At 72.9% G+C, this 54,527-nt stretch carries 57 protein-coding genes, 2 tRNA genes and 1 riboswitch (2 of these 60 only partly in view); of the genes, 25 read left to right on the top strand and 34 right to left on the bottom strand.

Going from position 1 to position 54,527, the window contains the following annotated elements; all coding sequences use genetic code 11:
* The 6 genes from DPM19_RS20000 to DPM19_RS19975 all read right to left on the bottom strand — a co-directional run.
* Window positions 1–1,460, bottom strand: the 5' portion of a protein-coding gene (locus tag DPM19_RS20000) for an FAD-dependent oxidoreductase (RefSeq protein WP_111869481.1). The gene continues 10 nt to the left of window position 1, outside the view; only the first 1,460 of its 1,470 coding nucleotides appear in the window; its start codon is at window positions 1,458–1,460; the stop codon falls past the left edge of the window.
* 12 nt (window positions 1,461–1,472) lie between these two features.
* Window positions 1,473–2,381: a VOC family protein gene (locus tag DPM19_RS19995; RefSeq protein ID WP_111869480.1), complete on the bottom strand. Its 909-nt coding sequence runs from the start codon at window positions 2,379–2,381 to the stop codon at window positions 1,473–1,475.
* Between the two features lie 97 nt (window positions 2,382–2,478).
* Window positions 2,479–3,663, bottom strand: coding sequence for an acyl-CoA dehydrogenase family protein (locus tag DPM19_RS19990; protein WP_111869479.1), 1,185 nt, complete (start codon window positions 3,661–3,663; stop codon window positions 2,479–2,481).
* Between the two features lie 33 nt (window positions 3,664–3,696).
* Window positions 3,697–4,725, bottom strand: a complete 1,029-nt coding sequence (locus DPM19_RS19985; protein ID WP_199485186.1) for a ferredoxin--NADP reductase — start codon at window positions 4,723–4,725, stop codon at window positions 3,697–3,699.
* Window positions 4,722–6,386: an FAD-binding protein gene (locus DPM19_RS19980; RefSeq protein ID WP_111869478.1), complete on the bottom strand. Its 1,665-nt coding sequence runs from the start codon at window positions 6,384–6,386 to the stop codon at window positions 4,722–4,724. Before DPM19_RS19980 ends, DPM19_RS19985 begins: the two co-directional genes overlap by 4 nt.
* Entirely contained in the window at window positions 6,383–7,252 is an 870-nt protein-coding gene (locus DPM19_RS19975) for an alpha/beta fold hydrolase (protein WP_111869477.1), read from the bottom strand. The genes DPM19_RS19980 and DPM19_RS19975 overlap by 4 nt, the downstream gene beginning before the upstream one ends.
* 209 nt (window positions 7,253–7,461) lie before the next feature.
* On the opposite strand from DPM19_RS19975, the gene DPM19_RS19970 reads away from it, so the two are divergent.
* A complete protein-coding gene (locus DPM19_RS19970) occupies window positions 7,462–8,013 on the top strand; it encodes a flavin reductase family protein (protein ID WP_111869476.1) in 552 nt (183 codons plus the stop codon).
* Between the two features lie 292 nt (window positions 8,014–8,305).
* Here DPM19_RS19970 and DPM19_RS19965 read toward each other — a convergent pair whose 3' ends face one another.
* Both DPM19_RS19965 and DPM19_RS19960 read right to left on the bottom strand, forming a co-directional pair.
* A complete protein-coding gene (locus DPM19_RS19965; protein ID WP_199485185.1) occupies window positions 8,306–9,190 on the bottom strand; it encodes an IclR family transcriptional regulator in 885 nt (294 codons plus the stop codon).
* A gap of 262 nt (window positions 9,191–9,452) precedes the next feature.
* Window positions 9,453–9,818 carry a hypothetical protein gene (locus tag DPM19_RS19960; RefSeq protein ID WP_111869475.1) on the bottom strand — a complete coding sequence of 122 codons (366 nt, stop codon included), beginning with the start codon at window positions 9,816–9,818 and terminating at the stop codon, window positions 9,453–9,455.
* Between the two features lie 109 nt (window positions 9,819–9,927).
* On the opposite strand from DPM19_RS19960, the gene DPM19_RS19955 reads away from it, so the two are divergent.
* From DPM19_RS19955 to DPM19_RS19945, 3 genes are all read left to right on the top strand, one after another.
* On the top strand, window positions 9,928–10,245 hold the full coding sequence (locus tag DPM19_RS19955) for a peptidyl-tRNA hydrolase (RefSeq protein ID WP_111869474.1): 318 nt from the start codon (window positions 9,928–9,930) through the stop codon (window positions 10,243–10,245).
* Complete coding sequence (locus DPM19_RS19950) at window positions 10,242–10,547, top strand: hypothetical protein (RefSeq protein WP_111869473.1); 306 nt, start codon at window positions 10,242–10,244, stop codon at window positions 10,545–10,547. Before DPM19_RS19955 ends, DPM19_RS19950 begins: the two co-directional genes overlap by 4 nt.
* Before the next feature lie 203 nt (window positions 10,548–10,750).
* A complete protein-coding gene (locus tag DPM19_RS19945; protein WP_111869472.1) occupies window positions 10,751–12,769 on the top strand; it encodes a HelD family protein in 2,019 nt (672 codons plus the stop codon).
* A gap of 439 nt (window positions 12,770–13,208) precedes the next feature.
* Here DPM19_RS19945 and DPM19_RS19940 read toward each other — a convergent pair whose 3' ends face one another.
* The 4 genes from DPM19_RS19940 to DPM19_RS19925 form a co-directional block, all read right to left on the bottom strand.
* Window positions 13,209–13,805, bottom strand: a complete 597-nt coding sequence (locus DPM19_RS19940; RefSeq protein WP_199485184.1) for a DUF4276 family protein — start codon at window positions 13,803–13,805, stop codon at window positions 13,209–13,211.
* 2 nt (window positions 13,806–13,807) lie between these two features.
* Window positions 13,808–15,022, bottom strand: coding sequence for an AAA family ATPase (locus DPM19_RS19935; protein ID WP_111869470.1), 1,215 nt, complete (start codon window positions 15,020–15,022; stop codon window positions 13,808–13,810).
* A 177-nt stretch (window positions 15,023–15,199) separates the two neighbouring features.
* The gene (locus DPM19_RS19930; protein ID WP_111869469.1) at window positions 15,200–15,574 is read right to left on the bottom strand and encodes an ATP-binding protein; all 375 of its coding nucleotides are present in this window, start codon (window positions 15,572–15,574) and stop codon (window positions 15,200–15,202) included.
* Entirely contained in the window at window positions 15,571–15,960 is a 390-nt protein-coding gene (locus DPM19_RS19925) for a hypothetical protein (protein ID WP_111869468.1), read from the bottom strand. The genes DPM19_RS19930 and DPM19_RS19925 overlap by 4 nt, the downstream gene beginning before the upstream one ends.
* Before the next feature lie 195 nt (window positions 15,961–16,155).
* On the opposite strand from DPM19_RS19925, the gene DPM19_RS19920 reads away from it, so the two are divergent.
* The 3 genes from DPM19_RS19920 (at window position 16,156) to DPM19_RS19910 (ending at window position 17,698) form a co-directional block, all read left to right on the top strand.
* Complete coding sequence (locus DPM19_RS19920) at window positions 16,156–17,010, top strand: helix-turn-helix domain-containing protein (protein ID WP_111869467.1); 855 nt, start codon at window positions 16,156–16,158, stop codon at window positions 17,008–17,010.
* On the top strand, window positions 17,007–17,294 hold the full coding sequence (locus tag DPM19_RS19915; protein WP_233510517.1) for a DUF397 domain-containing protein: 288 nt from the start codon (window positions 17,007–17,009) through the stop codon (window positions 17,292–17,294). The genes DPM19_RS19920 and DPM19_RS19915 overlap by 4 nt, the downstream gene beginning before the upstream one ends.
* A 95-nt stretch (window positions 17,295–17,389) precedes the next feature.
* Window positions 17,390–17,698: a DUF397 domain-containing protein gene (locus DPM19_RS19910; RefSeq protein ID WP_199485200.1), complete on the top strand. Its 309-nt coding sequence runs from the start codon at window positions 17,390–17,392 to the stop codon at window positions 17,696–17,698.
* 104 nt (window positions 17,699–17,802) lie between these two features.
* Here DPM19_RS19910 and DPM19_RS19905 read toward each other — a convergent pair whose 3' ends face one another.
* Complete coding sequence (locus DPM19_RS19905; protein ID WP_111869465.1) at window positions 17,803–18,120, bottom strand: DMT family transporter; 318 nt, start codon at window positions 18,118–18,120, stop codon at window positions 17,803–17,805.
* A gap of 12 nt (window positions 18,121–18,132) precedes the next feature.
* Window positions 18,133–18,196: riboswitch (guanidine-III (ykkC-III) riboswitch) on the bottom strand.
* A gap of 150 nt (window positions 18,197–18,346) precedes the next feature.
* On the opposite strand from DPM19_RS19905, the gene DPM19_RS19900 reads away from it, so the two are divergent.
* Window positions 18,347–18,559 carry a hypothetical protein gene (locus tag DPM19_RS19900; RefSeq protein WP_233510516.1) on the top strand — a complete coding sequence of 71 codons (213 nt, stop codon included), beginning with the start codon at window positions 18,347–18,349 and terminating at the stop codon, window positions 18,557–18,559.
* Window positions 18,560–18,572: 13 nt separating this feature from the next.
* Here DPM19_RS19900 and DPM19_RS19895 read toward each other — a convergent pair whose 3' ends face one another.
* Window positions 18,573–19,160 (bottom strand): DUF6879 family protein, encoded by a 588-nt coding sequence (locus DPM19_RS19895; protein ID WP_111869463.1) that lies wholly within the window; start codon window positions 19,158–19,160, stop codon window positions 18,573–18,575.
* Window positions 19,161–19,218: 58 nt separating this feature from the next.
* On the bottom strand, window positions 19,219–19,920 hold the full coding sequence (locus DPM19_RS19890) for a TetR/AcrR family transcriptional regulator (RefSeq protein WP_111869462.1): 702 nt from the start codon (window positions 19,918–19,920) through the stop codon (window positions 19,219–19,221).
* A gap of 172 nt (window positions 19,921–20,092) precedes the next feature.
* On the opposite strand from DPM19_RS19890, the gene DPM19_RS19885 reads away from it, so the two are divergent.
* The 3 genes from DPM19_RS19885 (at window position 20,093) to DPM19_RS19875 (ending at window position 22,072) form a co-directional block, all read left to right on the top strand.
* Entirely contained in the window at window positions 20,093–20,524 is a 432-nt protein-coding gene (locus DPM19_RS19885; protein ID WP_111869461.1) for an Rrf2 family transcriptional regulator, read from the top strand.
* Window positions 20,525–20,606: 82 nt separating this feature from the next.
* Complete coding sequence (locus DPM19_RS19880) at window positions 20,607–21,353, top strand: SDR family NAD(P)-dependent oxidoreductase (protein ID WP_111869460.1); 747 nt, start codon at window positions 20,607–20,609, stop codon at window positions 21,351–21,353.
* 272 nt (window positions 21,354–21,625) lie between these two features.
* Window positions 21,626–22,072 carry a nitroreductase/quinone reductase family protein gene (locus tag DPM19_RS19875; RefSeq protein WP_111869459.1) on the top strand — a complete coding sequence of 149 codons (447 nt, stop codon included), beginning with the start codon at window positions 21,626–21,628 and terminating at the stop codon, window positions 22,070–22,072.
* 37 nt (window positions 22,073–22,109) lie between these two features.
* Here the strand turns inward: DPM19_RS19875 and DPM19_RS19870 are convergent, their stop codons facing one another.
* The 4 genes from DPM19_RS19870 to DPM19_RS19855 form a co-directional block, all read right to left on the bottom strand.
* Window positions 22,110–22,541 (bottom strand): hypothetical protein, encoded by a 432-nt coding sequence (locus tag DPM19_RS19870; protein ID WP_111869458.1) that lies wholly within the window; start codon window positions 22,539–22,541, stop codon window positions 22,110–22,112.
* A 165-nt stretch (window positions 22,542–22,706) separates the two neighbouring features.
* Complete coding sequence (locus DPM19_RS19865; RefSeq protein WP_199485183.1) at window positions 22,707–24,350, bottom strand: High-affinity nickel-transporter; 1,644 nt, start codon at window positions 24,348–24,350, stop codon at window positions 22,707–22,709.
* A 281-nt stretch (window positions 24,351–24,631) separates the two neighbouring features.
* Entirely contained in the window at window positions 24,632–25,951 is a 1,320-nt protein-coding gene (locus tag DPM19_RS19860; RefSeq protein ID WP_111869456.1) for a tetratricopeptide repeat protein, read from the bottom strand.
* 70 nt (window positions 25,952–26,021) lie between these two features.
* A complete protein-coding gene (locus tag DPM19_RS19855) occupies window positions 26,022–27,500 on the bottom strand; it encodes a DUF4331 domain-containing protein (RefSeq protein WP_111869651.1) in 1,479 nt (492 codons plus the stop codon).
* Between the two features lie 331 nt (window positions 27,501–27,831).
* Between DPM19_RS19855 and DPM19_RS19850 the strand changes: the two genes are divergently transcribed.
* Window positions 27,832–28,392, top strand: coding sequence for a sigma-70 family RNA polymerase sigma factor (locus DPM19_RS19850; RefSeq protein WP_199485182.1), 561 nt, complete (start codon window positions 27,832–27,834; stop codon window positions 28,390–28,392).
* Window positions 28,389–29,387, top strand: a complete 999-nt coding sequence (locus tag DPM19_RS19845; protein WP_111869454.1) for a maleylpyruvate isomerase family mycothiol-dependent enzyme — start codon at window positions 28,389–28,391, stop codon at window positions 29,385–29,387. The genes DPM19_RS19850 and DPM19_RS19845 overlap by 4 nt, the downstream gene beginning before the upstream one ends.
* Before the next feature lie 55 nt (window positions 29,388–29,442).
* Here the strand turns inward: DPM19_RS19845 and DPM19_RS19840 are convergent.
* The 4 genes from DPM19_RS19840 to DPM19_RS19830 all read right to left on the bottom strand — a co-directional run bounded on the left by DPM19_RS19840 (window position 29,443) and on the right by DPM19_RS19830 (window position 33,001).
* Window positions 29,443–29,519 (bottom strand) — tRNA-Met (locus DPM19_RS19840).
* Window positions 29,520–29,573: 54 nt separating this feature from the next.
* Window positions 29,574–29,696, bottom strand: a complete 123-nt coding sequence (locus tag DPM19_RS36800) for a hypothetical protein (protein ID WP_267900904.1) — start codon at window positions 29,694–29,696, stop codon at window positions 29,574–29,576.
* Window positions 29,697–29,883: 187 nt separating this feature from the next.
* Window positions 29,884–29,960, bottom strand: a tRNA-Met gene (locus DPM19_RS19835).
* 95 nt (window positions 29,961–30,055) lie between these two features.
* The gene (locus DPM19_RS19830) at window positions 30,056–33,001 is read right to left on the bottom strand and encodes a UPF0182 family membrane protein (protein ID WP_111869453.1); all 2,946 of its coding nucleotides are present in this window, start codon (window positions 32,999–33,001) and stop codon (window positions 30,056–30,058) included.
* A 138-nt stretch (window positions 33,002–33,139) separates the two neighbouring features.
* Here DPM19_RS19830 and DPM19_RS19825 point away from each other — a divergent pair, with 138 nt between their 5' ends.
* The 3 genes from DPM19_RS19825 to DPM19_RS19815 are packed head-to-tail and all read left to right on the top strand — an operon-like array spanning window position 33,140 to window position 35,173.
* A complete protein-coding gene (locus tag DPM19_RS19825) occupies window positions 33,140–33,667 on the top strand; it encodes a PPA1309 family protein (protein WP_199485181.1) in 528 nt (175 codons plus the stop codon).
* Window positions 33,668–33,676: 9 nt separating this feature from the next.
* Window positions 33,677–34,099 carry a molybdenum cofactor biosynthesis protein MoaE gene (locus DPM19_RS19820; protein WP_111869452.1) on the top strand — a complete coding sequence of 141 codons (423 nt, stop codon included), beginning with the start codon at window positions 33,677–33,679 and terminating at the stop codon, window positions 34,097–34,099.
* Between the two features lie 21 nt (window positions 34,100–34,120).
* Window positions 34,121–35,173, top strand: coding sequence for a YlbL family protein (locus DPM19_RS19815; protein WP_111869451.1), 1,053 nt, complete (start codon window positions 34,121–34,123; stop codon window positions 35,171–35,173).
* Between the two features lie 28 nt (window positions 35,174–35,201).
* Here the strand turns inward: DPM19_RS19815 and DPM19_RS19810 are convergent, their stop codons facing one another.
* Entirely contained in the window at window positions 35,202–36,284 is a 1,083-nt protein-coding gene (locus DPM19_RS19810; protein WP_111869450.1) for an NAD-dependent epimerase/dehydratase family protein, read from the bottom strand.
* A 133-nt stretch (window positions 36,285–36,417) separates the two neighbouring features.
* Here DPM19_RS19810 and DPM19_RS19805 point away from each other — a divergent pair, with 133 nt between their 5' ends.
* The gene (locus tag DPM19_RS19805) at window positions 36,418–37,755 is read left to right on the top strand and encodes a zinc-dependent metalloprotease (RefSeq protein WP_111869649.1); all 1,338 of its coding nucleotides are present in this window, start codon (window positions 36,418–36,420) and stop codon (window positions 37,753–37,755) included.
* Complete coding sequence (locus tag DPM19_RS19800; RefSeq protein WP_111869449.1) at window positions 37,752–38,318, top strand: NUDIX hydrolase; 567 nt, start codon at window positions 37,752–37,754, stop codon at window positions 38,316–38,318. The genes DPM19_RS19805 and DPM19_RS19800 overlap by 4 nt, the downstream gene beginning before the upstream one ends.
* A gap of 296 nt (window positions 38,319–38,614) precedes the next feature.
* On the opposite strand, the gene DPM19_RS19795 is transcribed toward DPM19_RS19800, so the two are convergent.
* From DPM19_RS19795 to DPM19_RS19785, 3 genes are all read right to left on the bottom strand, one after another.
* On the bottom strand, window positions 38,615–39,223 hold the full coding sequence (locus DPM19_RS19795; protein WP_233510515.1) for a hypothetical protein: 609 nt from the start codon (window positions 39,221–39,223) through the stop codon (window positions 38,615–38,617).
* Window positions 39,220–39,726 carry a M48 metallopeptidase family protein gene (locus DPM19_RS19790; protein ID WP_111869448.1) on the bottom strand — a complete coding sequence of 169 codons (507 nt, stop codon included), beginning with the start codon at window positions 39,724–39,726 and terminating at the stop codon, window positions 39,220–39,222. Before DPM19_RS19790 ends, DPM19_RS19795 begins: the two co-directional genes overlap by 4 nt.
* A gap of 208 nt (window positions 39,727–39,934) precedes the next feature.
* A complete protein-coding gene (locus DPM19_RS19785) occupies window positions 39,935–40,723 on the bottom strand; it encodes an enoyl-CoA hydratase/isomerase family protein (RefSeq protein ID WP_111869447.1) in 789 nt (262 codons plus the stop codon).
* Between the two features lie 173 nt (window positions 40,724–40,896).
* On the opposite strand from DPM19_RS19785, the gene DPM19_RS19780 reads away from it, so the two are divergent.
* On the top strand, window positions 40,897–42,270 hold the full coding sequence (locus tag DPM19_RS19780) for an ABC1 kinase family protein (RefSeq protein ID WP_111869446.1): 1,374 nt from the start codon (window positions 40,897–40,899) through the stop codon (window positions 42,268–42,270).
* Between the two features lie 238 nt (window positions 42,271–42,508).
* Here DPM19_RS19780 and DPM19_RS35350 read toward each other — a convergent pair whose 3' ends face one another.
* The 5 genes from DPM19_RS35350 to DPM19_RS19760 all read right to left on the bottom strand — a co-directional run bounded on the left by DPM19_RS35350 (window position 42,509) and on the right by DPM19_RS19760 (window position 46,725).
* Window positions 42,509–42,673, bottom strand: coding sequence for a hypothetical protein (locus DPM19_RS35350; RefSeq protein ID WP_158566835.1), 165 nt, complete (start codon window positions 42,671–42,673; stop codon window positions 42,509–42,511).
* A gap of 98 nt (window positions 42,674–42,771) precedes the next feature.
* The gene (locus DPM19_RS19770) at window positions 42,772–43,041 is read right to left on the bottom strand and encodes a WhiB family transcriptional regulator (RefSeq protein WP_111869444.1); all 270 of its coding nucleotides are present in this window, start codon (window positions 43,039–43,041) and stop codon (window positions 42,772–42,774) included.
* Between the two features lie 120 nt (window positions 43,042–43,161).
* The gene (locus DPM19_RS34890; RefSeq protein WP_146778923.1) at window positions 43,162–43,443 is read right to left on the bottom strand and encodes a hypothetical protein; all 282 of its coding nucleotides are present in this window, start codon (window positions 43,441–43,443) and stop codon (window positions 43,162–43,164) included.
* Window positions 43,444–43,593: 150 nt separating this feature from the next.
* The gene (tesB, locus tag DPM19_RS19765; RefSeq protein ID WP_111869443.1) at window positions 43,594–44,460 is read right to left on the bottom strand and encodes an acyl-CoA thioesterase II; all 867 of its coding nucleotides are present in this window, start codon (window positions 44,458–44,460) and stop codon (window positions 43,594–43,596) included.
* Window positions 44,461–44,631: 171 nt separating this feature from the next.
* Window positions 44,632–46,725: an ATP-dependent DNA helicase UvrD2 gene (locus tag DPM19_RS19760; RefSeq protein ID WP_111869442.1), complete on the bottom strand. Its 2,094-nt coding sequence runs from the start codon at window positions 46,723–46,725 to the stop codon at window positions 44,632–44,634.
* A 183-nt stretch (window positions 46,726–46,908) separates the two neighbouring features.
* Between DPM19_RS19760 and DPM19_RS19755 the strand changes: the two genes are divergently transcribed.
* Window positions 46,909–47,178 carry a mycoredoxin gene (locus DPM19_RS19755; RefSeq protein ID WP_111869441.1) on the top strand — a complete coding sequence of 90 codons (270 nt, stop codon included), beginning with the start codon at window positions 46,909–46,911 and terminating at the stop codon, window positions 47,176–47,178.
* 8 nt (window positions 47,179–47,186) lie between these two features.
* Here the strand turns inward: DPM19_RS19755 and nudC are convergent, their stop codons facing one another.
* Window positions 47,187–48,098, bottom strand: coding sequence for an NAD(+) diphosphatase (gene nudC / locus DPM19_RS19750; protein WP_111869440.1), 912 nt, complete (start codon window positions 48,096–48,098; stop codon window positions 47,187–47,189).
* Between the two features lie 39 nt (window positions 48,099–48,137).
* On the opposite strand from nudC, the gene DPM19_RS19745 reads away from it, so the two are divergent.
* Window positions 48,138–48,428, top strand: coding sequence for a DUF4031 domain-containing protein (locus tag DPM19_RS19745; protein WP_111869439.1), 291 nt, complete (start codon window positions 48,138–48,140; stop codon window positions 48,426–48,428).
* A gap of 157 nt (window positions 48,429–48,585) precedes the next feature.
* Here the strand turns inward: DPM19_RS19745 and DPM19_RS19740 are convergent, their stop codons facing one another.
* On the bottom strand, window positions 48,586–49,194 hold the full coding sequence (locus DPM19_RS19740; protein ID WP_111869438.1) for an HD domain-containing protein: 609 nt from the start codon (window positions 49,192–49,194) through the stop codon (window positions 48,586–48,588).
* Between the two features lie 129 nt (window positions 49,195–49,323).
* Here DPM19_RS19740 and DPM19_RS19735 point away from each other — a divergent pair, with 129 nt between their 5' ends.
* The 4 genes in view from DPM19_RS19735 to DPM19_RS19725 are tightly spaced (at most 2 nt apart) and all read left to right on the top strand, a layout consistent with a single transcriptional unit that may run on beyond the window.
* The gene (locus DPM19_RS19735) at window positions 49,324–50,487 is read left to right on the top strand and encodes an ATP-grasp domain-containing protein (protein WP_111869437.1); all 1,164 of its coding nucleotides are present in this window, start codon (window positions 49,324–49,326) and stop codon (window positions 50,485–50,487) included.
* On the top strand, window positions 50,484–52,049 hold the full coding sequence (locus tag DPM19_RS35800; RefSeq protein ID WP_233510514.1) for an IucA/IucC family protein: 1,566 nt from the start codon (window positions 50,484–50,486) through the stop codon (window positions 52,047–52,049). The genes DPM19_RS19735 and DPM19_RS35800 overlap by 4 nt, the downstream gene beginning before the upstream one ends.
* Window positions 52,040–53,674: an IucA/IucC family protein gene (locus DPM19_RS35795; protein WP_199485178.1), complete on the top strand. Its 1,635-nt coding sequence runs from the start codon at window positions 52,040–52,042 to the stop codon at window positions 53,672–53,674. Before DPM19_RS35800 ends, DPM19_RS35795 begins: the two co-directional genes overlap by 10 nt.
* Before the next feature lie 2 nt (window positions 53,675–53,676).
* Window positions 53,677–54,527, top strand: the 5' portion of a protein-coding gene (locus DPM19_RS19725) for a type III PLP-dependent enzyme (protein WP_233510513.1). 256 nt of this gene lie beyond the right edge of the window; the window shows 851 of its 1,107 coding nt (coding positions 1–851); it begins with the start codon at window positions 53,677–53,679; its stop codon lies off the right edge, out of view.

Raw genomic sequence — 54,527 nt, 5'->3', positions numbered from 1 at the left:
GCGCGGGCGGCGGTGCGGCCGGCGCGGCGGCCGAAGAAGGTGCCGTCGCCGAGGGAGGTGCCGCTGACGTAGCCCTGGCCGTGGATGCCGGCGCTGGTGCGGCCGGCCGCGTACAGGCCGGGGATGGTGGATCCGGACACGTCCAGCACCTCGCCGTTCACGGTGGTGCGCAGGCCGCCGAGGGTGAAGCCGGTGACGCCCGTCCCGGGGGCGCCGAAGAAGCCGAGCCGCGGGTCGATCGCCGCGAACGGGGGGCGCAGCGGGCGCAGCCAGCGGGGGTTCTTGTGGCAGTAGGGGTCCTCGCCGTGCTCGGCGTACCGGTTGTAGGCGCCGACCGTCGCCTCCAGCGCCCCGGCGGGCATGCCGAGCGCCTGCTCCAGTTCCGGCAGCGTCTCCTCGACGAAGCTCGGCCGGACCCCCCACCGCTCCTGCTCGGGGACGGCCTCGTAGCCCTCCTCGTCGACGATCACCCAGTAGGGGGCGGGGCGGTGCCGCACGGCGGCGACGCTGAACAGGCCGGGGTAGACGTCCTCGTTGATGAAGCGCTGCCCGCGGGCGTCCACGAGCATGCCGCGGACCGCGAACGCGGGGAGCACGGTGAGCGCGATCTGGGTGATCGACATGTTCCGGGTGGCGGCGCCGAGCGCCAGGGCCATGCGGATGCCGCTGCCGTCGTCGGAGCCGTCGCTGACCTTGCCGTGGCCGAGCAGGTGCGGGGCGTGGTCGGCGAGCATCTTCTCGTCGTCGACGAACCCGCCGGTGGCGAGGACGACCGCCCGGCGGGCGCGGTAGGTGACGTCCTGCCCGTAGCGGCGGGCGACCGCGCCGACCACCCGGCCCGCGTCGTCCACCACCAGCGCGCCGGCGGCCGTGTCGGTGTGGGTCGCCGCGCCGGCCGCGCCGACGGCGGCGGCGAGCTTCTCCATGATCTGCCAGCCGCCGAAGTTCCTGGTCGCCGGGACGTGGCCGCGGGGCACCGGGCGGGCGATCGTGTCGTAGGGCCAGGCGTTCTCGCCCAGCCACATCAGCCCGTCCTCGGACATCGTCAGCCAGGTCGGGACGTCGTGCAGGCTGCCGTTGAACTCCAGGCCCAGGTCGGCGAACCACTGGAAGTGCTCGACGCTCCCGTCGCAGTACAGCCGCAGCTTCTCCGCGTCCGCCCCGGGGCCCAGCGCCGCGTCCAGGTAGGCGTACATGTCGTCGGCGGTGTCCTCGAACCCGCACGCCTTCTGCACCGGGGTGCCGCCGCCGAGGTACAGTTCGCCGCCGGAGGCCGCCGAGGAGCCGCCCGGCCCGCCCGCCCGGTCCAGGACGATCACGTCGGCGCCGGCCCGGGCGGCCTCCAGCGCCGCCGCCCCGCCGGCGCAGCCGAACCCGGCGACCAGCACGTCCGTCTCGTGGTCGAAGCGGCCGATCGAACCGGCGGCGACCGGACGCGGCCCGCTCCCCTGCTGTGGCACGGCCGCTCCTCCTCAGGCGGGCGGGGCGAAAACGGCCAGCGGCTCCGAGCCCGACCAGTCGTGGCCCCAGTAGCTGTCGGCGGTGATCTCCTCGGCGGTGTAGTGCGTCTCGTCGACGAGCATGCCGTCGGTGCCGTACTCGATGTCCCAGCCGCCGGGGGCCCGCACGTAGAAGGACACCATTTTGTCGTTGGTGTGCCGGCCCAGCGTGGAGGAGATCGAGAAGCCGAGCCGGTTCACGTTGTCCAGTGCCCGGCCGACCGCGTCCAGGCTGTCCACCTCGACCATCAGGTGCACCAGGCCCGGGTCCGCCGACCGCGGGGCGGGGACCACCGCCAGGCTGTGGTGCCGCTGGTTGACGCCCAGGAAGCGCAGCCGCGGGCCCCGGGGCCCGCCCAGCCGCATCGCGCCGCGCGGCAGGAAACCCAGCACCTCGGTGTAGAAGGAGCAGGTCTCGTCCATGCGGGGGGTGGGCAGCACCACGTGCCCCATCCCCTGGGCGCCGGTGACGAACCGCTGCGCCAGCCCGGTGATCACCGGGCTGTGGTCGAGGGCGGGCCCGTAGAAGACCTCGACGGGGGTGCCCGCCGGGTCCTCGAACGCCATCACCCGCTCCGCGTTCCGCTCGGCCGACTCGGCGCCCGACAGCTCCTTGACCGCCGTGCCGGACGCCTCGACCGCGCGGCAGACCGCGGCCAGCGCGAACTGGTCGCGGACCTCCCAGCCGACCGCGAGCACCCGGTCGGCATCGCCGGGCAGCACGACGAGCCGGGCCCGGCGCTCGTCCATCCGCAGGTACAGGCCGGCGGGGTCCGGGCCGGAGCCGGCGGCGAAGCCGAGGCCGTCGATCGCGAGTTCGCGCCAGCGGTCGATGTCGCGGGTCTGGACCTTCAGGTAGCCGAGCCCTCGGATCTGCGCCACGGTGTCCCGATCCCCTCTGCCTTCCGGTGCTGCCTTCGTCAACGTGCCAGAGTCCCCGGCGGGGCCGCCCCGGACCTCCCGCTGAGTGAGAGTCCGCTCAGATCATCGAGCGGACCGGGCCCGGCGGGGGCTCGATGTCGAGGTCGGTCAGGGCCGAGTAGTGGAAGATCGCGCCGGGCACGTGGATGGCGTGCGCCAGGCCGGTGTGCGCGTCCCGCCAGAAGCGCTGGATCGGGTTGTCCATGCGCATCGCGTTGCCGCCGGAGCGGCCCACGATCTCGTCCACCGCGCGCACCGCGCGCCAGGCCGCCTGGACCTGGATGCGGCGGCCGACCGCGCGCTCGGCGAAGGGGACCTCGCGGCCGGCGGCGACGGCGTCGTACATCCGCGACACGTTCTCCAGCAGCGCGGCCCGGGACGCCGCGATCTCCGCCGCCGCCTCACCGATCGCGTAGAGGACGTAGGGGTCGTCCTTGCTCTTGGTGCCGGTGATCTGGACCCGGCCCTTCTGGTACGCCAGGTGGTGCGCGAGCGCGCCCTCGGCGATGCCGATCACCGCGGCGGTGATGCCGAGCGGGAACGCGCAGGAGAACGGCACGTGGTAGATCGGGTTGGTCAGGCCCGCCTCCCTCGGGGCGCTGCCGTCCACCACCTTGCTGTAGTGCAGGGTGCGGTAGGAGGGGACGAACGCGTCCCGGACGATGATGTCCTTGCTGCCGGTGCCGCGCAGCCCGACCACGTCCCAGCTGTCCTCGACGATCTCGTAGTCCGAGCGCGGCAGGATCAGGTGCAGCGAGGTGGGCGGTTTGGCCATCTTGCCGTCGGCGTCGCCGAGCATGCCGCCGAGGAAGATCCAGTCGCAGTGGTCGGTGCCCGAGGAGAACTGCCAGCGGCCGTTGAAGACGTACCCGCCGTCCACCGGCCGGGCGATGCCCATCGGCGCGTACGGCGAGGCGATCCAGGTGTCGTGGTCCTCGCCCCAGACCTCCTCCTGCACCTTCGGGTCGGCGAACGCCATCTCCCACGGGTGGACGCCGACGATGCCCGCCACCCAGCCGGTCGAGCCGTCGAGGCTGGCGACCTTCATGACGGTCTCGGCGAACTCCCGCGGGTGCAGTTCGAGGCCGCCGTGGGTCTTCGGCTGGAGCATCCGGATCGCGCCCGACTCACGCAGCACCTTGGCCGCCTGGTCGTCGAGCCGGCCGAGCCCCTCGTTGGACGGGCCGAGCGAGGCGATCTCCTCCGCCCGCCGCTCGATCGCTTCGAGTACCTGGTTGGTCACTGTCCCAACCTCCTTCGGTCGGCGCCGCACGGCTCAGCCGTCATAGGTGATCTTGAACCGGTCGGTGACCGGGGTGGCCTGGCAGGCCAGGATGAGGCCGTCGGCGAGGTCGCGCGCGTCGAGAACTTCGTTGCGCTCCATCTCCACCTCGCCCTCCAGCAGGATGCAGGCGCACGCGCTGCACGACCCCTCCCGGCAGGAGTAGGGGGCGTCCAGCCCGGCCGCGAGCAGCGTGTCGAGCAGGCGGCGGCCGCGCGGCCAGGAGACGGTGCGGGTCTCGCCGTCCAGCTCGACCTCGACCGGGACGGCATCCTCGGGGTCCCCGGCGTCCCCGGTCTCCTCGGGTTCCTCGGTGAACGGGTCGCCGGTCAGCGAGGAGAACCGCTCCAGGTGCACCCGCCCGTCCGGGACGCCGAGCCCGGCGAGCGCCGCCACCACCAGGTCCATGAACGGTCCGGGCCCGCAGACGAACGCCTCCCGGCCGGTGTACGGCCGGGCCAGCGCCCGCAGCCCGCTCAGCGTGGGCAGGCCCTGCACCGACTCCAGCCAGTGCACGACGGTCAGCCGGTCGCCGTGCTCCCCGGCCAGCGCGACGAGCTCGTCCCGGAAGATCACCGAGTGCTCGTCGCGGTTGGCGTAGACCAGGGTGACCGAGCCGGTCCCGGCGTACAGGCACGACTTGAGGATCGACATCACCGGGGTGATGCCGCTGCCCGCCGCCAGCAGCAGCAGGTCCACGTCCAGCGAGCGGGGGACGAACGTCCCGGCGGGCCGCAGCACCTGGAGGACGTCGCCCTCGGCGACGTTGTCGCAGATCCAGTTGGACCCCTCGCCGCCGGCGACCCGCTTCACGGTCACCTTGAGCTTCTCGTCCCGGGCCGGCGAGCTGGACAGCGAGTAGCAGCGCGCCACCCGGCCCGCCCGGAGGGTGAGGAACTGGCCGGGCCGGTAGGCGAACCGGTCGCGGCCCTCCCCCACGGGCTCCAGCACCAAAGAGCGCGCGTCGGCCGTCTCGCGGACGACCTCGACGACGCGCACCTCCAGCGGTCCGGGCAGGGTCATGCGCCGGCCTTCCGCCCGGCGGCGCGCTCGGCGGCATGTTTGGCGGCGATGTACCCGAAGACGATCGAGGGGCCGATCGTGGCGCCGGGGCCGGGGTACTCGTTGCCCATCACCGACGCGGAGGTGTTGCCGGTGGCGTACAGGCCCTCGATCGCCGAGCCGTCCTCACGCAGCACCCGGGCGAGCTCGTCGCAGACCAGGCCGCCCTTGGTGCCCAGGTCCCCGGCCTCCACCCGGAACGCGTAGAAGGGCGCCCGGTCGATCACGTCGAGGTTGGGGTTCTTCAGGGTGGGGTCGCCGTAGTAGCGGTCGTAGGCGCTCTCGCCGCGGCCGAAGTCCTCGTCCTTGCCGGTGCGGGCGAAGCCGTTGAACCGCTCGACCGTGGCGGCCAGCGCGTCCGCGGGGACGCCGATCCGCTCGGCGAGCGCGGCGAGGGTGTCGGCCTTGTGCGCGATGCCTTTGTCAAAGAACGCCTGCGGGATCGGCGCGCCCGGCAGGATCTGCGCGAACGGGTAGCGGGCGCGGGCGGTGGCGTCCATCACGAACCACACCGGGACGTGCCCGCCGGCGAGCTGGTCGTGGACGAAGTTCACGTACGGCGAGGACTCGTTGGTGAACCGCTTCCCGTCGGCCGCCACGATCACCGAGCGGGGGATGGCCCGCTCGGAGACCAGCGGGATGGTCGCGCCGGCGGGGTGCCGGACCGCGGGCATCCACCACGCGTCGTCCATCAGGTCCAGGGCGGCGCCGGCCCGCTCGCCGGCCCGGATGCCGTCGCCGGTGTTCTCCCGGGCGCCCATGCTGTAGTCCCGCTGCCCGTGTTCGGGCAGGTACTTGGCGCGCAGCTCCTGGTCGTGGTCGAACCCGCCGGTGGCCAGCAGCACGCCGTACCGGGCGCGCAGCCGCAGGGTGCGGCCCTCCCGCTCGACCACGATGCCGGTGACGGCCCCGTCCTCCACGACCAGGTCGGTCATGGGGGTCTTCAGCCACATCGGGATTCCCGCGTCCTTGAGCGCCATCCGCAGCCGGGCGACCAGCGCCCGGCCGCCGGTGGCCATGTGCCGGCGGCGGACCACGTTGGAGGAGACCCGCCAGGCGGCGACCAGCGAGGCCCGGCGCCCGCGCCAGGTGCGCTTGACCATCGCCAGGTCGCGGTAGTCCTTGGCGGTGATCCACAGGCCCAGCGGGCCCTTCATGCTGTTGGGGCGCTGGTGCTTCTCGTCCTCGCCGAGCTTGCGGGTGTCGAACGGCAGCGCCTCGATGGAGCGGCCCAGCGGCCGGCCGCCGTCCAGTTCGGGGTGGTAGTCGGCGTAACCCCTGACCCAGAAGAAACGCATCCACCTGCTCTGGCCGAGCAGGTCCATCGCGGCCGGGCCGTGGTCGATGAACGCGTCGAGCCGGGCGGCGGGGACCTTCCCCTGGGTGAGCTGGTCGAGGTAGCTGCGGATGGACTCGCGGCTGTCGTCGTGGCCGGCGGCCCGCAGGGTGGCGTTGTTGGGGACCCAGACGCCGCCGCCGGAGATCCCGGTGCTGCCACCGTACTTCGAGCCCTTCTCGACCACGAGGACGTCCAGTCCCGCGTCGGCCGCGGTCAGCGCCGCGGTCATCCCGCCGCCGCCGCTGCCGACGATGAGGAAGTCGTGCTCGGCGTCCCAGGTCATGCGGCGTCCTTCCGGGTGAGGAAGGCGAGGACGGCGCTCTCCCAGGCGGCCTTCTGCTCGATCATCACCCAGTGGCCGCAGTTGGGGAAAACGTGCAGCTCGACGTCGGGGATGGTGCGCATCGGGACGAGCGCCATGTCGACCGGGCTGACCCGGTCGTCACGGCCCCAGGTGATGAGCGTCCTGGCCTTGATCTTGTGCAGCATCGCCCAGTAGGGCGGGGCGTCCGAGGCCGCCATGGCCGCCTGGCGCGCGGTGAACGCCGCCCGCCCGTACATCTTGCGGGCGCTGGCGAGCGTGGCCGGGTCGGTCGCCTGCGCCCAGCGCTCCTCGATCATCTCCTCGGTGACGAGGGCGGGGTCGTGGACCATGGAGTGCAGCCACCGGACCAGCGCCTCGCGGGTCGGGTCGTCGGTGAACTCCATCAGCAGGTTGATGCCTTCGCCGGGGCCCGGGCTGAGCAGGTTGGCGCCGAGCCCGCCGATGGTGACCAGCCGGCGGATCCGGTCGGGGTGGGCCATCGCCACCTGGCCGGCCACGATGCCGCCCATGGAGTTGCCGATCACGTCGACCTGGTGCAGGCCGAGGCCGTCCAGGAAGCGGAGCACCGCGCCGGGCGCGGCGACCATGGGGTGCCGGTCGGTCGGGTCGCTGACCCCGAAGCCGGGGAGTTCCAGCACCAGGCAGCGGAAGTGCTCGGCGAACGCCGCCAGGTTGCCCCGGAAGTTGCGCCAGCCGGTGACGCCCGGCCCGGAGCCGTGCAGGAGCAGCAGCGGCGGGCCCTCCCCGGCCTCGTGGTAGCGCAGCACGCCCCGGTCGGTGGCGAGTTCCCGCAATGTGGACTCGTAGCTGGGCTCCGTGGTCATCGTCCACCTCGGTCGCTGGGGATTCGGCCTGCGGCGAAGGTAGCCAGGGGCGTCCGCGGCGGTCCCGGCGATTCCCGATCAGCGGGATGCCGGGGTCCGCGGGGACGGCGCCTTCCGCTCAACGGGATCACCTCGACCGAGCGTCGTGCGCATCGGCTTACCGTCGTCCCGCACCGCACGCCAGATCGGACGCCAGCCGAGGGGACTCCATGACAGCCGAGCCCGCCGTGTCGACGGACGTGCCGCCGCCCACCCCGACGGAGCTGCGGGGGGCGATGGGCGCGTTCGCCAGCGGCGTCACCGTGGTCACCGGCGTCGATTCCGGCGAGCCGGTGGGCTTCGCCTGCCAGTCCTTCGCCTCGGTGTCGCTGGAGCCCCCGCTGATCCTGTTCTGCGCCGGCCACCACGGCCGGACCTGGCCGCGGATCCGCCGGTCCGGGCGGTTCTGCGTGAACGTACTGGGCGAGGAGCAGAGCGAGGTCTGCGGGCGGTTCGGATCCCGGGAGGGCAGGAAGTTCGACGGGCTGGAGTGGGACCTGTCGCGGTGGGGCGCGCCGGCCCTGCGGGACGTGCTCCTGCGGGTGCACTGCGAGGTCCACGCCGTGCACGCGGCGGGCGACCACGACGTGGTGATCGGCCGCGTCCTGGAGGTGGAGACGCCCGCCGAGGGCCGCCCGCTGATCTTCTTCCGGGGGCGGTTCGGCGTCGAACACCCCGAACCGGCGGTACCGCTGTGGGGCAACGGCGACCGCTGGGGCTGAGCCCTACAGCCACTCCCCGCTACGCGCGGTCTCGACCAGCCGGTTCATCGTCTCCGGAGACCAGGTCCGGCCCTGAGCTGCCGTCGCCCGACCGGGCCCGCCAGGCCCGGGAGCGAAGCCGGCCAAGTCCGGTGGTCCCAACGGCGACCGCCGGGACCGGGCCCTACAGCCACTCGCCGCTGCGGGCGGTCTCGACCAGCCGGTTCATCGTCTCCGGAGACCAGGTCCGGCCCTGAGCCACCGTCGCCCAGCCAGGTCCGGCGGAGCAGCGGCGACCGCCAGGGGCTGAGCCCTACAGCCACTCGCCGCTGCGGGCGGTCTCGACCAGCCGGTTCATCGTCTCCGGGGACCAGGTGCGGTCCGGGGCGGTCGTCGTCCAGCGGGATCTGCGGGGGCCCGCCAGGTCCGGGAAGAGGGCCAGGGAGGTCTGGCGGGCGGCGCCCACCACCAGCGGGGCGACCTTCTCCAGCGGTGTCCGGGCGTCGCCGACCAGGGAGATGGCGGCCACCGGCCCCTCCGGGCCGCGGATCGCCGCGGCGACGCAGGAGATGCCGGGGAAGCATTCCTCCCGCTCGAAGGCCAGCCCGTGGCGCTGCCGGATCCGGTGCAGCTCCTGGTGCATCGTGCCCAGCTCGCCGATGGTGCGGTCGGTCATCCGGCTGATGTCCCCGGCGAGCAGGGTGTCGACGTACTCCGGCTCCAGCCAGGCCATGATCGCCTTGCCCAGCGCGGTGCAGTGCGCCGGGGCGCGCCCGCCGACCCGGGACGGGACGGACGCGGCGAACCGCCCGCCGACCTTGTCCAGGTAGAAGACCTTGGCGCCGTCGAGGACCGCAAGGTGCACGACCATCCCGGTCTTCAGCTGCAGCTCGTGCAGCAGCGGCGCGGCGGCCTCGCGGACCTCCCCGTGGCTGCCGTCGCCCCCGCCGAGGTCGAGGGCGCGCCGGCCCAGGCTGTACCCCAGCGAGGTGTGCTCCAGCCAGCGGAGCCGGACGAGCTGGTCGAGGATCCGGTGCGCGGTCGAGCGGGGCAGGTGGGTGCGGCGGGCGACGTCCTCCAGGGTGAGCCGGGTGTACCGGCCGGTAAACGAATCCATGATCAGCGTCATCCGCTCGACCATCGACGGCGGCGGTTCCCTGCGGGCCGGGGCCTCGGGCGAGGGGCTGAGAGCGGCCATGGTGCCCTCCTGCGGAAAACTGAAATGAATTCCTGTACCGGAATGTAGCAATGACCTGGGTCACAGAAAAGGGGGCAAGGGGACCCGAATAATCCCCCTCTGATACGTCCCGCTCACCGGGACTCCCCTGGACATCCCACCCGTGATCCTTCGGCTTCCGGGGCGCTGTGGCACCCCGAATCCTGAAGGACCACCGGCCAAAAGCGCTTGCACGATGATCCTTCAGCATCCAGTGCGCTCTACCGCCTCGAAAGCTGAAGGATCACCGGTGCGTGGCGTTTCCCGCCGGCAGGAGCACCAGGGAGGCGAGGCCGAGCAGCACCGTGGCCGCGAGGACGATCGTCGCGGTGCGGAACCGGGCGCGCCGGGCGGACGAGTCGCGGCGACCGGCGAGCAGGCCGACGGCCACCAGGGCGGCCATCGCGAGGGAGCCGGCCAGCCAGCTCGCCACCGCCCCCAGCCAGGCCAGGTTCCCACCGGTGCGGCAGCCCTCGCCGCAGGCCAGCAGGGTGGCCAGGCCGATCACGCCGAGCAGCAGGAACCAGGCCAGGGAGCCGCCGGCCAGCGCGGCGGCCCATGCCGCGTATCCCATCCACGGCCGGTACCACGCGGGCCTCTTCCCGAACATGGCCGACATTGTCCCTGGTGCCGGGCGGAAAATGGCTGGCGATGCGCGTCCGGCCGTGATTAGGGTGGCGCCCATGCCGTACCGCTAGGGTTCCGTCCCCCGGTTCTACGTGGTCGTCCGCGCCGATCTGCCGCCCGGCGACCAGGTCTGCCAGGCGTTGCACGCGGCGCTCGAGTTCGCCGTCGCGCACCCCGGCCTGCTCCGTGACTGGCATGCCGCCTCGAACACCGTGGTCGTGCTGGCCGTCCCCGACGAGCTCTCCCTCGGGTGGCTGCGCGACGACGCGGCCGCGGCCGGCCTCCGCACCGCCGGGTTCCACGAACCGGACCTCGGCGGCGCGCTGACGGCCGCCGCACTGGAACCGGCCGCGCACCGGCTGGTCTCCCACCTCCCGCTCGCCCTCGCGAGGAGAGGAGGTGACACATGACATCCCCCACCGACGTGACCGCGCTGCGGTCCGAGCTCGTCGAGCTGCGCGCCGAGCGGGACGCCCTGCGCGCCCAGCTCACCGGCGACCTGCCCGCGGCCACCCGCTGGTTGCAGCGCAAGGTGTGGCGGCAGGCCGCCGCCCTCGACGCGCTGAACCGCCGGGTCGCCGCGCAACGGTTCGTGCTGCGGACACTGGACGGCCTCGGCCGCTCCCTGACCGCGGCGGAACACCGCACCGCCCGGGCCCGGGTCGCGAACCCGCAACTCCGGGAACGGATCGGCGACCCGGACGCCGCCTGAGCGCGCATCCGGCACCATGAGGGGCGGGCGGTCTCCACCGCCCGCCCCGCGCCCCAGGGGCCCGACGGCAGGGCGGCCGTCTCTAAAACGGCAGGCAGCGGGTTCGACTCCCGCCTGGGGCACTCCTCGTGTACCTGAAAACAGCACCTGAGTCCGGTAAAGTCGATCCCTTTGTGTCTTCGTCGCCGGGAGGTGTCGTTCGCATGTCCGCCGTACCGCCGGACGTCGAGGAGGCCGCGGAGGGCACCGTCCTGGCCGCCGAGCAGGCGCACCTGGCCGTGTCGCGGGCCGCGCTGCGGCGGATGCGGGAGCACGCCCGGGGGCTGTCCGCCGACATGGCCGCCGACGCGGTGTCGCGGGACCTGCTGGAGGCCGCGCTCGACCGCCGGATCGAGGCGCTGGCCGACCACCCCGACACCCCGCTGTTCTTCGGCCGGATGGACTCCGCCGGCGGCGACGAGCTGCCCCCGACCATGTACGTCGGCCGGCGGCACGTCCACGACGGCGAGGTGGGGCGCCCGCTGGTGCTGGACTGGCGGGCACCGGTGGCGCGGGCGTTCTACCAGGCGGGACCGGCCGACCCGATGGGCTGGCGGCAGCGCCGCCGGTTCGGATTCCAGGGCGGCCGGCTGACCGCCTTCGAGGACGAGCCGCTGGACGGTTCCGCGGCGGACGCCGTCTCGGCGATCCTGACCGCGGAGATCGAGCGCCCGCGCACCGGGCCGATGCGGGACATCGTGGCGACCATCCAGCCCGAGCAGGACGTGATCGTCCGCGCCGATCTCGACCGGACGCTGTGCGTCCAGGGGGCGCCGGGCACCGGGAAGACCGCCGTCGGCCTGCACCGGGCCGCCTACCTGCTGTTCACCCACCGGGAGCGGCTGGCCCGCTCCGGGGTCCTGATCGTCGGCCCCAGCCGGGCGTTCCTGTCCTACATCTCGGCGGTGCTGCCCGCACTCGGCGAGATGCGCGTCGAGCAGGCCACCGTCGACGACCTGCTCGGCGCCGCGACCGCGCCGGAACCCGCCGAGGTCGCCGCGCTCAAGGGCGACGCCCGGATGGCCGGCGTCCTGCGCAAGGCGCTCTGGCTGCACGTGCGCAAACCCGAGGAGGGGCTGCTCGTCCCCCGCGGCGCGGCCCGCTACCGGCTCGCCGACCACGAGGTGCGCGAACTGGTGGCGGAGTTGCGCGGCAGCACCCGCTACGGCAGCGGTCGCGCCGTGCTGGCGCAGCGGCTGGCGCACCGGATCCTCGTCCTGATGGAGCGGCGGGGCGAGGCGCCCGACGACCGGGTCCAGGACGCCGTCGCCCGCTCCCGCCCCGTCAAGCAGGCCATCGACCAGGTATGGCCGAAGCTCACCCCCGAGCAGGTGCTGTTCCGGCTGCTGTCCGACACCGACCTGCTGGCCGCCGCGGCCAGGGGCGTCCTGGACGACGCCGAGCAGGAGACGCTGCGCTGGGCCAAGCCGTACCGCTCGCACCGGTCGGCGAAGTGGACGGCCGCCGACCGGGCGCTGCTGGACGAGCTCGCCGACCTGATCGAACGCACCCCCTCGCTGGGCCACCTGGTGGTGGACGAGGCGCAGGACCTGTCGGCGATGCAACTGCGCGCGCTCGGCCGCCGCTGCGCGACCGGTTCGGCGACCGTCCTGGGCGACCTGGCCCAGGGCACCACCCCGTGGGCGGCGCGTTCCTGGGCGGACGTGCTCCGCCACCTGGACAAGGACGGCCAGGTCACCGAGCTGGCCCTCGGCTTCCGCGTCCCCGGCCCGGTGCTGGACTACGCCGCCCGCCTGCTGCCGGCCATCGCCCCCGGCCTCGCGGCGCCGCGCTCCTTCCGCCTCGGCCGGGACGCGCTCACCGTCCGGCGGGTGCCGGACCCGGCGGCGGCGACCGTCGCGGCGGCGCGCGAGGCCCTGGCCAAGGAAGGCACCACCGGCCTCATCGTCGCCGACGACACCGTCCCCGCGCACGCGGCGGCGCTGGCGGCGGCCGGGCTGGACCACGCGGTGCTCGGCGCGGACGCCGGGCACCGGCTCCTCCTCGTCCCCGTCTCCCAGGCCAAGGGCCTGGAGTACGACCACGTGATCGTCGTGGAGCCCGCCGCCATCGCGGGCGCCGAGACCGCCGGCCTGGCCCGGCTGTACGTGGCGCTCACCCGGGCAGTCTCCACCCTCACCGTCCTGCACCGCGCCGACCTGCCGGCCGAACTCGCGGGCTGAGCCCGCCACAGAACCATCGCCCGTCCCTCCAGCCCCGTTTCGCCCCTGAATCTTCCAGGATCACGTTCCAGGGCGGGCGGTAGGGCCGGTGACGTTGCCGAACACCGCACCAAGGCGTGTTCCGAAGCGGGCCGAGCGCCGATGGCCCTGGCGCGCTCGCGCAGGACCCGGCCGCCCGCCACCAGCGCCTGCGCCGGTGATCGTTGAGGATGGGTGGGGCCCCAGCCCCACCCATCCTCAACGATCACGCGAGCTAGGGGCCGGAGGCGGGCGTCGGTGGTACCGCCAGGGGCTGTCGGCCTCACTTCGAGACAGGCCTTAGACCTCGACAAGTCCCGCCCGTGGCGCTGGTCATCCGTCGCGTGAGCTCCGGGTCGCGCGATCGGCCCGTTCCTGGGCGGGCGCGGGCTTTCCGCGCGTAACCGCGAGGACGGTCAAGTCAGCCGCTCTTGGTCAGCAGCCGTTCCACGTCCCGGTAGAACTTGTCGAAGGACGGGGAATGCGCCCTGGCCATGTCGAGATCGAACCGGTCGGCGAGCGCGGCCTGGTCGGCGGTCGGCTTGTACGACTGCCCGTCCGTCCGCCGCGAGGTCAGCCAGCCCTTGCAGTCCCTGGGCCGTTCCGGTTCGGCGGGCAGGTCGAGATGTTCGGCCAGCCCTCGCACGCCACCGAGCGAGGGCGCCGCGGCCAGGAACCACGCCTCGAACTCGCGGTTGGCCAGGACGACCGCGTGTTGCTTGTCCGGCCGGCACTCCTGCGCGCGCCGCAGCAGGCCGGGGCCCAGAGTCGCCGGGCAGTCGTCGTCCGCGTCGATCACCACCAGGACACCGTCGACCCGGTTCGCCTCGGCGACGACCGTCACCGCCGCCTCGATACCCCCGGCCTTGAGCAGCGAGCCCCGGCCCGCCCGGTACGGCCGGGGCAGATCCAACCACGTTTCCGGAACGCATCGGGCGGCGATCCGGCGCAGCACGACGGGCAACGCCTGGACCTCGCCCTGGCCTTCGACGATCGTGCCGATCGTGAGGGGTCGCATGCTCAGCCGGCCTCCGGCCGCATCTGCCCGCTGCGGTGCAGCTCGGCTAGCGTCATCAGCCCCTTGTCGAGTACCGCCCGCCCGCCCTGGTCGATCTCGCCGACCCGGGTCAGCCCGTCGACGTTCTCCACGACCCGGATGTGGGACGGGTCCGCGTACTCGTTGTCCAGCAGGTCGGAGCTCTGACTCGTCACGATCACCTGGGTGCGCGACGAGGCGTCGTGCAGCGCCTCGTACAGACCGCCGACCGTCGCCGGATGCAACGCCGTCTCGGGCTCCTCAATCCCGACCAGCGGGACCCTGCCGTGGAACACGGGGTACTGGAACAGCGCGGCCAGCACCCCGGCGGCACGTACGGTCCCCTCGGAGAGCGACTCCCGGAGAAACACTTCCGTCTCGTCCGTGTCACCGACCTGGAACCGGGCCTGGACGGTCGAATACCGTCCCTCTCTCCGCTCGTCCACGCCGAGCGCGCCGGGGACGAGCGCCGACAGGTATCCGTCGAGGCGCTCCTTCACCGGCGGCTCGTCGAGTTCGAGCTCTCCGAGCACCCGCCCCAGGTACTCGCCCGCCGGGCCGAGCGGCCGCATCCGTCCGTGCCGGGTTCCCGTGTCGTCCAGTGCGCACAGCATCGCAGGGTCGAAGTCGTAGAAGCACATACGGCGCAGCGAAGCCGCCGCATGCGCGAAAGGTCGTTGGGTGGCGGCGAGGACCGGCAGGTGAAGTTGCCCCCCCTGCCGGGTGACGGGTACGGGATCGCCGGGCCCCGGAACCTGGACGAGCAACCCCGATTCCACGGTGAAGCCGACCGGCCCCTCCGGCCACTCGACATCGAGTCTCTCCCAGGAGATCACGAACGGTAGCTCACCGGTGTGGTCCCTGCGGATCTCGAATCCGTAGTCGGCCTCGAACCCATCGCCTTCAGGCCCATCGTCCAGGACGAGTTCAAGCCGGATCTCGAAGGAGTCGGCCCGTTCGGGGACCGCGCACAGCAGGCTGTCCAGGCCGCCCCGGCCGTCGATCGCCTGTTCCGGTGTGGTCGTCAGCGCGTCGGCGACGAAACGCAGAGCGTCGAGGAAGTTCGACTTGCCGGAGGCGTTGAAGCCGAGCAGGACGGTCAACGGCCCCAAGGAGACGTCGCACTCCGCGATCGACCTGTAGTTCTTGATGCGGATTCGCTTCACGAACGGGACCGGTCGCGCCGAACGCGCTGCCATGGCGCCACTGCTCCTCTCGTCGGCCCTCCCGGCCACCTCGCCGTCCCACCGGTCGGCGATGGAGGCGACGCCCGTCCCGGCATCGCCCCAGTCTAGGACCGATGATCCGCCTTCCCTGGCTACCGGCGGCTCTCCTCGCCCCGGCGATCCGTCGGGTTCGCACCACCTGGGCTCACGTCAGGAGAGCTCGAACCAGACCTTGAGACCCTGCGCGACGCGCTCCCAGCCGTGCCGGTGGGCGAGCGCTTCGATGATCGGGATCCCCCGGCCGCCCTCGGAGCAGGGGACGTCCACCCGGTGGGGGACGGTGGGGCCGCCGCCGTCGATGACCTCCACCCGGACGGTGTGCCCGTCGCGACGAGCGCGGACCTCGACCTTGTCTCCGGTGCTGTGCCGGACCGCGTTGGTGAACGCCTCCGACAGCAGCAGGACTGCGTCGTCCCTGACCGGGCATCCGGGGCCCAGCCAGGCCGCCAGCAGGCGGCGGGCGGTCGCGGCCTGTTCGGGTGCTGCGGGCAGGATCGCGGCACCCAGGTGGTGGATGCCGCTCACGCCCGCCGCCCCCTGCCCCGCGGAGCGGCGACCCGGCCCCCGGCACGCGCCCGCGGCGGGACGGGCGACGGACCCTGACCGGCGGGAGGCCGGCCGACGGCCTCGGCCGTCGCGATGATCCGCCCGGCGGCGTGGTCGGGTTCGTCGGCGACGCTCCACTGCCCGCCCGGCCCCCAGGCGTACAGCCACCGGCCACCGGACTCGACCGCCCCGACCCCGATCCGGACGGCCGGCGGGTAGAGCAACGGCACCCACAGCACGGATTCCCCGGCTGCGGGATGGACGAGCATCGAGGTACGGCCGCGCACACCGAGCGCGAAGCACAGCCTGGTCAGATGGCCGAAACGAAGGGCGTGGGGGTCTTGCCGCGGTTGCTGCATGGTCATCGCCGAGTCCCTGGGTCACGGTTCGGGGGCAGGGCGCAGCGTCCGGTTCGTCCACGAATCCACGAACACGCTGCGTCCGGCATCGCTACACTCCGAGTGTGATTGAGCGCCAACAATCTGTAAAGCGCTTGAAGTGAGAAGGCTCAAAAACTCTTCGCTCAGACAAAGCCCATCTCACCCGTGGAGGAAGCAACCATGACAAGACGGACCAGCCCCACCGTGCGCAGGCGCCGGCTCGCGGCGGAGATGCGCAAACTTCGCAAGGAGTCGGGCAAGAGCCGCGAGGACGCGGCGAGGTTCGCTGACATCGCCCCCGCCACGGTCAGCCGCATCGAGGCGGCGACCCACGCACCGAAGGTCGCCGACATCATGGCGCTCTGCAAGTTCTACGGCCTGGACGACGAGCGCACCGAAGTCCTCGTCACCCTCGCCCGCCAGAGCCGCCAGCGCGGCTGGTGGCGCAAGTACACCGACACCGTCCCACCCTGGTTCGAGGTCTACATCGGCCTCGAAGAGGAGGTCGCGGAGATCCGCAGCTACCAGTCCGAAGCCGTCTTCGGCCTGTTCCAGACCGAGGCGTACGCCCGCTCGATCCTGCTGGCCGACGAGAGCGTTTCCCCGGATGAGGGTGAGCGGCGGATCGAAGTGAGAATGAAACGCCAGGAGATCCTGACGAACTCCGATCGACCCAAACTATGGATCATCCAGAGCGAGGCCTCGCTGCGGTACGAGGTAGGCGGCAGGAGCGTGATGAGGGAGCAACTCCAGCACTTGGCCGAAATCTCACGCAGCCGGAGCGCCACCATTCAGATACTGCCGTTCTCTGTCGGCGCCCACCCGTCCATGGATGGAGCCTTCGACATCCTGAGCTTCCCCGATCGCCGCGATCCTGATGTTGTGTACCTTCAATATCGACAGGGAAGCATATACTTGGAAGATTCATCCGAAATCGACGATTACTCTCAGCTATTTGACCAGCTCATCGCCAGGGCACTCAGCCCTGACGAGTCACGCTCGCTGATCAACCGGATAGCCGGTGAAATGGGATGACCCTGGAGGAGACGATGGTGTCCGCGATGGACTTGCCGAACATCGTGTGGCGCAAGGCGACACGTAGCACGAACAATGGCGCTTGCGTCGAAGTCGGCGTCTGGAACAAGAGCAGCCGTAGCGGCCAGGGCACGGAAGCTTGCGTCGAAGTCGGCCCGTGCGAGTGCTGCGGCGTAGCCGTCCGGGACAGCAAGGACCCCGATGGCCCCAAGCTGACCTTCGACGCCGCCGAGTGGCACGCCTTCACCGCCCACGTCCGTACCGGCCGCCTCGACCTACCCTGACGCGGCCGGCCCAGAGCCTGCCCCACGAGTCGCGTGCCCTGATCACCCGGCTAGTTCGAGAGTTGACGTGAGCCCAGGAGGCCGAAGTGGCTGCGATGGACGTCTCTGCGGTCATGTGGCACAAAGCCAGCCGCAGCGCCAATAACGGAGAGTGCGTCGAAGTCGGCGCTTGGCATAAAAGCAGCTACAGCGGCAGCGGAAACGCCTGCGTCGAAGTCGGTGCCTGGCGTAAGGCGAGTCGTAGCACGAGCAATGGCTCCTGCGTCGAGGTCGGCCCGTGCGAGTGCTGCGGCGTAGCCGTCCGGGACAGCAAGGACCCCGATGGCCCCAAGCTGGCCTTCGACGCCGCCGAGTGGCGCGCCTTCACCGCCCGCATCCGTACCGGCCGCCTCGACCTGCCCTGACGCGGCCGGCCCAGGGCCTGCCCCACGGACCATGGCGGGTGCCGCACCTCGCCACTTCGCGGGACAGGCCCTCGGCTGCTACCGGTGTCGTGCTCCGCGCCCGGTCAGTGCGTGGTGGCCTTCAGGCCGATGATGCAGCCGACGATGCCGGCGAGGAAGAGGACCTTCAGCACCGAGGCGGGCTCGGCACCGGTGAGCATCCCGTAGGCCGCCGTGAGCACCGCCCCGATGCCCACCCACACCACGTACGAGGTACCGACCGGCAGTTCGCGCATCGCGTACGCCAGGCCGGCCATGCTCACCACGAGGGCCACCGCGAACACGACCGTGGCCACCGGCTTCGTGAAACCCTGCGAGCGACCGAGGGCCGTGGCCCACACCGCCTCCAGGACACCGGACAGCACGAGCAGGATCCAGGACATGAGAAGCCTCCGCCAGTGCCGTCTTGTCGCAGGTCGGGTACGGCACCCCTCGTCCGAGAGCGCGATCGGGCTCCCCACCAACGTATCAAGCGGCCACGGAACGGGCTCAGCCCGCCCGCGGCTCCCACAAGGAAGGACACGCGCCATGGCACATGGTCACCACCGCGGGCCCGCCGGCTCCGCGGACTCGACCGTGCGGAAGTCGGTGACTTTGCGGCGGAGCATCGTGGCGGAGATCGAGGCCCGTGTCGGGGCTCGGGGCTTCTCCTCTTTCGTCGACACCGCGGCCGAACGCTATCTGGCACTGCTGAAGGCACAGGAAATCGTCGAGGACTTCGAACGCCGGAACGGGCCCGTCCCGGCAGAGGAGACGGACGCGGCGGAACGGGCGTGGCGCGGCGAGCAACCGGACACGTGCAGGCCCGCCACGCCGGCCTGAACCGTCATCGCCTTCACTCCCGGGGCACCCGGGCCAGGTAGTCCTCGAACGGTTCCGCGACCTCGATGATCGAGTCCACGAGGGCGGCGACCCGGCCGATCAGTGCCGGGTCACAGGACAGCCAGCCCCCGCACAGGATCCCGTCGGTTCCGTAGTCGTGGATCAGCACGGCGGTCTCGTCGAACAGCAGGAAGTCCGACAGGCCGGTGCTCCGGTCGAGGTCGGCGATGTCGGCCTGTTCGACCACCCGGATGTCCTCGCCGAGGCGGGCCGTCACCCGGTAGTGCTCGAACTCCCATCGCACGTACTCGCTCGTCGGCGGCTCCACCACCCGCAGCCGCAGGAAGTGGACGCCCTTGTCCCGCAGTTCGTCGTAGGTGGCCTTGTCGTCGTCGTGGGTGTGGGCCGCAAGCTCGACCGCGCGGTCCCAGTCCCCCGCGACCAGGGCCTCGTAACTGGGGTTTCCCGGCTCCTGGTAGGACTGCCGGCGTTCGAGCTTGACGACCCGCTCCCCCAGCGAGTCCCACAGCTCGTCGGCCCGGGCGAGGAATCCGGCCAGGTCCAGCAGCAGCGCACCGGCTGGTGGAAAGACACCGTCCATCACGTGACCAGGATGTCAGGACGGACCAAGGCCTTCATGGCGGTTCCGAGTTCGTGGGTCAGTGGGGTAGGCCGACGAGGTCGGCCATCTGGTCGGTGGTGTGGTGGAAGAAGGCGTCGGCGGGGTCGGCGCCGCCGGTGAGCTGGCCGAACAGTTCGAAGCTGATCGTTCCGAACAGTTGGATCCAGGCGACCATGACGCGGGTCAGGTCGGGTTCGGGGAGGGGCACGTCCATGAGGTCCGCGACGGCGGCGGCCTGCCCGGCCAGGGTCGGCGGGAGGGGCGGGCCGTCGAACGCGGGGTGCAGGGCGCCCTCGGTGTGTGCCCGGTGGGCGAGGCGGAGCAGGAGCAGCGGGACCCGGCCGGCGGGGGCGATGGTGGTCTGGGGGGCGGCGTAACCGGGGACCGGGGAACCGTAGATCAGGGCGTACTCGTGCGGGTGCGCCCGGGCCCAGTCGCGGACGGCGTGGTGGATCGTGCACCAGCGGGCGCGCAGGTCGCCGGGGGGCGGGGTCGCGTCGGCGGCTTCGGCCGCGTCGCCCAGCGCTTCGTAGGCGTCGATGATCAGGGCGGTCAGCAGCTCGTCGCGGTTGGGGAAGTAGCGGTAGAGCGCCGAGGAGGCCATGCCCAGCTCGCGGGCGACCGCCCGCAGGGACAGCTGTTGCGCGCCGACCTCGCCGAGCTGGCGGCGGGCCGCGTTCTTGATCTCCTGCGTCAGCTCGGCGCGGGCCCGCTCTCGTGCCGTCCGGATGGCTCCCATGGCGCCAGCATGGCAAAGATGAGATCGGCGCACAAACTAGAGAGCATCGCTCTCATTTTCTTGTGTGGCGGACCCCAGGTGTGGCGCACAGCGCACCGGACGGCACACACTGCGCCCGATTTGCCGGGTTCGGTCGTAACACATACTGTTGCGACTGTTGGGGAGGTGGGGAATGAGCGCCAACAGCAGAATGACCATCGCGGCCCACGTCCTGGCGTGGATGTGGCTCAACGAGAGCCGGGGCGGCGAGGTCTCCACGTCGGAGCGGATCGCGGACAGCGTGAACACCAATCCCGTGGTCATCCGGCGGCTGCTCGGGGACCTGCGCCGGGCGGGGATCGTCGAGTCCCGGCGCGGGGCGGGTGCGGGGTGGACCCTGGCGCGCGCACCGGAGTCCGTCACCCTGCTGGACGTCTACGAAGCCGTGACGCCCGGCCCGCTGTTCGCCATGCACCGGGCCGAGCCGAACCAGCGGTGCCCGGTGGGCTTCGGTATCCGGCCGGTGATGCAGGGCGTCTACGACGGAGTCGAGGACGCCCTGCGCGCCGAACTGGCCCGCACCACGCTCACCGGCGTGCTGCGGGGCATCCTGGCCGCCCGCTAGCGGGGTCGTCCGGGCATCGGCGTCCGGCCTTCACAACGGCCATAAATGTAACAACAACAGTTACTTCAAGAAGGGGACGGCAATGGGGCAGTTCGAGGGCAAGGTGGCCCTGGTGACCGGCGGCTCGACCGGGATCGGCCTGGGCATCGCCCGGCGTTTCACCGACGAGGGCGCCACCGTCTACATCACCGGCCGGCGCAAGACCGAGCTGGACGCGGCCGTGGAAAGCCTGGGGGAACGGGCCGTCGGCGTGCAGAGCGACGTGTCGCGACTCGACGATCTCGACCGGCTCTTCGCGGTGATCGGAGAGCGCAGCGGCCGGCTGGACATCGTGGTGGCCAACGCGGGCGTCGCCGAGTACGCCCGGCTGGAGGACATCACCGAGGAGCAGTACGACCGGACGTTCGACGTCAACGTCAAGGGCGCGCTCTTCACCGTCCAGAAGGCGTTGTCGCTGCTGCGCGACGGCGCCTCGGTGATGTTGCTCTCCTCCATCGTCGCCACCCGCGGCGGCGAAGGGATGAGCGTCTACAGCGCCACCAAGGCCGCCGACCGCAACCTCGTCCGCTCCCTGGCCGCCGAACTGGCCGGCCGCGGCATCCGGGTCAACGCCATCAGCCCTGGGCCCGTCGGGACCCCCGGCGCCGACATCTTCCTGGGCGACGCCGCTCAGGACGAGCGGCGGATGCGAAAAGGCTCCCCGATCCCACTCGGCCGGAAGGGGCGACCCGACGAGGTCGCCGCCGCGGCCGTCTTCCTCGCCTCGGACCAGAGCTCCTACACCACCGGATCGGAACTGTTCGTGGACGGCGGCGCCGCCCAGGTCTGACCCACCACCGAGCGCGGCCCCGCCTGGGCGGGGCCGCGCCAGCGGGACCGCGTACCCCGACCACCGACTTGGCCCGAACGACTCCAACCACGCGCAACTCCGGCTGCGCGCAACTCCGGCTGCGGGCGGCTCCGGTTGCGGGCGGCTCCGACCACGAGGCGGTCACATGAGCGACCACTGCACACGCTAGAGAGCAGTGCTCTTGCTTTTTCTTCACCGATAATGTCTACTGCTCTGCAACGAGAGCACCGCTCTCGGTTTGGAGGAGGGGTATGAGCGTGGAGACCCGTCACATCCAGCCCGGCAGGTTCGGCTGGCTCGGCCGGATGTCCAACGGGCTGGTCGCCTGGCTGACCCTGCGGGGAGTGAGCCTGTGGGGGTCGCGCGTGCTGTACGTCCGTGGCCGCACGAGCGGGAAGTGGCGCAGCACCCCGGTCAACCCGCTGACCCTGGAGGGCGAGCGCTACCTGGTCGCCCCGCGCGGTCACACCCAGTGGGTGCGCAACATCCGCGTGGCCGGGGGTGGGGAGCTGCGGATCGGCCGCCGGGTGGAGTCCTTCACCGTGACCGAACTGCCCGACGCCGAGAAGCCCGCCTACCTGAAGAAGTGGAAGTTCGAGGTGGGCGCGTTCTTCGACGGCGTCGACCACACCAGCCCCGACGAGCGGCTGCTGGAGATCGCCCCCGGCTACCCGGTGTTCCGTGTGACTCTGGCCTGACCCGCCCCTCGATCCGGCGGAGGGGCGTGCGCCCTGATCAGCCGATCCGGGTGGCGATCGACTCGTAGCCTCCGCCGCCCGGGTAGGTCCACCTTCCGGAGAGGGTGTTCCCGTCCGCGCTGAACGTGCCGCGGTAGTAGGCGGGCGATCCCTTCTCCACCGCCCAGATGGTGAGGGTGTCGCCGTCCATTTCGTAGACGTAGTCGAGGGTCTCGCCCATGCCGCTGTAGTAGCGGGAGACGATGTGCTCGCTCGGCTCCTCGGCTCCGTAGGGACGCAACCGCCCGATCATCTCGATGCCCTTGGTCCGCTCCCCGTCCTTCTCCCCCAGGTCGATCTCCTGAATGAGGAAGAAGCCGCCCTCCATCCAGCGGTAGGTGACCGTGCCCTCCGAGCCGCCGGTGATCCGCCAGGTGCCGACCAGCCGGTCCAGGGCCGCCAGTTGCGCGTCGGTGGAGTGTTCCGCCATGACCCTCTCCTCTCGCGATGATCGAGACAACCACGCCCCGGGGCCCGAGGCGAGAGATAACGCGAAAGAAGGGCGGCCGGTCCGGGCGGAACCCGCTCTGGCGCCGCCGCGCCCGTGCGGTGGACCGGCCGCGGGCGGGACGTGCGCGGAGCGGGAACTCACCGTTCAGGCGATGGCCGCGGGCAGGCTGCGGAGGACGAGGCCGAGGCCGACCAGCGCGACGGCCGTCGCGGTACCCAGCGGGAGGACGGCCCGGGAACGCGCGGCGAGCGACTGGACGCGATGCCCTGGCCGGGCGGCGGCGCGGAGCCACCCGGACAGGGCCCGCCCGGAGCCGAGCGCCAGCAACCCGACCAGCGTCAGGGTCAGCGCCATCCCCACCCCGTAGGCGAGCACGAGGACCACCCCGAACCAGGCCCGGCCGATCGCGGCCGCCCCGACCAGCACCAGCACTGCTGAGGGATTGGGCACCATCCCTCCCGCGAACCCCATGAGCGCCGCCCCACCCCGGCGGGGAGCCCCCTCCCTCCCCGCATGCCGATGCCCGTGCCAGTGGCCGTGGCCATGCCCATGCCCGTAGCCGTGGCCGTGGCCGTGCCCGTGGCCATGCCCATGCCCGTGACCGTCGCCGTGCCCGTGCCCGTGCCCGTGGCCATGCCCGTGGCCATGCCCGTGGCCGCCGGTGGTGCGGGTGTTGCGTACGGCGCGGCGGAGCAGCACCGTTCCCGCCAGGGCGACCAGGACACCGCTCGCGACGCTCAGCCACGGGTAGACCTTCGCCGGGGCCAGCAGCGTGCCGGACATGATCAGTAGGCCGAGGGCCAGTACCCCCGCGGTGTGGGTGAGGGTGACGGTCGTCCCCAGGACGAAGATCTCCCGGCGGACCCGGCCGGACCGGGAGTCGCCTCCTCCGGCGTACGCCACCATCATCAGCTTGCCGTGTCCGGGCGCCACCGCGTGGAGTGCGCCCAGCGCCACCGCCACGAGCAGGGCCAGCACGGCGAAGGGCAGCGTCAGATCCTGCCGGGACACCAGGTCGACGAACGCCCGGGTGGGCCCGTCGGCGCCGCGCGGCAGCACGGTCCCCGCACCGGGCACCGCCGGGTCGGCGGCCAGCGGAGGGCCGCCCGCCCGCACCCGCAGGGACGCCTGCCGCTGGTCCGGCGGCGAGGACAGCGGGTCCTCCGGGTACCCGGAGAGGCGCCGGCTGCGGGAGGCCGCCGGGACGTCCGCGGCCGTCAGCGTCATCCGGTCGGCGCGGGCGGTGATCTCCCGCCAGCCGGCCGCGCCGACGAGCCCCGCGTCACGGAAGACGATCGAGGAACCCGTCCCGGACACCGCGATCGCGCACTCCACCCGCAGCGTGGGCAGGTTCGCCCGGCCTGGCCGCCGCTCGGCCCGCGCCGTCAGCACCCGCGGCGCACCGCGCCGGCCGTCGATCGTCACCTCCATGGCGCGGACCGCCTCGGCGCACCGCCGCGCCGCCCAGGGCCCCGGCCCGGCGGCGTCCAGCCCGGCCCGGACCTGCGCCGTGGGGATCTCGGCGAGGTCCTGGACGTGGTCGACGCGCACCTCCCGGGGCGCCACCACCAAGCCGTCGTAGCGGTTGACCGAGAAGTCCCCGAGCGGGTGCGCCGCAACGGGCGCGGCGGACGCCGGAACGGCCAGCAACCCCACGACGCAGCAGGCCAGCACGGCCAGCACCACGCACGCCCGGACGGCCCGCCGGAACACCGTGGCCGGGATGCCCCGCAATGACTCCCCCGTCCGCCGGAACACCGCCTCGACGGCCCGCCGGCACGGTTTCACCCGGAAGACCCGCCGGCCCAGCGCCCTCGGGGTGAACCGCCGTCTCGTCGCCGGCCCAGCGCCGTGGAACGGCACAGCCCCCGTCCCCCGCCGGAACATCGCCGCCCGGCCGGGCCTCCGGACGGCCCTCGGGAGCGGCGTAGCCGGGGCCTGCCTCCGGAACGGCACCGTCCGGACGGCCCCCGGGAACGGCATGGCCGGAGCCGGCCGCCGGAACGGCACCGTCCAGGCGGGCCGGACCGGCACCGTCCGGGCTGCTCGGGATCGCGGGCTCCGGAAAGTCACGACAGCTCCTTCAGTGCCGCCCGGGCCTTGGGCGCGTCCAGCGGGGAGAAGTGCGGGTTGAGCCGGAGGGCGGCGGTCAGGCTGCGCCGGGCGTCGGCGGTGCGGCCGAGGGAGCGCTCGATCATGCCCCGGTGGTAGAGGAACCGGGCGTCGCGGAAACCCGTCCGGGCGGCCTGCCGGGCGTAGGGCAGCGCTTCGCGGTCCCGCCCGTTGACGTGCAGGGCCCAGGCCAGCGCGTCGGCCACGTGGATGCTGCGGCGCCGCGACCACTCGGCCCGGGCGGCCTGCAACGCGGCGGCCTTCGCGCCGTGGTCGGCGCCCAGCAGCGCGGTCTCCAGGTCGGTGCCGACACCGTTGGTGCGGGCGAGCGCCTGCCAGGCGTCCATCACCGCGTACTGCTCCCGGGCCCGGTCGGGGCGGCCCTGCGCCTCGTGCAGTTCGCCGAGGGCCGCCACGTACCCGGGCAGCGGTGCCCGGCCGGCGAGCGCCGTCCGGTCGGCCAGCGCGCCGGCGGCGTCGCCGCGGGCCGCGCGCACCCTGGCCCGGCCGTCGAGGGCCGCCAGGGAGGACGGGTCGGCGCGCAGCGCGGCGGCGTGGTGCCGGCCCGCCGCCGCGAGGTCGCCCCGGCTCCAGGCGAGGTCGCCGAGCTGGGCGGCCACGTAGGCGACGTCCGTGCGGTCCGTGGCGGATTCGGCGGCCCGTTCCAGTACCTGGCGGGCCCGGCCGGGGTCGCCGCGCAGTTCCAGGACGTGGGCGTACCGGGTGAAGATCGGGATGCCGGGACGGAGGGAGTCGGCGCGGCGCACCGCGGCCCACGCCTCGTCGTACCGGCCCAGTTCCACCAGCGCGTCCACGCGGACGGCGTGCGCCCGCGTCCCGTAGGGGTTGACGGCCAGCGCCAGGTCCGCCTCGCGGAGCGCGGCGGGGAAGTCGTGCCGGGCGGCGGCCAGCGCGGCCAGCCCGGTCCGTACCTGCTCGTCGCCGGCGGGCCGCAGCCGCAGCGCGCGGCGCAGCGCGTTCTCGGCCCGCGGGTAGTGGGACGGGTCCGCGGTCAGCCGGGCCTGCTCCACGTGGGCCAGGCCCAGCGTCGACCAGGAGTCGGCGTCGTCGGGCCGCGCGCGCAGGCGTTCCTGCAGCCGGCCGATGGTCCGGCCCAGGTCGGCGCCGGAGATCCGGTCCAGGGCCGCGGCGGGGACCGGGGCGGGCGGCGGGTCCTCGAACCCCCGGCCGAACGCGACCGTGGAGAACGCGGTGAGCCCGGCGACCATCGCCACCACCGCGAGCGCGGTGGTCGCCTTGCGCACTGGGAACGGCATGGTGTGCACCTCGTCTCGGTAGGCGGGCCCGGCCGCGGGTGAGCGCGGCCGGGCCGGGTCACCGGTCGGTTCAGCCGGTCCTGCGGCTGCGGGCCCACGCCCAGAGACCGCCGGACAGGAACGCGGCGCCCGCTGCCAGCACCGCGAGCGGCACGATCGGCAGGCCCTCGTCCTCGACCGGCGAGTTCGCCGAGCGGGGACCGAAGACGCCGCCCGCGGTGCTGCGGACGGCCGAGCCGGAGGTCGGCAGCGCCACGTAGGGGAAGTTCGTGCCGAACTTCTGGTCGTTGGCGTTGACCGAGTCGCCGAGGTCGTTCTTCTTGCCGACCAGTTCCCCCGCCACCACCTGCAACGAGATGTCGACGACGTCGTCGGTGAGCCGGCGGCCGTTGGGGTAGCCGGCGTTGTCGCCGTCCAGCACGCCCAGCCGCTTGGGGGCCGCGGTGGGCGGGATCGAGGTGTTGAGGCGCATCTGCTCGGCCGGCCGGACCCCGGGCGGCTGGTTGAGCTTGGGCACCCCGGTCAGGAAGACCTGCACCAGGTCGTTGCGCGGGGTGGCCGGGGCCGGCAGCTTGTAGATCGCCTGGAGCAGCTTGGGCAGCTCCGGGTCGGTGACGTACTTGCCGAACTGGGCGTCGTGCCAGGGCACCGAGGCGTTGAACCGGTCCTTGTCCCGGATCGGGATGACGACCTCGTTGACCAGCGGCATGCCCAGCCGCGAGACCTGGACCGCCTCGCCGACCGCGTTGTGCCGCTTGACCGCCGAGTACACCCCGATGATCGGCTGGCCCGGCTTGGCCAGCGACGCCGTCGGGACCTGGATCGCCAGGGTCTGCACGTTGTAGCCGCGCAGGGTGTCGTTGCCGACCTCCTTGAGGTTCCCCCCGTACAGCAGGTCGAAGACGCGCAGGTCCAGGAAGAACGGGTCGTCGGCCTGGCCGGCGAACACGGTCCCGCCCCCGCCGGGCAGCTGGGTGACGGCCTGCTGCCGCAGCTTGCGGTAGTCCGGCATCGAGGCGTCACCGACGTGCGAGGGCGCCACGGGGGCGCCGGAGATCAGGGTGCGGGTGCCCGTCACGGCCCCGGCCCGCCGCTGGATCAGGGTGAGGTCGTAGGTCTGCCGGAAGTTCAGGTCGGGGTCGTCCAGGCTCTGCACCGGCCCGGTGTTGTAGAGGAAGGTGTTCTTGTTCCGGTAGCGGTCCTGAAAGGTCCACCGGTAGGTGAACTCCGGCAGCGAGTCGCCGTCATTGTCGACGTTGATTTCGTAGCGGCCGTCCTGCGCGAACTTGTAGAAGTTCGGCCCCCCGGCCGGCTCCTGGAACGGCAGGAAGTTCGCGACCAGGGTGGTCGTGTCCGGCCGGTCCGGACTCACGAACGCGTAGACGTCGGTGTTGTCGTACTGGGGCTGTCCGGAGATGAGAGGTGCCTCCCGGTGGCTGGAGGCGGTGGCCTGGAGTGGTGCCAGGCTCACCGCGCCGGCCGCGAGCAGCGCCGCCCCCGTGGCGAGCAGCCCGGCCGTCTTCGACCGGCGCGTCAGGCGTGTCGGCATGGTCGGTCCCTTCCGCCCGCGGTCCATGCGGGCTTCCGTTGCATCTGCCAGCCATTCGCCGCCGGACGCCCTCCGGATGACGCGAATTTTCTTCTCCGACCGCGGGCGGCGGCCTTTCGGCAGCTCAATGCCTGCGTGGACCGGGCGGAAAAAATCAGCGCGAAAAATCTTGCCTTTCCGTCATCCGCAGCGCGCCGCCGGGCGAACGAACAAGGGATGATGAAACCTCTGGCCGAGGGGCGCGTGATACGTCATGCTCGACCCGTACCATGCGCCCCGGATTCGGCCGCGGGCTCGTTGGGCCTGCGGACGCGCGGGAGGCTGGTCACCGGTGCCACCTGATGAACCGGCTGAGGACGAACTGTGGCTCGGCCGGCTCGCCGCGGGCGACGAGCGGGTGCTCGGCGAGCTCTACGACCTCTTCGGCCGGCTGGTGTACGGGGTCGCGCTCCGGGTGACCCGCAACCGCGAGGCCGCCGAGGACGTGACCCAGGAGGTCTTCACCTTCATCTGGGAGCGGCCGCTGGCCTTCGACCCGGGCAAGGGCACCATGCGCTCGTGGCTGGGCCTGCTGGCGCACCGCCGGGCCGTCGAGTACGTGCGTGCCGAGGAGCGGCGGCGCCGCGCGTTGCAGGCGGTCGAGGCCCCGCCACCCGATCCGGACATCGCGGAGGAGGTGGCCGCGGCCGAGGTCGGCGGCCGGGTGCAGAGCGCCGTCGAGGCGCTCCCGGCGGCGTTGCGCGAGGTCGTCGAGCTCGCCTACTTCAAGGGCCGCAGCTACCGCCAGGCGGCCGAGGACCTCGGCCTGGCGGAGGGCACGGCCAAGTCGCGCATCCGCATCGCGCTCCGGCGGATGGCCGACGCCCTGGCCGAGGAAGGACTCAGCCCATGAACGCCGAGCACGAGACCGTCTCCGCCCTGCTGGGCGTCTGGGTGCTGGGGGCGTGCTCGGCGGAGGAGTCCGCGGCCGTCATCGACCACCTCACCCGCTGCCGGGTCTGCGCGGACGAGTCGTTGCTGCTGGGCGCCGCGGACGACCTGCTCTCCGGGCGGGGCGGGCCGCCCGTGGGGCTGCGCGCCCGAATGCTGGACCGGGCGCTGACCCGCCGGCCGCCGGCTCCGGCCGTCCCCGGGTACGCCGCCCCCTACGCGGCGCAGGTGTCGGTGCTGGACTCCCTGCTGGGCGAGTTGGCCGGGCCGGACTGGGCGCGTACCGCCGTCGCCGAGTACGGCTGGAGCGTCCAGGATCTGGTGGCCCATCTCGCCGCCACGGACGGGCTGCTGGCCGCCCGGCTGGGCGCTGACTCCGCCCCCGGGGACGGCGACGACGTGCCGGCGCGGACGGCGGCCATGCTCGCCCGGCACCGCGGCCTCCCGCCCGAGCGGACCAGAGCGGCCTGGCGCGACCAGGCGACCGCCCTGTGCTCGCGGCTCGGCGCGGACGCGCGGGACCAGTTGGTCGAGCTGGAATGGCCGCTGCCGGTCGGCGCCACGATCCTGTCGCGCGCCTTCGAGACCTGGATCCACACCGCCGACATCGCCGTGGCCGCGGGCCGGACGCTGCCCGCCCCGCTGCCGGAACACCTGCACCCGATGGCCGACCTCGGGGTGACGATGCTGCCGACGGCGCTCTCGCTGGCCGAACTCGACCGCCCGGACGGCATGGCCCGGGTCGTGCTCACCGGCCCCGGCGGCGGCGACTGGCTCGTCCCGCTCGGCGCGGACAGCGGGTCGGAGCTCATGACCGCGATCGAACTCGACGTGCTCGAGTTCTGCTTCCTGCTGGGCGGCCGGCGCGATCCGGGCGAGGTCGGCGCGCTGGTCGACGGCGACGAGCGGCTCGCCCGTGACCTGCTGGCCGCGGCCCCGGCCCTGTCGGGTCCCTGAACGCCGACCCGAACACCGAAAGGCCCGGAACCGTGATGGTTCCGGGCCTTTCGCCTGGTAGCGGGGGCAGGATTTGAACCTGCGACCTCTGGGTTATGAGCCCAGCGAGCTACCGAACTGCTCCACCCCGCGTCGTGTGGCTCAACCTTATGGGGCGGGGTCTGCTTGCGCAAACCGAATTCCCCATCAGCGGACCGCGGCAACGCGCACCCGCTGGATGCAGCCCTGGACGACCGCGGGATGGGCGCCGCCCGGGCAGGCACGGCCCGCCGACACCAGCGCGATGATCTTCACATGGGCGCGTCGCACCTGACCGCGGCGTGCCGGGCCGGCGCCCGGAGCACCAGGCCGTTCGGGGCACTGCGGATCACCGGCGGCTGCTGGGGACCTGGCCGAACCTTCCGAAACGTTCCGCTTTGTCGCGCGTATCGGTCCGGAATCGGGACCGGCGAATGCGAAGGGCCGGTTCCCGAGATCGGGAACCGGCCCTTCGAACTGGTAGCGGGGGCAGGATTTGAACCTGCGACCTCTGGGTTATGAGCCCAGCGAGCTACCGAACTGCTCCACCCCGCGTCGTGTGCCTTTACTTTATGGAGCCGCCGCCCCTTGCGCAAATCGTTTCCCACCGGCCCGGGCGGCGCCGCGGTGCGGCGCCGCCCGGAGCGGGGTCACGAGGGAGGCGACGCGGTCGGTGTCGGTGTCGGTGTCGGGCTCGGCGACGCCGCCGGAGCGGGCGGCCGGATGGCGGCCAGCCGGTCCAGCGCGGCCTTGAGCCGCTGCTGCGCCTCGCCGTACGCCGCCCAGTCCTGGGTGCGCAGCGCCGCCTGCCCGTCCGCGTAGGCCTTCTGCGCGTCGGCCAGCGCCCGCTGGGCCTCGGCGCTCAGCTCACCGGTACCGGCGTCGCCGCCGTCGCCGCCGTCATCGCCGCCGTCGTCGCCCGGCGGAGCCGCCCCGTCGTCGGGGAAGATCTGCTTGAGGGCTTCGTCCAGGGTGCCGCCGAAGCCGACCTTGTTGCCGAACATCACCACGACCCGTTGCAGGATCGGGTACGGCTCCTGCCCGGCGGTCTGCTGGGCCTGCACGTAGACGGGCTGGACGTACAGCAGCCCGCCACCGAACGGCAGGGTCAGCAGGTTGCCGTTGAGCACCTGGGACGCGCCGCCCTGGCGCAGCAGGTTCAGCGCGCTGGAGACCTTCGGGTCGGCGTTGATGGTGTTCTGCGCCTGCCCGGGCCCCTGCACCCCGGTGTTGCCCGGCAACTGCAATATGCGGATCTTCCCGTAGGTCGATCCGGGCGTCGCGTCCACCGACATGAACGCGGCCATGTTGGGCCGGGCCCGCGGCACGAACGCCGTGGTCAGCGAGAACGCCGGGTTCGGGTCGCCGGGCATCTTCAGCGACAGGTAGTACGGCGGCTGCTTGACCCGCCCCTTGGCCGGCTGGGTCGGGTCGTCCGGGACGTTCCAGAAGTCCTGGCCGCCGTAGAACGCGTCGGCCTGGGTCACGTGGTACTTGGCCAGGATGCCGCGCTGCACCTTGAACAGGTCCTGCGGGTAGCGCAGGTGCTGCATCAGGTTGGAGCCGATGTCCTTGTAGGGCTTGACCACGCCCGGGAACGCCTTCATCCAGGTCCGCAGCACCGGGTCCTTCTCGTCCCAGGCGTACAGCCGGACCGTGCCGTCGTAGGCGTCGACGGTCGCCTTCACCGAGTTGCGCATGTAGTTGACCCGGTCCCGGGACGGGCGCACCACCGAGGTGCGGGTCTCGGTGCTGGTGTCGCTGGTCGCGTCGGCCAGGCTGATCCGCTCGGAGTACGGGTAGCCGTCGGTGGTGGTGTAACCGTCGAGGATCCAGGTGATCCGGCCGCCGACGATCGCGGGGTACGGGTCGCCGTCGATGGTCAGCCAGGGGGCGACCTTCTGCACCCGCTCCCGGGGCGTCCGGTCATAGAGGATCTTCGATTGGCCGTTCACCGAGCCCGACAGCAACAGGTTCTTCTCCTGGAACTTCACCGCGTACAGCATCCGGTTGAAGAACGAGCCGACCGACACCCCGCCGTTGCCGGTGTAGGTGGTGTTCTTCTGCCCGGTGCCGCCGCTCTCGGGGTAGTCGAGCTCCTTGGGCGCGGACCCCGGGGGCGCGCCGACCACCGAGTAGCGCGGGGAGTTCTCGCCGAAGTAGATGCGCGGTTCCTTCAGCCCCGTCTGCTGCACCAGCGGGCCGGTGGGCGGCATGTCCTTGGCCACGAAGTCGGGCAGGCCGTTGGGGTCGATCTTGTTGCCCGGTGCGGCCACGAAGCCGTACCCGTGCGTGTAGACGGTGTGCTGGTTGATCCAGTTGTTCTGCTGCGCGGGCGGCCCGGTGATCTCGCGGACGGCCACCACGGTGTCGCGGAAACCCTGCCCGTCGACCGGGTAGCGGTCGATGTCGAGCTGGTCGGGGAACTGGTAGAAGCTGCGGATCTGCTGGAGCTGCTGGTAGGTCCGTGACACCAGCGCCGGGTCCAGCAGCCGCACCCCGGAGATGGTCTGGGCCTCCCGGCCCAGCTCACCGGAGTTCGGCGTGGTCTTGGCGGTGTAGTTCTCGGTGACCTGGGCCCCGTTGACCCCGTACGCGGCGCGGGTGGCCTGGATGTTGCGCTGGATGTAGGGCGCCTCCTTGGCCGCCTCGTTCGGCCGCACCTGGAACTGCTGGATGAGCAGCGGGTAGACGCCGCCGACCAGGATCGCCGACAGCACCAGCAGGCCCAGCCCGACGCCGGGGAGCATCATGCCGCGGCGCACGATGTTGACGAAGAACAGCGCCGCGCAGATCACGGCGATGACCGCCAGGATCGTCTTGGCCGGCAGCACCGCGTTGACGTCGGTATAGGACGGCCCGCCCACCACCCCGCGGTCGGAGTGCGCCAGCCCCCACCGGTCGAACCAGTACGCCACCGCCTTGAGCAGGACGAACGTGCCGACCAGCACCGACAGGTGCGCGCGGGCCGGCGGGCTGGCCTTGTCGCCGGGCCCCTGCAGGCGGAGCCCCCCGTACAGGTAGTGCACCACCAGCGCGACGAGGATCGACAGGACCAGCATCGCGAACAGGAACCCGAGCAGCAGCCGCAGGAACGGATAGGTGAAGACGAAGAACGAGACGTCCTTGCCGAACTGCGGGTCACGTACCCCGAACGGGGTGCGGTTCATGAAGGCCAGCCAGATCTGCCACTGCCCCGAGATCGACGAGCCGGTGAGCAGCGCCAGCACCCCCACCACGGCGATGCCGATCAGCCGGCGGTGCGGGTCGACCGCGGCCCGGTAGCGCTCCAGGCCCTGCTGCTCGACCGACAGCGGCCGGTAGGCGGGGCGCAACCGGTAGGCGATCATCATGTTGGCGCCGACCACCAGCGCCATCAGCAGGCCCGACCCCACGAAGAGCAGGATCTCGGTGCGCAACCGGGTGGTGTACACCGACGAGGAGTCCACCGACCGGAACCACAGCAGGTCGGTATAGACCGCGGTGAACACCAGGAACAGCACCACGATGATCGCGAGCACGGCCAGCACCGGGACGAGCAGCCGGGACCGGCCCGAGCCGAGGCGGCTTCCGAATCCGGGAGTCCTGAAACTCAAGGCTCCCCTCCGTTCATGAGGTCGTCACCGGCCCGCACCCCTTCGGACGGGCTCACCACAGCGCTTCCTATTGCAACTTATCGAGGACGCGAGGGGTTCCCTCGCCCGAAGCGGACGATTCGGCGAAAGAATGGAGGGGTGAATCTACTGGAAGAGGTCGTGCTCGATCTGGAGCGGCACTCCGCCACGGCCGGCTGGGACACGCCGCCCCGCCTGTACGCGCTGGTGGCGTCCGCCGAACTGCGCCGGGCCGACCCGGAACTGGCCGGACAGCTCGGGCTGGACCCTGAAGCCGACACCTTCGCCGCGCTGGAGCAGGGTGAGCTGCCCGAGGCCGACGGCCTCGACGAGGCGCTGGCCCGCATCGTCTGGCCCGAGGCGGTCTCGGGCTGCGCGCTGGTCGTGGAGCGGGTCGTCCTGCCGCCGGAGGCGGAGGCCGACATCCCCGAGAACGAGGCCGAGGCCGCCGCCTGGGTGGCCGAGCATCCGCTGCGCGAGGACGTCCGGATGGTGGTGGGCGTGCTGCGCGACGGCGACCGGCACTCGGCGCTGCGGATGCGCCGGCACGACGCCGACGACGAGGTGCTGTCCGGCCCTGATCTGGTGCCGGCACTGGCCGACGCTTTGATCGCCACCTTCGAGCCCGATGTCGAGCCCGGCGGGTAGCCTTTCCGGGTGGACGTCATCCGGCTGATCGGCATTCGCGACACCCCCCTGTCCGTCGACGAGGCGCTGGCCGCGGTCGGTGATCCGGCCGCGGGCGGCACCGCCCTGTTCGTGGGGACGGTCCGCGACCACGACCACCGGCGCCCGGTGACCCGGCTGTCCTACAGCGCGCACCCCTCGGCCGAGCGGGAGCTGCGCGCGGTCATGGAGAAGGTCGCCGCGGACTTCCCGGTGCGGGCGCTGGCCGCCGTGCACCGGGTCGGCGACCTGGAGATCGGCGATCTGGCGGTCGTGGTGGTGGCGGCCTGCCCGCACCGGGCCGAGGCGTTCGAGGCGTGCCGGCGGCTGATCGACGACCTGAAGGAACGGGTGCCGATCTGGAAGCACCAGGTGTTCGCCGACGGCGACTCCGAGTGGGTGGGCGCCTGCTGAGGACCGCATAGGCTTCCGCTCATGTCTCGCCGTGCTCTCACCCTCCTTCTCGCGGGCATCTTCACGGTGCTGCTCGCCGCGGGGGGAGCCCTCGTCCCGGTGCCCTACGTGGCGCTGACCCCGGGCCCGACGACCAACACGCTCGGCCGGTCCGCCCAGGGCAAACCGCTGATCACGATCGAGGGACGGCAGATCTACGACGACGGCGGGCACCTGAACTTCACGACGGTGGCCTACCGCGGCGGGCCGGGCAACCGGATCGACATGTTCACCGCGCTGCGCGGCTGGCTCGACCCCTCGACCGCGATCGTGCCGGAAGAGACGATCTTCCCCCGGAACGAGAGCAAGAAGCAGGTCGAGCAGGAGACCACCCGCCAGATGGTCGACTCCCAGCAGGACTCGGTGGCGGCGGCACTGACCGAACTCAAGATCCCCTACGGGTTCCCGGTGGTCGACACGGTGCAGTCCGGCCTGCCCGCGGCGGGCCGGCTGCGGCCGGGCGACAAGATCGTGGACGTCGGCGGCACCCCGGTGAGCAGCGCGTCCGCCGTCACCGACACGATGCGCAGGTACCGGCCCGGCGACACGGTGGCCGTCACCGTCGAGCGGGGCGGCAAGCGGGAGAGCGTCCAGCTGAAGACCGCCCCCTCACCGGAGGACGCCGGCCGGGCGGTGATCGGCATCACCCTCCGCGAGGACTTCCGGTTCCCGGTCAAGGTCCAGATCAGCGTCGGTGACGTGGGCGGCCCCAGCGCCGGGCTGATGTTCTCGCTGGCGATCGTCGACAAGCTGACGCCCGGCTCGATGACCGGCGGGCGGTTCATCGCCGGCACCGGCACCATCACCCCCAGCGGCCGGGTCGGCCCGATCGGCGGCATCCAGCAGAAGATGATCGCCGCCCGCCGGGCCGGGGCGACGGTCTTCCTGACCCCGAAGGACAACTGCGACGAGGCGCTGCCCGCCCGCCCCGACGGGCTGCGCCTGATCCGCGCCGACACCCTGCACAGCGCGGTCACCTCGCTCGACGCGCTGCGCACCGGACGGGGCTCCGTGCCCTCGTGCGGCACCTCCTAGCGGTGCGTGCGGTGCTTTCCGGCGTTCCTCAGCGGCGACGGCGGCGGCGGGCGCGGGCGATCGCGGCGGCGCCGAGGACGGCGGCGGTGGCGCCCGCCGCGGTGGCCATGGTCGCCTCCTTGCCGCCGACCCGGCGGCCGGCGACCGCGTGCCGGCCGGCGGTCTCCTCCAGCAGGGCGCGGAGCGCGCCGGCGTTGTCGTACTTCGGTTTCCAGCCCGCCGCCCGCAGCGCCGCGCAGTCGACCACCCACGGGTAGGCGACGAAGTGCAGGTCGGTGGCGGGTGCCGGGGTGAGGCCGAGCCGGTGCAGCCGCTGCGCGGTGCCGAAGGTGAGCGCGGCGGGCAGCTCGAAGCTCCGCTTGCCGGTGATCTCGGTCACCTGGGCGGCTTCCAGCCAGCCCTCGCAGCCCACCGCGACGACGCCCGGCATCCGGGCCAGCACGACGTGTTCCAGCGCCGTGACCAGGTCCTCGATATGGCAGAACTGCCAGCGGACCGGAACCCCCTTGACCGCCAGCAGCCGGGGCGCCTCGAAGTGCCGGGTGATCACGGTGTCGATCTCGGGGCCGACCAGGGCGGCGGGCCGCACGACCGTGACGGTGAGCCCGGGGTGGGCGGCCGGCGACCGTGCCGCCAGTTCCTCGACCTCCAGGTGGTCGCCGGTGACACCGGAGTCGGCCTGCGCCCGGACCTGGGTGTCCTCGGCCAGCGGCACCGGGTTGTCGGGCTCGGCCCCGTAGACCATGGCGCTGGTCACCAGGACGACATGGCGGACCCGGGCCGCGCCGGCCGCGGTGAGCACTGTCTGCGTGCCCCGGACGTTGTAGGCGCGGCGCTCGCGCGGGTCGCTCTCGGGCGACTGGTCCAGATCGAGGTGGACGATCACGTCGACGTCGGAGAGCCGGCGCGACAGCAGCGGGTCGCGCACGTCGGTCACCCGCCACAGCACGCCCTGCACGTCGCCGCGGTGGTCGTCGATGGCCACGACCTTGCGGATCCCGGCGCTCTCGGCCAGCCGGCGGGCCAGTGCGCGCCCGGCTCCGGTCGCCGCTCCGGTGACGGCGACGACCGGGCCCGCGCTACGCCGTGCGCGAACCTGCTGGTTCGTCACTGCCCGTGCCCCCTTCCCGGGTACGTCTCGATCGCTAGACCGACTAACGTGACCGTATGGCACTTTGACGTCCTCCCCGGTCAGCGCCCGGGGATTCCAACCGTAATCCCGCCCGAGGGAGATGACGAGCCAGGTGAGTGACCGACCTTTTGGCTTCAACCGGCCCGGAGACGGTGACGACGACAAACCTCAGGACCCGTTCGGCCTGGGCGGTATGCCCGGTCTGGGTGGTGACATGAGCCAGCTCGCCGACATGTTGCACCGGATGGCCGACATGCTGAGCGGCCAGGGCAGCGGTGGCCCGCTGAACTGGGACCTGGCCAAGAACATCGCCCGGCACACCGTGGTCGAGAAGGGCGACCCCTCCGTGGTCGACGCCGAGCGCCGCCAGGTGACCGAGGCGCTGCGGCTGGCCGACCTGTGGCTGGACGAGGGCACCACGCTGCCCGCCGGCATCCGCACCCCCGAGACCTGGAGCCGCTCGGAGTGGATCGAGCGGACGCTCCCCGTGTGGGCCCAGCTGTGCGACCCGATCGCCGCGCGCATGGTCGAGTCCATGGGCGGGGCGATGCCGGAGGAGATGCAGGCCATGGCCGGCCCGCTGGTCGGCATGGTCAAGCAGATGGCCGGGGCGATGGTCGGCACCCAGGCCGGCCAGGCGCTCGGCGCGCTGGCGCTGGAGGTCGTCGGGTCGGCCGACGTGGGCCTGCCGCTGGCACCCGAGGGCGTCGGCGCGCTGCTGCCCGCGGGAGTGACCGCGTTCGGCGCGGGGCTGGAGGTCCCCGCCGAGGAGGTGCGGCTCTACCTGGCGCTGCGCGAGGCCGCGCACCAGCGGCTGTTCGCGCACGTGCCGTGGCTGAGGTCGCATCTGCTGGGCGCGGTCGAGGACTACGCGCGCGGCATCACCGTCGACCTGTCGGGCATCGAGCAGGCGGTGGCCGGGCTCGACATCAACGACCCCGAGGCGTTGCAGCGGGCGCTCGGCGGCGAGTTGCAGCTCCAGCCGGAGGAGACCCCGCAGCAGAAGGCGGCGCTGGCCCGGCTGGAGACGGCGCTGGCGCTGGTGGAGGGCTGGGTCGACACCGTGGTGAACGCGGTCGCGGCCGACCGGTTGCCCGAGTCGGTGCGGCTGGCCGAGGCCGTCCGCCGGCGGCGGGCCACCGGAGGCCCGGCCGAGCGCACCTTCGCCACCCTGGTCGGGCTGGAACTGCGGCCCCGGCGGCTGCGCGAGGCCGCCGCGCTGTGGACGGCGCTCGCCAAGGAGCGCGGCGTCGAGGGCCGGGACGCGGTGTGGGAGCACCCCGACCTGATGCCGACCGCGGACGACCTGGAGGACCCCACGGCGTTCGTGTCCGGCAAGCAACCCGACCTGGACCTCTCGCAGCTGGACGCGCCCCCCGCCAAGGACACCGACCAGGACACCGGCGAGAAGCCCGACGAGCCCGGCGACGAGCCCCCGGCCCAGGCATGACCGGTCCGCGCGGTGACCTGCACGCGGACGTCGTGCGGGTGCTCACCGGCTGGCAGGCCCCCGACGCCGCGCAGGAGGCGCTGCGCGGGGACTTCCTGGCGCACCTGGCCACCCACCCCGACGGGGTGTGGCGGGGGTGCGTGCCCGGGCACATCACCGCCAGTTCGGCGGTGTTCGACGCGACGGGCGAACGGGTGCTGCTGACCCTGCACCCCAAGGTCGGGCTCTGGCTGCAACTCGGCGGCCACTGCGAACCCGGCGACGGGACGCTGGCCGAAGCCGCACTGCGGGAGGCCACCGAGGAGTCCGGCATCGCCGGGCTGCGACTGCTCCCCGACCCGGTGCGGATCGACCGGCACGCGGTGCGCTGCCACCCCGAGGGCTCCTACCACCTGGACGTGCAGTACGCGGCGATCGCCCCCGCGGGGGCACGAGCCCACATCAGCACCGAGTCCGACGACCTGCGCTGGTTCCCGGTGGACGCGCTCCCGGAGCTGAGCGACGCGGTCCTGCACCGCCTCGTCGCCGGCGCCCACCCGCTGCTGGCCACCACCCCCCGCTGAACGGAACCCCCTCAGCACGGCACCCGGCGATGTCCGTGACACCCCTCCGCCCCTCCTCTGTGATCCTTCAGCTCTCGGCGCGCCGTAGCGCCCCGAGAGCTGAAGGATCAGCGGGCATGAGCGAAGCCCGGCTGATCCTTCAGGATCCGGTGTGCTGGAGCGCCCTGAAAGCTGAAGGATCACCGCTGCATGCGCTCCCACCAGGTGACCTTCAGTCTTCGGTGCGCCATGGCGCACCGAGAGCTGAAGGATCAGCGAAGGCGTGGCTGGACACCGTGGGAGACCGCGCCAGGTGGTCAGTTCAGGGGAACGCCCTGGAGCAGGGTGCGGGTGGTGTCCCAGCCCTCCAGGCCGGGGTCGAGGTGGTGCAGGTCGGCGGGGGTGCGCAGGCGGTGCCAGCCAGGGCCGCGGCGGACCAGGCCCGCGCCGGGCGCGGCGCCGCGCAGCCGGGCGGCGGCGTCGGGGGCGTCGAGGTCGAGGTCGTCCAGCCAGCCGGGGGCGGGCAGCCGTACGGCGACGGCGACGAGGGAGCCGTCTGCGGCGGGGCAGGCCGCCACCGGTGCTCCGCCGAGCGCGCGGAACAGCTTGCCGATCAGCAGTGCGGGCAGGTCGGGCACGTCCGGGACGACGAGGGCCGCCTCCTCGGCGCCCAGGTCCGCCAGTTCGGCCAGTACCTGCGCCGCGGTACCGGCCCGCAGCAGCTGCGTACCCGGCCAGACGATCGACTCGGCCTCGGCCCGGCCGCCGGGCGGGAGGGTCAGCGCGGGGGTCACCAGTTCCAGCCCGGCGACCACCTCGTAGGTGTCCTCCAGCATCGCCCGCCGGAACAGTTCCGCGTCGACACCGGGTGGCGCCGCCGCGCGGCCACCCGCACCGGCGAGGATCGCCACGTGGCGGACGGTCACCCGGCGGCCTCGTGCAGGTCGCCCTGGTGGGACGGCTCGTGGGGCGGCTCGGCGGGCAGGTGGGCGGCGGCCACCACACCCTCCAGGTAGCCGCGGGCCCGTTCGGTCTTGGGGTAGCGGCCGACCAGGGCCCAGAACTCCGGCCCGTGCCCGGGGACGAGCAGGTGCGCCAGCTCGTGCACGATCACGTAGTCGACGACCCAGGCGGGCATGCCCCGCAGCCGGGTGGACAACCTGATCGTGCCGTCCTCGGGCGTGCACGACCCCCACCGGGTGCGCTGGTTGTCGACCCAGCGGACGCTCACCGGTTCGGCGCGGCCCTCCAGGTAGCGGCGCGACAGGTCGCGAGCCCGGTCGAACAGGGCCTCGTCGCTGGGCCGTCTGCGGCGCTCGCGTTCGGCCAGGCGTTCCAGGATGGTCGCGATCCATTGTTCCTCCTGCGCCTCGCTCAGGCGGGAGGGCACCGTCACCACGGTTTTGTCACCGTCACGGTATGCGGACACGGTCCGTCGGCGTCGGGCGCTGCGGCGGACCTCGACGTTGGGGGGCACCTTGGGAACGTTACCTAAAAGTTGGCGTTCCCCACAGGGGGTGCCACGAGTTCGCCCAGCTCAGGACGGGTTAATTCAACAGATCCCCAATGTTTCCACAATTTCCACCCAGCTCGTGGGCAGCTGTTGACCTGGACGTCACAGCCATCTCCACTCCCAGTCAGTGCCCGGTGAACTCGGGGCGGCGGCGCTCGCGCTGGGCGGCGAGCCCTTCGAGCAGGTCCTGCGAGGCCATGGTGACCGGTTGCGCCAGCGACTCCCAGCGCAGCGCCGTCTCCATGTCGGCGTGGCCGCCGCCAGCGAGCGCCACCTTGGTGAGGCGGGTGGCGATGGGCGCCTTGACGGCGATGTCCGCGGCCACCGACAGCGCTTCCGTCAGCGCCTCGCCGTCGGGCACGGCCCGGTTGACCAGGCCGTACGTCTCGGCCTGCGCGCCGGTGACCGCCCGTCCGGTGAAGAGCATTTCGCGGGCCAGCGGCAGCCCCGCCACCTCCGGCAGCAGCCAGGTGGCCGACATGCCGGGGTGCAGCCCCAGGGCGGTGAAGGGGGCGAGCAGCTTGGCCCCGGCGGCGGCGTACCTCAGGTCGCAGGCGAGGGCCAGGCAGAGCCCGGCTCCCACCGCGTGCCCGTTGATCGCCGCGATGGTCGGTACCTCCAGCCGCCGGATCTCCAGCCAGTCGCGGTAGAACCGCAGCATCCGGTCGCGCAGTGCGGGGACCTCCAGCGCGTTGCCCTCGCCGATCCAGGACAGGTCGCCGCCGGAGGTGAAGGCGGTGCCGGCGCCCGTCACGACGACGCACCGCAGGTCGGGGTCGGTGCGCAGCCCGGCCATCGCCTCCGTCCAGGCGGCGGTCATCTCGTCGGACATGGCGTTGCGACGCTCGGGGGCGTTCAGCGTGAGGACGGCGATCCCGTCAGGACGGCGGTCGATCAGCAGCTCATCGGACATGGTCGGGAGAGTAGTGCGGCGGGGCCGCGCCGGGCCGGGCGCCCCTGGAGACCAGGGTGAGAAAGCGCACACTTACCCAGTTTGTGCAGGTAGCTACAGTGGAGGTAATTACCGGCCAAGGAATCCCCAAGGTCGTTGTGGCAAGAATGACACCGATCCCGGACAATGAGCCTGTGAGCGACCTCCCCCGCCGCGCGGTGACGCGGACAGCAAAGCTTGCGTCCCTCCCCATCGGTTTCGCCGGCCGTACCGCGCTCGGCATGGGCAAGCGCACCCTGGGCAAGCCCGCCGAGATGGTGGCGCTGGAGATCCAGCAGCGCACCGCCGAACAGCTTTTCAAGGTGCTCGGCGAGCTCAAGGGCGGAGCGATGAAGGTCGGCCAGATGCTCTCGATCTTCGAGGCCGCGCTGCCGCCCGAGATCGCCGGGCCGTACCGGGCCACCCTCACCAAGTTGCAGGACGCCGCGCCACCGCTGCCCGCCAGAACGGTGCACAACGTCCTGGCCGAGAACCTGGGCGCCGACTGGCGGGACCAGTTCGCCGAGTTCGACGACCGGCCGGCCGCCGCCGCGTCGATCGGCCAGGTGCACAAGGCGGTCTGGAAGGACGGGCGCGCCGTCGCCGTCAAGGTGCAGTACCCCGGGGCCGGCAAGGCCCTGATGGGCGACTTCAACCAGATGGCCCGGCTGAGCCGGCTGTTCGCGGCCCTGATGCCGGGGCTGGAGATCAAGGAGATGCTCGCCGAACTCAAGGAGCGGGTGGCCGAGGAACTCGACTACACCATCGAGGCCGACTCGCAGCGCTCCTTCCACCAGGCGTACAAGGACGACCCCGACTTCTTCGTCCCCGAGGTGATCGCCCAGTCCGGCCACGTACTGGTGACCGAATGGATCGACGACGGCACCCCGCTGTCGAAGATCATCAGCTCCGGCACCCAGGAGCAACGTGACCGGGCGGGCCTGCTCTACTGCCGCTTCCTGTTCTCCGGCCCCGCCCGGTGCGGGCTGCTGCACGCCGACCCGCACCCCGGCAACTACCTGCTGCTGCCCGACGGCCGGCTCGGTGTGATCGACTTCGGTGCGGTCGACCGGCTGCCCGGCGGCTTCCACCGGCGGATCGGGGTGCTCATGCGCATCGGCACCCTGCTCGACGTCGACAAGATCGAGCAGGAACTGCGCGCGGAGAACTTCCTGCGCGAGGGCGTCGAGGTCGACCCCGAGTCGCTGCACGCCTTCATCGCCCCGATCGCCGAACCGCTGATCGAGGACACGTTCAAGTTCAGCCGCGAGTGGCTGCGGCAGGAGGCCGCCCGGGTCACCGACCTGCGGCCCACCAACGTCGTCCGGCAGCTCAACCTGCCGCCCTCGTACGTGCTCATCCACCGGGTTGTCACCGCGGGAACCGGAGTGCTGTGCCAACTGGAGGCCGAGGGCCCCTTCCGCGGCGAGGCACTGACCTGGGTGCCCGGTTTCGCCGACGACGGAGAAGAGGCCGAGGAGGCCGCGCTGGCTGACCCCGGGCATGCGGCGGGGTCTACGCCGGCCTGAAAGCCCGCTGGGAGTGACGGCCGCCGGCTGACCCCGGGCATGCGGCGGGCCCCGCGCAGGTGGTGAACGCGGGGCCCGCGGCCGAGCGCCGGCCATAGGGGGCCGACACTCCGGAGGCCCGGCCGGGGGGCGCCTGCCGCCAAACCATCCAAGAAGGGCGGCGGCGCGCTACCGGTGCCGGCGGGCGCTCTTGGCTCGGGCCCCCGCCCGGATGTCCCGGGCGGGGGCGGTTCGTGGCTCAGTGCGGGGGCCGGACGTCCCCGCTCAACCGGATCGCCCTGATCAGGGCGCCCCGGCGGGCGCGCCGCACGGCACGCGCCCGCGCGACCAGGTGCCGGCGCTCGGACCGGCGCTCCAGCTCGCGTATTCGTTCTCTGGACAGTTCTACGCTCAGTAGGCTCATCGTCTGCTCCTGTGCGGCGCGCGACCGCGCCCCCCGCTCGGGGAGCGCGGCCACGGCTTCCCTTCGATCGTTCCGCGTGTCGGTGTGGGCCATCTCGGTCACGCGACCACTTCGGCGTTCTTGCGCGGACGGCCCCGCGGCCGCTTGCGCGGCACGACGACGCCACGGACGAACAGCTCGCCGCCCCAGACACCCCACGGCTCGGCACGCTCCAGCGCGCCGGCCAGGCAGGACTTGAGGATCGGGCAGTCCAGGCACAGGGCCTTGGCCAGCTCGACATCGGCCGGGGTCTCAGCGAAGAAGAGCTCCGGGTCGGTACGGCAAGGCAGCTCGAGGTCCTCCTCGCGCACGGCGAGTGCCCCCTGCATCGGAGTCAACTTGATCCCTCTCGTTGGATCTCAACGGGTTTTCTCGGGTGGTTCTCCGGCCAAAACAAAGAGGCCGCGGATCCGGTGTCGGATCCGCGGCCTGGGGGCTGTGCCGGTGGTCTAAACCGGTCGCCTCCAGGTCCACGAACCCGGCACGCCACGCTTGGTGGTCATGTGGGCCGTCGGGGCGATGACGGGGATGCCTGCGAAGACACTCCCCCTCTGCGCTTCCTGGGCTTGCCGCACGTCACGCAGTCGCGCGGGCTCGGCCTGCCAGGCCGGGGCGCAGAGCTGCGAATCGACGAGGTGTGCGGGAACGGACATGAATGGTCCGTCGGCATACATGCCGGGCAGCACTGCAGTCCAGCTCTGCGCTGATTTGATCGTCAGATTGCTGATCACCGGACTGCACACCACCTCTCTGCTACTCGTGCGGGCGCGAGTGCGCTCGCCTGTCTGAGTGCTCGCGTTGAGCGTACGGGGACATCCGCAAATCAATCAAGGCATTTTTGACCTGCGGTTTTAATCTTTTTTCGAGGGAACCAGACGGGCTCAGTCAGCGTCTACGACCCTGACGAGCCCTTCTTGCATCACCGAGACCACGAGCTCTCCGGAGCGGGTGAAGACCTGCCCGTGGGCCAGGCCCCGGGCGCTCCCGGCGAACGGCGTGTCCTGCGCGTACAGCAGCCAGTCGTCGGCCCGGAACGGCCGGTGGAACCACATGGCGTGGTCCAGGCTGGCACCCATCGTACGCCCGTCGTTCCAGGCCAGACCGTGGTTGAGCAGCACGGTGTCGAGCAGCGTCATGTCGGACGCGTACGTCATCAGGCACACGTGCAGCAGCGGGTCGTCGGGCAGTTCGCCGTCCACCTTGAGCCACACGTTCGTCCTGTCGGTGATCAGGCTCGGGTCCTTGACCGCCTCGTAGGTGAGCGGGGTGGCGTGCCGGATGTCGAAGGGCCGGCGGCGGCCGAACATCTCGGCGGCCTTCTCGCCGAAGATCGGCGTGATGCGCTCTTCCATGGTGGGCAGCGTCTCCGGGGCGGGCACCTCGGGCATCGGCGCCTGGTGCTCGGGGCCCTTCTCGACGATCTGGAACGACGCCGAGAGCGTGAAGATCGCCTTGCCGTGCTGTACGGCCACCACCCGCCGGGTGGTGAACGAGCGCCCGTCGCGCACCCGGTCGACCGTGTAGACGATCGGGACCGACGGGTCGCCGGGCCGGATGAAGTAAGCGTGCAGGGAGTGCACCGGGCGGTTCACCGGCACCGTCCGGCCGGCCGCCACCAGGGCCTGCCCCGCCACCTGGCCGCCGAAGACCCGCTGCCGGCTCTCGTCGGGGCTGCGTCCCCGGAAGATGTCGTTCTCGATCTGCTCCAGGTCCAGCAGGGTGAGCAGCTCTTTCAGCGCGGGGTTCATCGCAGGCTCCGCTCGCGGCGCGTCGTCAAGCACGCGGGCCAGTCAACCAGGCCCGGTGCCGTGAACCGTGCCGTACCCCGGAGAACGTTGCGCGGAGCGGAGCATCGCCGCAGCTCAGCGGCCTGCACTAGCACTCTCGCCCCGGATGGCGTGGGCCTTTTCACACACTTTTCACCTATCTGCCCCGGTGACGAGGGCGAGGACGGCGGAACCGTGCCGGTCAAGCTTGGCCGCACCGACCCCGGGGATGCCGGCCAGTTCCTCCAGCGTGGCCGGACCGCGCTCGGCGATCGCCTGGAGCGTCACGTCGGTGAAGACGACGTACGCCGGGACCTTCTGCTCCCGGGCGACGCCGGCCCGCCACTCCTTCAGCCGCAGCAGCAGCGCCTCGTCCAGGTCGGCGGGGCAGGTCTCGCAGCGGCCGAGCTTGCGCTCCAGGGCCGCGGTCAGCGGCCGCTCGCAGACCCGGCAGGGCTGCGGGCCCCGGCTCGCGGCGCGCCGGCGGGTGCGGTCGACCCGGGCGGGGGCGGGGGTGACGGTCTGCGGGGCCAGCCCCTCCAGGAACCGGGACGGCCGGCGGCCCTTGCGCGCGCCGGGCGACCGGGCCAGCGCCCAGGACAGGGCGAGGTGCTCGCGGGCCCGGGTCACCCCCACGTACAGCAGCCGCCGCTCCTCCTCGACCTTGCCGGGGGTGTCGGCGTAGACGATCGGCAGGGTGCCCTCGACCAGGCCGACGAGGAAGACCGCGTCCCACTCCAGGCCCTTGGCCGTGTGCAGGGAGGCCAGGGTGACCCCCTCCAGCGGCGGGGCGTGCTGGGCGGCGGCGCGGTCCTCCAGCTCGGCGACGAACTCGGGCAGGCCCGCCTTCGGGTCGTCGGCGGCCATGTCCTCGGCGAGCTGGGCCAGCGCGGCCAGTGACTCCCAGCGCTCGCGGGCGGCGCCGGTGCCCTCGGGCGCCCGGTCGGTGAAGCCCACCCCGACCAGCACGTGCCGGACGGTGGCGATCAGCCCCGTGCCGTCGGTCTCGGCGTCGGCCCCGGCGCGGGCGGCGCCGCGCAGCCGGATCACCGCCTCGCGGACCGCCGCCCGCTCGAAGAAGCGCTCGGCGCCACGCAGCACGTACGGCACGTCCGCGTCGGCGAAGGCCGACTCGTAGGTCTCGGACTGGGCGTTGACGCGGAACAGCACCGCGATCTCGCGGGCGGGTACCCCCTCGTCGATCAGCTTGCGGGCCCGGCGGGCGACGTCCTCGGCTTCGGCCACCTCGTCGTCGTACTCGGTGTAGACCGGCTCGGGGCCGGTGGGCCGCTGCGCGACGAGTTCCAGCCGGTGCCGCGCCCCGCCCCGGGCCAGCACCTCGTTGGCCAACTGGACGACCTGCGGGGTGGAGCGGTAGTCGCGCACCAGCCGGACCACGGTGGCGCCGGGGTGGTCGCGGGTGAAACCGAGAAGGTAGTCGGGGGTCGCGCCGGTGAAGGAGTAGATCGTCTGGCTGGGGTCGCCGACCACGCACAGGTCGTCGCGGTCGCCCAGCCAGGTGTCGAGCAGCAGCTTCTGCAGCGGGTTGACGTCCTGGAACTCGTCGACGACGAAGTACCGGTACTGGTCGCGGACCTGGCGGGCCACGTCGGGGTGCTCGGCGAGGACCGCCGCGGTCAGCTCCAGCATCCCCTCGAAGTCGAGCAGGTTGCGTTCGCGGCGCAGCTGCTCGTACATCGCGTAGACCCGGGCCACGTCGACCACGTCGGCCGGGGGCCGGCGGGCGCTGCCGGCGACCGCCGCCGGGTACTCCTCGGGCCGGGTCTGGGTGACCTTGGCCCACTCGACCTCGCCGGCGATGTCGCGCAGCTCGGTGCGGCCGTAGGACAGCCGGCAGGCGCGGGCCGCGTCGGCCACCAGCGCGATCTTGGACTCGATGATCTTGGGTTGCTCGCCGCCGATCACCCGCGGCCAGAAGTAGCCCAGCTGGCGCAGCGCCGCCGCGTGGAAGGTGCGGGCCTGGACGCCCGGGGCGCCCAGCGCGCGCAGCCGGGAACGCAGCTCGCCGGCGGCGCGGTTGGTGAACGTCACGGCCAGCACCCGCTGCGGGGCGACCGCGCCGGTCAGCGTCGCGTACGCGATGCGGTGGGTGATCGCCCGGGTCTTGCCGGTCCCGGCACCGGCCAGCACGCAGACCGGCCCGCGCACCGCCTCGGCCACCGCCCGCTGCTCGGGGTCGAGCCCGTCGAGCACCGCCTCCACCCGGTCGGACAACGGCAGGCCCATGCGCCTCACTCCTCTCCCCGGCCTCATCCTTGCAGCCGCCACGGCCGCTCGGAACGCCCCCGCACGCCCCCCGGGGCGCCGGACCCGATGGAATAGGGCCGGAATGAGCCGCCGGGCACCGGTGTTTCCTTCAATGCCGAGTCAACGGATCGCCAAAGAACCACCAAGGGAGACGACGTACCGATGACCACCCCGACCACGCCGGCCACCGGTCAGCTCACCATGTACACCACGACGTGGTGCGGTTTCTGCCGCAGGCTGAAGAGCCAGCTCGCCCGCGAGGGAATCGAAATGGTCGAGGTCGACATCGAGCGGGACCCGGCCGCGGCCGAGTTCGTGATGAGCGTCAACGGCGGCAACCAGACCGTGCCCACCCTGCTGTTCCCCGACGGCAAGGCGATGACGAACCCCTCGGCCAAGGCCGTCAAGGCGCACCTGGCGACCCTCTCCTGAGGGCCTTCCTACAGGCCCCAGGAACCCGGGAGCGGCCCGCCGTACCAGCGTTCGATGAGCTGCCGGGCAATGGAGATCTTGCCCGGCAGCAGGATGTCGCCCGCGGTGGCGGCGGCCTGGAGCTCGTCGCGGTCGTACCAGCGGGCGTCGGTGATCTCCTCCTCGTCCTCGTGCAGTTCCTGGTCCGGCTCGGCCTGGCAGAAGAAGCCGAGCATCAGGCTCTGCGGCAGCGGCCAGGGCTGGCTGCCGAGGTAGCGGACGTCGCCGACGACCAGACCGACCTCCTCGCGCACCTCGCGGATCACCGCCTGCTCCAGCGACTCGCCCGGCTCGACGAAGCCGGCCAGGATCGAGACCCGGCGCTCCGGCCATTCGGGGTGCCGGGCCAGGAGCAGCCGGTCGTCGGCGTCGCGGACCAGCATGATGACGGCGGGGTCCACCCGGGGGAACTGCTCGGCCCCGCAGGCCGGGCAGGCGCGCACGTGCCCGGCCGCGACCGGCTGGGTCGGCTCGCCGCAGCGCGGGCAGTACCGGTGGGTGGCGTGCCAGTTGTACAGCGCCACCGCGTGGGTCAGCAGGCCGGAGTCGCGGTCGGACAGCAGCGCCCCGACCCGGCGCAGCTGGGCGCGCTCGGTGCCCTCGATGAGGGGCAGCGGGCCGAACGCCGCGAAGTAGCCGGTGCCCTCGTCGTCCACCCCCAGCAGCAGCCGGTCCTGCGGCGGTGTGGGGAAGCGGTCGCTGGGCAGCAGGTGCAGTTCCGGCGTGCCGTCGAGCCGCACCAGCGCCCGGCCCTCGTGCACCGGCAGCACCCGGGTGCGTGGATCGGTCCACAGCTCCTCGACCCACTCTTCGTCCCGGCGGCGTTCCGCCACCCGGTCGAGCACCCCCCGCGACAGGGCCAGCCAGCCAAGCGTGTCCATGCCTGGCACTCTAGGTGATCGACACACCGAGGAGACGCCGTGATCCTGATCGACCCCCCGCTGTGGCCCTGGCGTGGGCGTGTCTGGTCGCACCTGGTCAGCGATGTCTCCTACGCGGAGTTGCACGCCTTCGCCGACCGGCTCGGCGTGCCGCCGCGCGCGTTCGACCGGGACCATTACGACGTTCCGGCCGAGATGTACGAGAAGGCCATCGCGGCGGGCGCCGAACCGGTCGGCTGCCAGGAACTGCTGACCCGCCTCACCCGCGCCGGCCTCCGCCGCCGCAAACCCCGGCGCCCCCGCGCTCCTTCGGCCCCCGAGCCGTCATGACGCCCTGAACCGTGGAACGTGATCCTTCGGCTTTCAGAGCGTCACAGCACCTCGGATGCTGAAGGATCAGTGCGCGTCTGCCTCCTGGAACGTGATCCTTCAGCATCCGGGGTGCTCTGGTGCACCGAAGGCTGAAGGATCAGCTGGGGGCGGGGGGTCAGCCGGGCAGGAGGAGGAGTTCGGTCTTCAGGTTGTGGCGGGCCCGGTGCTCGTAGCGGTCGTATCCGACCGGGGTGTGGAAGAGGGTGGGCAGGTCCAGCAGGGCGCGCAGCACCTGGGCGCGGCCCCGCTCGAACAGTTCGTCGGGGACGAACGCGTACTCGGCGCGGACCGCGGCGGCGTACTCGGCGTACGAGCGCGGGTCGGCCGCCAGGATCGCCAGGTCGGCGTCGCACAGCACCTGCCCGTTACGGTCGCCCGGGCCGGGCGCGTGGGACTCGGTGAGCCGCACCAGCCGGGCCACCTCGGCGACCGTCGGGGCGGGCAGGTCGGTGTCGGTGAGCATCCGCTCGGCCAGCCGGGCGCTGCGCTCCTCGTTGTCGCCGCGCTCAGGGTTGTACACCGCGTCGTGGAACCACGCGGCGAACCTGACCGCGTCGGCGTCGTCCGCGTGCCCGGCCAGTTCGTCGACCAGGTCGAGCACCGCGGCGAGGTGCCGGGCGGTGTGGTAGCGGCGGTGCGGCTCGGTGTAGCGGGCGACCAGGCTGGCGCCCAGCGTGCGCGTGTCGGAACCGGCGAGGGCGACCCAGCGGTCGATGAGCTCCATGGGTCCATCTTGGCCGCCGCCCGGCCGTGTGGGACACGCCATGGCAGGGTTGTCCGACGCGGCGGTGAACGGGGGCTATGGTGATCAAGTAACTTAGGCAAGGCTAACCTAGGTGAAAGGGTTTCGGCGGTGACGCGGCTGTACCTTGTCGCCGGCAAGGTGACCGACTCGGTCTCCCACGGCTTCCTGCCCGCCGCCGCCCGGCTCGGCCTGGAGACCGTACTGCTCACCGACCGCCCGGCCGACCACGCCCGGGCCTACGGCGCTGCCGCGCCGCCGATCGTCGAGTGCGAGGTGACCGACGTCCGCGCCCTGGTCGCCGCGATCCGCGACCCCGGCGCGATCTTCTCCAACAGCGACCACCTGCAGGCGCCGGTCGCGCTGGCCGCCGACTACTTCGGCCTGCCCGGCAAGGACTGGCGGGCCGCGCTGCGCACCAAGAACAAGGCCCTGATGCGCCGGCACCTCGGCGACGGGGTGTTCGCCGCGGAGGTCGGCGCCGACCCGGCCACCGACCCGGCCACCGACTTCGCCGCCGCCCCCTACCCGCTGGTGCTCAAACCCCGGGAAGGCGTGGCCAGCGAGGACGTCTTCCTCGTCCGGGACGCCGCGGAACTGGCCCGGCGGCACCGCGAGATCCGCACCCGGCGCGCCGACCCGCTACTGGCCGAGGCGTTCCTCCCCGGCGCCCTGCACACGCTGGAGACCCTGGGCGACGGCCGGACCACGCGGGTCCTCGGCTCGTTCCGCACCACCATCTCCCCTCCCCCGCACTTCGTCGAGGAACGGCTCGACTGGGCGCCCCCGCCCCCCGAGACCGGGCAGGTGCTGGCCGCGCTGGAGCGGCTGGGCGTCGGGTTCGGCGCCTGCCACACCGAGTTCACGGTGCACGCGGGCCGGACCACGCTGGTCGAGGTCAACTACCGCGTCATCGGCGACCACTGCGACCTGCTGCTGGCCGACCTGCTCGGCGCGCCCCTCTTCGAGCACGTCCTGCGGGTGCACCTGGGCGAACCCGCACCCGACCTCGGCCCCGCCCGCGGCCACGCCGTCGTCGACTACGTGATCGCCGACCGCGCCGGGACGCTCGCCGCCGCACCCGGCCCGCTGGACCTCGCCGACGGCGGGGTGCGGCTGACGTACCGGCCGCACCGCTCCCCCGGCGAGACGATCGCGCACACCCGGACCAACCGCGACTACCTGGGCACCCTCCGGGCCCTGGGACCCGACCGGACGGCGGTGGAGGCGGCGGTCGCCCGGTTCCGGGCCGGGCACTCGTGGGAGATCCGTTGACCGGGGAGCCCGCCCTGGCCGCCCGGGTCCTGGACGCCCTGCTGCGCGAGGACTACGGCGGGCTGCGCCGGTACGCCGGCGGGGAGGACGGGGCGGAACTGCGCCCGCCGGGCGGGCCGGCGATCCGGCTGCGCTCGGCCGGGCTGCCGGGCGCCGGGCTCTACCCGGGCTTCCTGGCCGAGCGCGTCGTCGACCCCGGCCAGGGGCTGCGGCTGGACGACGTGCTGGCGATCGCCCGGCAGGTGGCCGACCCCCGCGACGACATCGCCGGCTTCGAACAGGAATGCCGGGAGGCGCTGGCCGCGCTGCGGGCGCAGGAGTCCGCCCGAGCCGCGGTGCTCGACCGGGTGCGCACCGCCCCCGACACCGGCCCGGGCACGTACTACGAGACGCTCGCCGCGCACGCCGACCATCCCGTCCACCCGGCGGGGCGGGGACGGGCCGGGCTCACCGAGCCCGAGTTGCTGCGGTACGCCCCGGAGTTCCACCCGGTGTTCCGGCTGCGCTGGGCCGCGGTCCCGCGCGAGCGGGTGACCGCCGTCGGCCGGCGGCCCGCGTGGTGGCCCGCCCCGGCGGACGTCGGGCTGGCGCCCGCGCCCGGGCACGACCTGCTGCCGCTGCACCCGCTGACCGTCCCCCCGCCGCGGGTCCGGGTCGCCCCCGAGCCGTACCTGGAGGTGCGGCCCACGCTGTCCATGCGCACCGTGGCCGTGGACCCGGCGGCGCACCTGAAGGTGCCGCTGCCGACCAGCACCCTCGGCCGGCGCAACCGGCGCACCATCGCGCCGGACACGCTCGCGGACGGGGCGCGGGCCGAGCGGCTGCTGCGCGGCGTGCTCGCCCGCGAACCGGACCTGCCCGTGCTGCTGGCCGACGAGCAGACCTACGGGCACGCGGGCGACCCCCGGCTGGGCTACCTCGTCCGCCGGTTCCCGGCGGAGACAGCGGGCGTGCCGGTGGTCCCCGTGGCGGCGCTGCTGGCCCCCGCGCCCGACGGCGGGTGGGTGATCGAGCGGTGGGGGGCGCGCGAACTGTTCGGCACCTACCTGACGGCCCTGTTCCGCTGGAACGTCGCCCTGTTCCGGTACGGCATCGCGCTGGAGGCGCACCAGCAGAACGTCTCCCTCGTCCTCGGCGACCGGCTCGCCCTGCTGCTCAAGGACAACGACGGCGCGCTGGTGGACCCCCGCCGGGCCGGCGCGCTGGGGCCGTGCGACTTCGCCGACACGCGGATGCGCACCACCGACCCGGAGGCGCTGGCCCGCGTCTTCGTGACGATCACCCTGCACCTGTGCGCCGCCGCGCCGGCCTTCGGGCTCGCCGAGCGGGGGCTGCTGCCGCTGCGCACCGGCCTCGGCCTGGTCCGGGAACGGCTCGACGCGGCGCTCGGCCCCGAGGACGCCCACCTGCGCGCCCGGACGCTGGACGCCGACCGGCTGCCGACCAAGGCGATGGTCACCGCCGGCACCCTCGTCGACAAGGCGCGGACCGGTGCACGCGACATCAACAAGCACTACGGCCCACCCGGACCCAACTACCTTCGGGACGACTCGTGTTACTGACCCGCACCACCTTCACCGCCGCCGACGCGACCGCGTCCGCGCTGCTGAACTGCCTGGTCCGGGAGGTCTGCGCGCCCGAGCACCAGGTGCGCGCGGCCGGCGACCGGGTGCTGCTGGGCCTGCCCCGGGTCGGGGTGACGCTGCGCGCCCGGCTCGTCCGCCCCCCGTACCGGGCCGCACCGCCGGTCGAGGAACGCCGCGGCGACGCGTGGTTGCCGGTGGGCTGGCGGCGACTGGCCGACCTGGTCGCCGGCGAGTTGGAACTGGCCACCGGGCACGCCAACCCGGAGTTCCCCGGGCAGGTGGACGCCAGCCACACCGCGCTGGCCGCCATCCTCGCCGCCCGTCCCGCCGGGGACGACCTGGAGCCGGTGTCGTACCTGGGGTCCGAGCAGGCGCTGGTGGCCGGGCACCGGTACCACCCGGCCCCGAAAGCCCGGCAGGGCGCCCCCGCCGACTGGCTGGCCTACTCCCCGGAGGTCGGTGCCCGGTTCCCGCTGCGCCTGCTGGCCGTCCGTACCGGTCTGGTCGTCGAGGAGGGCGACGCGGGCGCGCTGGACGGGCTGCCGGGCGGGCCCGTCCCGCCGGGCTACCGGGCGCTGCCGGCGCATCCCTGGCAGCTCGCGCTGCTCGCCGACCGGCCGCTGCTGCGCCGGGCGCTGGCCGACGGGAGCGTGCTCGACCTGGGCCCGGCCGGTCCGGAGGCGGTGCCCACGGCGTCGGTGCGGACGGTGTACGTGCCGGGCGCCGACCTGTTCTGCAAGTTCAGCCTGGACGTGCGCATCACCAACTGCGTCCGCAAGAACGCCTGGTACGAGCTGTCGGGGGCGGTGGCGCTGGACCGGCTGCTGCGCCCGGTCGCCGCCGCGCTGGCCGGGCTGTTCGGCGGGTGCGCGCTGCTCGCCGAACCCGGCTACCGCAGCGTCGCGCTGGCCGACCGCCGGCTGCACGAAGGGCTCGGGGTGATCCTACGGCAGGGCGTGGGCGGGCTGGCGGGCACCCCGCTGGTGGCCGGCGCGCTCGCCGACCCCTACGGCTCCTCGCCCGCGGCGCTGGCCCGGCTGCCCGCGGTGGCCGAGCCGGACGACGCGCTGCGCTGGTGGGACGCCTACGTCGGGCTGGTGGCGCCCCCGGTGCTGCACGCCTACCTGGCGCACGGGGTGGTGCTGGAGCCGCACCTGCAGAACGTGCTGGTGGCGGTGGACGGTTCGGGGACGCCCGTCCAGGCGATCTTCCGCGATCTGGAGGGCACCAAGCTGGTCACCGGCCGCTGGGCGCTGGACGGGCTGCCGGAGCGGGTCCGCGAGTCGGTCCGCTACGACGCCGAGCGGGGCTGGCGGCGGGTGGTGTACTGCCTGGTCGTCAACCACCTGGCCGAGATCGCGGCGGCGCTGGCCGACCGGCACCCCGGCCTGGAGCGGGCGCTGTGGCGGGCGGCCCGGGAGCGGCTGGCCCGGTACGCCGCCGAGCACCCGCCGGCCGCGCCCACCGACGCGGCCCGGCTGCGCGCCCTGCTGGCCGGGGTGCCGCTGCCGGCCAAGGCGAACCTGCGCGCCCGCTGGGCGCGCTCGGCCGACCGCGCCGCCGGCTACGTCCCCGTGCCCAACCCCCTGCGGGAGGACTGACCGTGCTCGCTCATCTCCCGGACCTGCCCCGGCTGCCCGCCTACGTGTACGACCTGGCCGGGTTGCGGGAGCACGCGGCCGGGGTGCGGGCGGCGCTGAGCGGGGCGGCGGAGCTGTTCTACGCCGCCAAGGCCAACCCCGACGCCCCGATCCTGCGGGCGCTGGAGCCCTTCGTGGACGGGTTCGAGGTGGCGTCCGGCGGCGAGCTGGAGCACGTGCGGGCCGCGGTGCCGGGCGCCCCGCTGGCGTTCGGCGGGCCGGGCAAGACCGACGAGGAACTGGCGCTGGCCGGGGGCGTGCAGCGGCTGCACGTCGAGAGCCCACACGAGCTGCGCCGGCTGATCGCGCTCGGCGAGCGCCCGGTGGACGTGCTGCTGCGCGCCAACCTGGACCTGCCCGTGCGGGGCGCGGCGCTGGCGATGAGCGGGCCGTTCGGGATGGACGAGGACGGCCTCGCCGAGTGCGCCGCGCTGCTCCCGCACGCCCCGTGGCTCCGGCTGCGCGGGGTGCACGCGCACCTGGCGTCCGGGCTGGACGCGCCCGCGATGCTCGACCTGGCCGCCCGGATCGCCGGCTGGGCGCTGCCCTGGCTGGCCGGTCTCGGGGTCGACCGGCCCGAGCTCAACCTGGGCGGCGGCATGGCGGTGGACTACCGCAACCCGGCGCACCGGTTCGACTGGGCCGCGTACGGATCCGGGCTGGCCGCTGCCGGGCACCGGGCGCGGTTGCGGATCGAGCCCGGCCGGGCGATCACCGCGTACCACGGCTGGTACGTGACGGAGGTGCTGGACGTGAAGCGCACCCGGGGCGAGGCGTACGCCGTGCTGCGCGGCGGCACCCACCATCTGCGCAC

The organism is Actinomadura craniellae (assembly GCF_003289645.1).
Classification (GTDB): Bacteria; Actinomycetota; Actinomycetes; order Streptosporangiales; family Streptosporangiaceae; genus Actinomadura_D; species Actinomadura_D craniellae.
Note: the sequence above shows the minus strand (reverse complement) of the source record. Positions and strands in the feature narration are given on the sequence as shown.

Bases quoted from the DNA above. Each gene is read 5' to 3' on its own strand.
- DPM19_RS19925 (WP_111869468.1), bottom strand. From the start codon at position 15,960: ATGACCATGCAGCAACCGCGGCAAGACCCCCACGCCCTTCGTTTCGGC.
- DPM19_RS19880 (WP_111869460.1), top strand. From the start codon at position 20,607: ATGGGGCAGTTCGAGGGCAAGGTGGCCCTGGTGACCGGCGGCTCGACC.
- DPM19_RS19935 (WP_111869470.1), bottom strand. From the start codon at position 15,022: ATGGCAGCGCGTTCGGCGCGACCGGTCCCGTTCGTGAAGCGAATCCGC.
- DPM19_RS19770 (WP_111869444.1), bottom strand. From the start codon at position 43,041: ATGCAGGGGGCACTCGCCGTGCGCGAGGAGGACCTCGAGCTGCCTTGC.
- DPM19_RS19975 (WP_111869477.1), bottom strand. From the start codon at position 7,252: ATGACCACGGAGCCCAGCTACGAGTCCACATTGCGGGAACTCGCCACC.
- DPM19_RS19915 (WP_233510517.1), top strand. From the start codon at position 17,007: ATGACCCTGGAGGAGACGATGGTGTCCGCGATGGACTTGCCGAACATC.
- tesB (WP_111869443.1), bottom strand. From the start codon at position 44,460: ATGAACCCCGCGCTGAAAGAGCTGCTCACCCTGCTGGACCTGGAGCAG.
- DPM19_RS19910 (WP_199485200.1), top strand. From the start codon at position 17,390: ATGGACGTCTCTGCGGTCATGTGGCACAAAGCCAGCCGCAGCGCCAAT.
- DPM19_RS19870 (WP_111869458.1), bottom strand. From the start codon at position 22,541: ATGGCGGAACACTCCACCGACGCGCAACTGGCGGCCCTGGACCGGCTG.
- DPM19_RS19905 (WP_111869465.1), bottom strand. From the start codon at position 18,120: ATGTCCTGGATCCTGCTCGTGCTGTCCGGTGTCCTGGAGGCGGTGTGG.
- DPM19_RS19965 (WP_199485185.1), bottom strand. From the start codon at position 9,190: ATGGCCGCTCTCAGCCCCTCGCCCGAGGCCCCGGCCCGCAGGGAACCG.
- DPM19_RS19950 (WP_111869473.1), top strand. From the start codon at position 10,242: ATGACATCCCCCACCGACGTGACCGCGCTGCGGTCCGAGCTCGTCGAG.
- DPM19_RS19815 (WP_111869451.1), top strand. From the start codon at position 34,121: ATGTCTCGCCGTGCTCTCACCCTCCTTCTCGCGGGCATCTTCACGGTG.
- DPM19_RS19890 (WP_111869462.1), bottom strand. From the start codon at position 19,920: ATGGGAGCCATCCGGACGGCACGAGAGCGGGCCCGCGCCGAGCTGACG.
- DPM19_RS19785 (WP_111869447.1), bottom strand. From the start codon at position 40,723: ATGTCCGATGAGCTGCTGATCGACCGCCGTCCTGACGGGATCGCCGTC.
- DPM19_RS19960 (WP_111869475.1), bottom strand. From the start codon at position 9,818: ATGTTCGGGAAGAGGCCCGCGTGGTACCGGCCGTGGATGGGATACGCG.
- DPM19_RS19760 (WP_111869442.1), bottom strand. From the start codon at position 46,725: ATGGGCCTGCCGTTGTCCGACCGGGTGGAGGCGGTGCTCGACGGGCTC.
- nudC (WP_111869440.1), bottom strand. From the start codon at position 48,098: ATGGACACGCTTGGCTGGCTGGCCCTGTCGCGGGGGGTGCTCGACCGG.
- DPM19_RS19885 (WP_111869461.1), top strand. From the start codon at position 20,093: ATGAGCGCCAACAGCAGAATGACCATCGCGGCCCACGTCCTGGCGTGG.
- DPM19_RS19985 (WP_199485186.1), bottom strand. From the start codon at position 4,725: ATGACCCTGCCCGGACCGCTGGAGGTGCGCGTCGTCGAGGTCGTCCGC.
- DPM19_RS19940 (WP_199485184.1), bottom strand. From the start codon at position 13,805: ATGCGACCCCTCACGATCGGCACGATCGTCGAAGGCCAGGGCGAGGTC.
- DPM19_RS19860 (WP_111869456.1), bottom strand. From the start codon at position 25,951: ATGCCGTTCCCAGTGCGCAAGGCGACCACCGCGCTCGCGGTGGTGGCG.
- DPM19_RS19920 (WP_111869467.1), top strand. From the start codon at position 16,156: ATGACAAGACGGACCAGCCCCACCGTGCGCAGGCGCCGGCTCGCGGCG.
- DPM19_RS19895 (WP_111869463.1), bottom strand. From the start codon at position 19,160: ATGGACGGTGTCTTTCCACCAGCCGGTGCGCTGCTGCTGGACCTGGCC.
- DPM19_RS19755 (WP_111869441.1), top strand. From the start codon at position 46,909: ATGACCACCCCGACCACGCCGGCCACCGGTCAGCTCACCATGTACACC.
- DPM19_RS19800 (WP_111869449.1), top strand. From the start codon at position 37,752: ATGACCGGTCCGCGCGGTGACCTGCACGCGGACGTCGTGCGGGTGCTC.
- DPM19_RS35350 (WP_158566835.1), bottom strand. From the start codon at position 42,673: ATGAGCCTACTGAGCGTAGAACTGTCCAGAGAACGAATACGCGAGCTG.
- DPM19_RS19980 (WP_111869478.1), bottom strand. From the start codon at position 6,386: ATGACCTGGGACGCCGAGCACGACTTCCTCATCGTCGGCAGCGGCGGC.
- DPM19_RS19875 (WP_111869459.1), top strand. From the start codon at position 21,626: ATGAGCGTGGAGACCCGTCACATCCAGCCCGGCAGGTTCGGCTGGCTC.
- DPM19_RS19845 (WP_111869454.1), top strand. From the start codon at position 28,389: ATGAACGCCGAGCACGAGACCGTCTCCGCCCTGCTGGGCGTCTGGGTG.
- DPM19_RS19740 (WP_111869438.1), bottom strand. From the start codon at position 49,194: ATGGAGCTCATCGACCGCTGGGTCGCCCTCGCCGGTTCCGACACGCGC.
- DPM19_RS19855 (WP_111869651.1), bottom strand. From the start codon at position 27,500: ATGCCGACACGCCTGACGCGCCGGTCGAAGACGGCCGGGCTGCTCGCC.
- DPM19_RS19945 (WP_111869472.1), top strand. From the start codon at position 10,751: ATGTCCGCCGTACCGCCGGACGTCGAGGAGGCCGCGGAGGGCACCGTC.
- DPM19_RS19970 (WP_111869476.1), top strand. From the start codon at position 7,462: ATGACAGCCGAGCCCGCCGTGTCGACGGACGTGCCGCCGCCCACCCCG.